This window comes from Bradyrhizobium sp. CCGB20 (assembly GCF_024199855.1).
In the GTDB taxonomy this organism is placed as follows: Bacteria; Pseudomonadota; Alphaproteobacteria; order Rhizobiales; family Xanthobacteraceae; genus Bradyrhizobium.
Map to the genome: position 1 here is coordinate 8265920 of NZ_JANADN010000001.1, position 53793 is coordinate 8319712.

General features: G+C 65.0%; 62 protein-coding genes and 1 riboswitch (2 of these 63 only partly in view). Of the genes, 34 read left to right on the plus strand and 28 right to left on the minus strand.

Translation table 11 applies throughout. The features are described from left to right. A protein-coding gene (uvrB, locus tag NLM15_RS38870) for an excinuclease ABC subunit UvrB (protein WP_305887444.1) crosses the window boundary here: on the plus strand, positions 1-1658 show its 3' portion. Its footprint begins 1300 nt before the window's first position; only the last 1658 of its 2958 coding nucleotides appear in the window; its start codon lies beyond the left edge, outside the window; its stop codon occupies positions 1656-1658. Between the two features lie 93 nt (positions 1659-1751). Here uvrB and NLM15_RS38875 read toward each other — a convergent pair whose 3' ends face one another. Beyond that, positions 1752-2138, minus strand: a complete 387-nt coding sequence (locus tag NLM15_RS38875) for a hypothetical protein (protein ID WP_254123244.1) — start codon at positions 2136-2138, stop codon at positions 1752-1754. A gap of 192 nt (positions 2139-2330) precedes the next feature. After that, complete coding sequence (locus NLM15_RS38880) at positions 2331-2579, minus strand: hypothetical protein (RefSeq protein WP_254123245.1); 249 nt, start codon at positions 2577-2579, stop codon at positions 2331-2333. A gap of 297 nt (positions 2580-2876) precedes the next feature. On the opposite strand from NLM15_RS38880, the gene NLM15_RS38885 reads away from it, so the two are divergent. The 5 genes from NLM15_RS38885 (at position 2877) to NLM15_RS38905 (ending at position 6402) form a co-directional block, all read left to right on the plus strand. Beyond that, positions 2877-3329 carry a nuclear transport factor 2 family protein gene (locus NLM15_RS38885; protein WP_254123246.1) on the plus strand — a complete coding sequence of 151 codons (453 nt, stop codon included), beginning with the start codon at positions 2877-2879 and terminating at the stop codon, positions 3327-3329. Positions 3330-3547: 218 nt separating this feature from the next. Further along, positions 3548-3988, plus strand: a complete 441-nt coding sequence (locus NLM15_RS38890; protein ID WP_254123247.1) for a nuclear transport factor 2 family protein — start codon at positions 3548-3550, stop codon at positions 3986-3988. A gap of 269 nt (positions 3989-4257) precedes the next feature. Then, on the plus strand, positions 4258-5187 hold the full coding sequence (locus NLM15_RS38895; protein ID WP_254124647.1) for a hypothetical protein: 930 nt from the start codon (positions 4258-4260) through the stop codon (positions 5185-5187). Positions 5188-5523: 336 nt separating this feature from the next. Further along, positions 5524-5946, plus strand: coding sequence for a hypothetical protein (locus NLM15_RS38900; RefSeq protein ID WP_254123248.1), 423 nt, complete (start codon positions 5524-5526; stop codon positions 5944-5946). A gap of 318 nt (positions 5947-6264) precedes the next feature. Beyond that, positions 6265-6402: a hypothetical protein gene (locus tag NLM15_RS38905; protein WP_014492018.1), complete on the plus strand. Its 138-nt coding sequence runs from the start codon at positions 6265-6267 to the stop codon at positions 6400-6402. A 42-nt stretch (positions 6403-6444) separates the two neighbouring features. Here NLM15_RS38905 and NLM15_RS38910 read toward each other — a convergent pair whose 3' ends face one another. The 3 genes from NLM15_RS38910 to NLM15_RS38920 form a co-directional block, all read right to left on the minus strand. Further along, positions 6445-6591, minus strand: coding sequence for a hypothetical protein (locus NLM15_RS38910; RefSeq protein ID WP_166103493.1), 147 nt, complete (start codon positions 6589-6591; stop codon positions 6445-6447). Between the two features lie 201 nt (positions 6592-6792). After that, on the minus strand, positions 6793-7275 hold the full coding sequence (locus NLM15_RS38915; RefSeq protein ID WP_254123249.1) for a MaoC family dehydratase: 483 nt from the start codon (positions 7273-7275) through the stop codon (positions 6793-6795). Continuing rightward, positions 7275-7727: a MaoC family dehydratase gene (locus tag NLM15_RS38920; RefSeq protein ID WP_254123250.1), complete on the minus strand. Its 453-nt coding sequence runs from the start codon at positions 7725-7727 to the stop codon at positions 7275-7277. Before NLM15_RS38920 ends, NLM15_RS38915 begins: the two co-directional genes overlap by 1 nt. Before the next feature lie 194 nt (positions 7728-7921). On the opposite strand from NLM15_RS38920, the gene NLM15_RS38925 reads away from it, so the two are divergent. Beyond that, positions 7922-8215, plus strand: coding sequence for a DUF4282 domain-containing protein (locus tag NLM15_RS38925; RefSeq protein ID WP_254123251.1), 294 nt, complete (start codon positions 7922-7924; stop codon positions 8213-8215). A gap of 140 nt (positions 8216-8355) precedes the next feature. On the opposite strand, the gene ychF is transcribed toward NLM15_RS38925, so the two are convergent. The 4 genes from ychF to NLM15_RS38945 form a co-directional block, all read right to left on the minus strand. After that, positions 8356-9453 carry a redox-regulated ATPase YchF gene (gene ychF / locus NLM15_RS38930; protein WP_254123252.1) on the minus strand — a complete coding sequence of 366 codons (1098 nt, stop codon included), beginning with the start codon at positions 9451-9453 and terminating at the stop codon, positions 8356-8358. A gap of 5 nt (positions 9454-9458) precedes the next feature. Continuing rightward, positions 9459-10064, minus strand: a complete 606-nt coding sequence (pth, locus tag NLM15_RS38935) for an aminoacyl-tRNA hydrolase (RefSeq protein ID WP_254123253.1) — start codon at positions 10062-10064, stop codon at positions 9459-9461. A 60-nt stretch (positions 10065-10124) separates the two neighbouring features. Then, positions 10125-10841, minus strand: a complete 717-nt coding sequence (locus tag NLM15_RS38940) for a 50S ribosomal protein L25/general stress protein Ctc (protein ID WP_254123254.1) — start codon at positions 10839-10841, stop codon at positions 10125-10127. A gap of 187 nt (positions 10842-11028) precedes the next feature. After that, entirely contained in the window at positions 11029-11280 is a 252-nt protein-coding gene (locus tag NLM15_RS38945; RefSeq protein WP_011090176.1) for an accessory factor UbiK family protein, read from the minus strand. A 167-nt stretch (positions 11281-11447) separates the two neighbouring features. Between NLM15_RS38945 and NLM15_RS38950 the strand changes: the two genes are divergently transcribed. The 8 genes from NLM15_RS38950 (at position 11448) to NLM15_RS38985 (ending at position 19104) form a co-directional block, all read left to right on the plus strand. Beyond that, positions 11448-12179 (plus strand): dienelactone hydrolase family protein, encoded by a 732-nt coding sequence (locus NLM15_RS38950; RefSeq protein WP_254123255.1) that lies wholly within the window; start codon positions 11448-11450, stop codon positions 12177-12179. Between the two features lie 14 nt (positions 12180-12193). Then, positions 12194-13036, plus strand: a complete 843-nt coding sequence (gene lgt / locus NLM15_RS38955) for a prolipoprotein diacylglyceryl transferase (RefSeq protein WP_254123256.1) — start codon at positions 12194-12196, stop codon at positions 13034-13036. Positions 13037-13056: 20 nt separating this feature from the next. Next, positions 13057-14175, plus strand: coding sequence for an SAM-dependent methyltransferase (locus tag NLM15_RS38960; RefSeq protein WP_254123257.1), 1119 nt, complete (start codon positions 13057-13059; stop codon positions 14173-14175). Continuing rightward, entirely contained in the window at positions 14172-14939 is a 768-nt protein-coding gene (pgeF, locus tag NLM15_RS38965; protein ID WP_254123258.1) for a peptidoglycan editing factor PgeF, read from the plus strand. The genes NLM15_RS38960 and pgeF overlap by 4 nt, the downstream gene beginning before the upstream one ends. Positions 14940-15052: 113 nt before the next feature. After that, positions 15053-15667: a hypothetical protein gene (locus NLM15_RS38970; protein WP_254123259.1), complete on the plus strand. Its 615-nt coding sequence runs from the start codon at positions 15053-15055 to the stop codon at positions 15665-15667. Positions 15668-15871: 204 nt separating this feature from the next. After that, on the plus strand, positions 15872-16825 hold the full coding sequence (locus NLM15_RS38975; protein ID WP_014492003.1) for a ribose-phosphate pyrophosphokinase: 954 nt from the start codon (positions 15872-15874) through the stop codon (positions 16823-16825). Positions 16826-17044: 219 nt separating this feature from the next. Further along, positions 17045-18073, plus strand: a complete 1029-nt coding sequence (locus NLM15_RS38980; RefSeq protein WP_254123260.1) for a putative zinc-binding metallopeptidase — start codon at positions 17045-17047, stop codon at positions 18071-18073. Further along, complete coding sequence (locus NLM15_RS38985) at positions 18070-19104, plus strand: ATP-grasp domain-containing protein (protein ID WP_254123261.1); 1035 nt, start codon at positions 18070-18072, stop codon at positions 19102-19104. The genes NLM15_RS38980 and NLM15_RS38985 overlap by 4 nt, the downstream gene beginning before the upstream one ends. Before the next feature lie 8 nt (positions 19105-19112). Here the strand turns inward: NLM15_RS38985 and NLM15_RS38990 are convergent, their stop codons facing one another. After that, on the minus strand, positions 19113-20198 hold the full coding sequence (locus NLM15_RS38990; protein WP_254123262.1) for a serine hydrolase: 1086 nt from the start codon (positions 20196-20198) through the stop codon (positions 19113-19115). A gap of 97 nt (positions 20199-20295) precedes the next feature. On the opposite strand from NLM15_RS38990, the gene NLM15_RS38995 reads away from it, so the two are divergent. Beyond that, positions 20296-20625 carry a PadR family transcriptional regulator gene (locus NLM15_RS38995; protein ID WP_254123263.1) on the plus strand — a complete coding sequence of 110 codons (330 nt, stop codon included), beginning with the start codon at positions 20296-20298 and terminating at the stop codon, positions 20623-20625. Next, positions 20622-21194, plus strand: a complete 573-nt coding sequence (locus NLM15_RS39000) for a DUF1700 domain-containing protein (RefSeq protein WP_254123264.1) — start codon at positions 20622-20624, stop codon at positions 21192-21194. The genes NLM15_RS38995 and NLM15_RS39000 overlap by 4 nt, the downstream gene beginning before the upstream one ends. A gap of 60 nt (positions 21195-21254) precedes the next feature. Here NLM15_RS39000 and NLM15_RS39005 read toward each other — a convergent pair whose 3' ends face one another. The 9 genes from NLM15_RS39005 to NLM15_RS39045 form a co-directional block, all read right to left on the minus strand. Continuing rightward, positions 21255-21713 (minus strand): carbon monoxide dehydrogenase subunit G, encoded by a 459-nt coding sequence (locus NLM15_RS39005; RefSeq protein ID WP_254123265.1) that lies wholly within the window; start codon positions 21711-21713, stop codon positions 21255-21257. A gap of 9 nt (positions 21714-21722) precedes the next feature. Next, on the minus strand, positions 21723-22562 hold the full coding sequence (locus NLM15_RS39010) for an XdhC family protein (protein ID WP_254123266.1): 840 nt from the start codon (positions 22560-22562) through the stop codon (positions 21723-21725). An 11-nt stretch (positions 22563-22573) separates the two neighbouring features. Next, positions 22574-23782 carry a VWA domain-containing protein gene (locus NLM15_RS39015; RefSeq protein ID WP_254123267.1) on the minus strand — a complete coding sequence of 403 codons (1209 nt, stop codon included), beginning with the start codon at positions 23780-23782 and terminating at the stop codon, positions 22574-22576. Next, the gene (locus tag NLM15_RS39020; RefSeq protein WP_254123268.1) at positions 23779-24645 is read right to left on the minus strand and encodes a MoxR family ATPase; all 867 of its coding nucleotides are present in this window, start codon (positions 24643-24645) and stop codon (positions 23779-23781) included. Before NLM15_RS39020 ends, NLM15_RS39015 begins: the two co-directional genes overlap by 4 nt. Positions 24646-24744: 99 nt before the next feature. After that, positions 24745-27165: an aerobic carbon-monoxide dehydrogenase large subunit gene (locus NLM15_RS39025; protein WP_254123269.1), complete on the minus strand. Its 2421-nt coding sequence runs from the start codon at positions 27163-27165 to the stop codon at positions 24745-24747. After that, the gene (locus NLM15_RS39030) at positions 27162-27662 is read right to left on the minus strand and encodes a (2Fe-2S)-binding protein (RefSeq protein ID WP_254123270.1); all 501 of its coding nucleotides are present in this window, start codon (positions 27660-27662) and stop codon (positions 27162-27164) included. Before NLM15_RS39030 ends, NLM15_RS39025 begins: the two co-directional genes overlap by 4 nt. Before the next feature lie 13 nt (positions 27663-27675). Then, positions 27676-28539, minus strand: coding sequence for a xanthine dehydrogenase family protein subunit M (locus NLM15_RS39035; protein ID WP_254123271.1), 864 nt, complete (start codon positions 28537-28539; stop codon positions 27676-27678). Positions 28540-28763: 224 nt separating this feature from the next. Next, complete coding sequence (locus tag NLM15_RS39040; protein WP_254124649.1) at positions 28764-29960, minus strand: MHYT domain-containing protein; 1197 nt, start codon at positions 29958-29960, stop codon at positions 28764-28766. Positions 29961-30060: 100 nt separating this feature from the next. After that, positions 30061-30630, minus strand: coding sequence for a 6,7-dimethyl-8-ribityllumazine synthase (locus tag NLM15_RS39045; protein ID WP_254123272.1), 570 nt, complete (start codon positions 30628-30630; stop codon positions 30061-30063). Positions 30631-30704: 74 nt separating this feature from the next. Next, positions 30705-30879, minus strand: a riboswitch (FMN riboswitch). A 421-nt stretch (positions 30880-31300) separates the two neighbouring features. On the opposite strand from NLM15_RS39045, the gene NLM15_RS39050 reads away from it, so the two are divergent. Both NLM15_RS39050 and proC read left to right on the plus strand, forming a co-directional pair. After that, positions 31301-31801 carry a YbjN domain-containing protein gene (locus NLM15_RS39050; RefSeq protein WP_254123273.1) on the plus strand — a complete coding sequence of 167 codons (501 nt, stop codon included), beginning with the start codon at positions 31301-31303 and terminating at the stop codon, positions 31799-31801. 197 nt (positions 31802-31998) lie between these two features. Beyond that, positions 31999-32826, plus strand: a complete 828-nt coding sequence (gene proC, locus NLM15_RS39055; RefSeq protein WP_254123274.1) for a pyrroline-5-carboxylate reductase — start codon at positions 31999-32001, stop codon at positions 32824-32826. Positions 32827-32951: 125 nt separating this feature from the next. Here the strand turns inward: proC and NLM15_RS39060 are convergent, their stop codons facing one another. The 5 genes from NLM15_RS39060 to NLM15_RS39080 form a co-directional block, all read right to left on the minus strand. Then, positions 32952-33356, minus strand: a complete 405-nt coding sequence (locus tag NLM15_RS39060; RefSeq protein WP_254123275.1) for a thioesterase family protein — start codon at positions 33354-33356, stop codon at positions 32952-32954. 112 nt (positions 33357-33468) lie between these two features. Further along, positions 33469-33717 carry a tautomerase family protein gene (locus NLM15_RS39065; RefSeq protein WP_256565552.1) on the minus strand — a complete coding sequence of 83 codons (249 nt, stop codon included), beginning with the start codon at positions 33715-33717 and terminating at the stop codon, positions 33469-33471. A 55-nt stretch (positions 33718-33772) separates the two neighbouring features. Further along, positions 33773-35293 carry a histidine--tRNA ligase gene (gene hisS, locus NLM15_RS39070; protein ID WP_254123276.1) on the minus strand — a complete coding sequence of 507 codons (1521 nt, stop codon included), beginning with the start codon at positions 35291-35293 and terminating at the stop codon, positions 33773-33775. A gap of 165 nt (positions 35294-35458) precedes the next feature. Then, positions 35459-35983, minus strand: a complete 525-nt coding sequence (locus tag NLM15_RS39075; RefSeq protein WP_254124651.1) for a YegJ family protein — start codon at positions 35981-35983, stop codon at positions 35459-35461. Positions 35984-36121: 138 nt separating this feature from the next. Continuing rightward, on the minus strand, positions 36122-37204 hold the full coding sequence (locus tag NLM15_RS39080) for a branched-chain amino acid aminotransferase (protein WP_254123277.1): 1083 nt from the start codon (positions 37202-37204) through the stop codon (positions 36122-36124). Positions 37205-37543: 339 nt separating this feature from the next. Between NLM15_RS39080 and NLM15_RS39085 the strand changes: the two genes are divergently transcribed. The 3 genes from NLM15_RS39085 to NLM15_RS39095 are packed head-to-tail and all read left to right on the plus strand — an operon-like array spanning position 37544 to position 40221. Beyond that, the gene (locus tag NLM15_RS39085; RefSeq protein WP_254123278.1) at positions 37544-38086 is read left to right on the plus strand and encodes a MarR family winged helix-turn-helix transcriptional regulator; all 543 of its coding nucleotides are present in this window, start codon (positions 37544-37546) and stop codon (positions 38084-38086) included. Continuing rightward, entirely contained in the window at positions 38083-38814 is a 732-nt protein-coding gene (locus NLM15_RS39090; protein ID WP_254123279.1) for a response regulator, read from the plus strand. Before NLM15_RS39085 ends, NLM15_RS39090 begins: the two co-directional genes overlap by 4 nt. Before the next feature lie 18 nt (positions 38815-38832). Further along, complete coding sequence (locus NLM15_RS39095; RefSeq protein ID WP_254123280.1) at positions 38833-40221, plus strand: ATP-binding protein; 1389 nt, start codon at positions 38833-38835, stop codon at positions 40219-40221. Positions 40222-40409: 188 nt separating this feature from the next. Here NLM15_RS39095 and NLM15_RS39100 read toward each other — a convergent pair whose 3' ends face one another. Then, positions 40410-40940: a DUF3617 family protein gene (locus tag NLM15_RS39100; protein WP_254123281.1), complete on the minus strand. Its 531-nt coding sequence runs from the start codon at positions 40938-40940 to the stop codon at positions 40410-40412. A 41-nt stretch (positions 40941-40981) separates the two neighbouring features. Next, on the minus strand, positions 40982-41287 hold the full coding sequence (locus NLM15_RS39105) for a hypothetical protein (RefSeq protein WP_254123282.1): 306 nt from the start codon (positions 41285-41287) through the stop codon (positions 40982-40984). A gap of 233 nt (positions 41288-41520) precedes the next feature. Here NLM15_RS39105 and NLM15_RS39110 point away from each other — a divergent pair, with 233 nt between their 5' ends. From NLM15_RS39110 to NLM15_RS39125, 4 genes are all read left to right on the plus strand, one after another. After that, the gene (locus NLM15_RS39110) at positions 41521-41931 is read left to right on the plus strand and encodes a hypothetical protein (RefSeq protein WP_375166957.1); all 411 of its coding nucleotides are present in this window, start codon (positions 41521-41523) and stop codon (positions 41929-41931) included. Positions 41932-42059: 128 nt separating this feature from the next. Then, the gene (locus NLM15_RS39115; protein ID WP_254123284.1) at positions 42060-42755 is read left to right on the plus strand and encodes a ribonuclease T2; all 696 of its coding nucleotides are present in this window, start codon (positions 42060-42062) and stop codon (positions 42753-42755) included. A gap of 159 nt (positions 42756-42914) precedes the next feature. Next, positions 42915-43775, plus strand: coding sequence for a 23S rRNA (adenine(2030)-N(6))-methyltransferase RlmJ (locus tag NLM15_RS39120; RefSeq protein ID WP_254123285.1), 861 nt, complete (start codon positions 42915-42917; stop codon positions 43773-43775). A 250-nt stretch (positions 43776-44025) separates the two neighbouring features. Next, a complete protein-coding gene (locus NLM15_RS39125; RefSeq protein WP_028176631.1) occupies positions 44026-44241 on the plus strand; it encodes a cold-shock protein in 216 nt (71 codons plus the stop codon). Between the two features lie 85 nt (positions 44242-44326). Here NLM15_RS39125 and NLM15_RS39130 read toward each other — a convergent pair whose 3' ends face one another. Further along, the gene (locus NLM15_RS39130; protein WP_254123286.1) at positions 44327-44947 is read right to left on the minus strand and encodes an outer membrane protein; all 621 of its coding nucleotides are present in this window, start codon (positions 44945-44947) and stop codon (positions 44327-44329) included. 252 nt (positions 44948-45199) lie between these two features. Here NLM15_RS39130 and uvrC point away from each other — a divergent pair, with 252 nt between their 5' ends. From uvrC to NLM15_RS39165, 7 genes are all read left to right on the plus strand, one after another. Beyond that, complete coding sequence (gene uvrC, locus NLM15_RS39135) at positions 45200-47263, plus strand: excinuclease ABC subunit UvrC (protein ID WP_254123287.1); 2064 nt, start codon at positions 45200-45202, stop codon at positions 47261-47263. A gap of 97 nt (positions 47264-47360) precedes the next feature. Continuing rightward, positions 47361-47978: a CDP-diacylglycerol--glycerol-3-phosphate 3-phosphatidyltransferase gene (pgsA, locus tag NLM15_RS39140; RefSeq protein ID WP_254123288.1), complete on the plus strand. Its 618-nt coding sequence runs from the start codon at positions 47361-47363 to the stop codon at positions 47976-47978. Next, entirely contained in the window at positions 47975-48226 is a 252-nt protein-coding gene (gene moaD / locus NLM15_RS39145; protein WP_254123289.1) for a molybdopterin converting factor subunit 1, read from the plus strand. The genes pgsA and moaD overlap by 4 nt, the downstream gene beginning before the upstream one ends. A gap of 3 nt (positions 48227-48229) precedes the next feature. Further along, entirely contained in the window at positions 48230-48727 is a 498-nt protein-coding gene (locus tag NLM15_RS39150) for a molybdenum cofactor biosynthesis protein MoaE (protein WP_254123290.1), read from the plus strand. Beyond that, a complete protein-coding gene (gene prmB / locus NLM15_RS39155; RefSeq protein ID WP_254123291.1) occupies positions 48727-49686 on the plus strand; it encodes a 50S ribosomal protein L3 N(5)-glutamine methyltransferase in 960 nt (319 codons plus the stop codon). The genes NLM15_RS39150 and prmB overlap by 1 nt, the downstream gene beginning before the upstream one ends. Positions 49687-49776: 90 nt before the next feature. After that, a complete protein-coding gene (locus NLM15_RS39160; protein ID WP_254123292.1) occupies positions 49777-50364 on the plus strand; it encodes a phage holin family protein in 588 nt (195 codons plus the stop codon). Between the two features lie 2 nt (positions 50365-50366). Further along, on the plus strand, positions 50367-51497 hold the full coding sequence (locus NLM15_RS39165; protein WP_254123293.1) for a YihY/virulence factor BrkB family protein: 1131 nt from the start codon (positions 50367-50369) through the stop codon (positions 51495-51497). A gap of 48 nt (positions 51498-51545) precedes the next feature. On the opposite strand, the gene NLM15_RS39170 is transcribed toward NLM15_RS39165, so the two are convergent. Further along, entirely contained in the window at positions 51546-52385 is an 840-nt protein-coding gene (locus NLM15_RS39170) for a class I SAM-dependent methyltransferase (protein WP_254123294.1), read from the minus strand. Positions 52386-52505: 120 nt separating this feature from the next. Between NLM15_RS39170 and NLM15_RS39175 the strand changes: the two genes are divergently transcribed. Then, positions 52506-53793: the 5' portion of a winged helix-turn-helix domain-containing protein gene (locus tag NLM15_RS39175; RefSeq protein WP_254123295.1), read on the plus strand. Its footprint extends 275 nt past the window's final position; 1288 of the gene's 1563 nt are visible here — the first part of the coding sequence; it begins with the start codon at positions 52506-52508; the stop codon falls past the right edge of the window.

Below are 53793 nucleotides of genomic sequence, written 5' to 3' on the forward strand. Positions count from 1 at the left end.
ACGAGCTCGAATTCATCAAGATGTACGCCAATTCGCACTATGTGACGCCGCGTCCGACGCTGGTGCAGGCGATCAAGTCGATCAAGTTCGAATTGAAACAGCGGCTCGACCAGCTGCACGACCAGGGGCGCCTGCTGGAAGCGCAGCGGCTGGAGCAGCGCACCACCTTCGACCTCGAGATGATGGAGGCGACGGGAAGCTGCGCCGGCATCGAGAATTATTCGCGCTACCTCACGGGACGCCGTCCCGGCGAGCCGCCGCCGACGCTGTTCGAATACGTGCCCGACAACGCGCTGATCTTCGCCGACGAAAGCCACGTCACCATTCCGCAGATCGGCGCGATGTTCCGCGGCGACTTCCGCCGCAAGGCGACGCTGGCCGAATACGGCTTCCGCCTGCCGTCCTGCATGGACAATCGCCCGCTCCGTTTCGAGGAGTGGGACATGATGCGGCCGCAGACCGTCGCAGTGTCGGCAACGCCGAGCGGCTGGGAGCTGAACGAGAGCGGCGGCGTGTTCGTCGAGCAGGTCATTCGCCCGACGGGGCTGATCGATCCGCCGGTCGACATTCGCCCGGCCCGCACCCAGGTCGACGATCTCGTCGGCGAGGTCCGCGCCACAGCGCAGGCCGGCTATCGCTCGCTGATCACGGTGCTGACCAAGCGCATGGCGGAGGACCTCACCGAATATCTGCATGAGCAGGGCATTCGGGTCCGCTACATGCACTCCGATATCGACACCATCGAGCGCATCGAGATCATCCGGGATCTGCGCCTCGGCGCCTTCGACGCGCTGGTCGGCATTAACCTGCTGCGCGAAGGCCTCGACATTCCCGAATGCGCGCTGGTCGCCATTCTCGACGCCGACAAGGAAGGCTTCCTGCGCAGCGAGACCTCGCTGATCCAGACCATCGGCCGCGCCGCGCGCAACGTCGACGGCAAGGTGATCCTCTATGCCGACCAGATGACGGGATCGATGGAGCGCGCCATCGCCGAGACCAACCGCCGCCGCGAGAAGCAGGTCGAGTACAACACCGCCAACGGCATTACGCCGGAGAGCGTGAAGAAGCAGATCGGCGACATCCTCAACTCGGTCTACGAGCGCGACCACGTTCTGGTCGAGGTCGGCGGCCACGACATGACCGACGACGTCATCTCGATCGGCCACAACTTTGAAGCCGTGCTCGCCGATCTCGAAACCCGGATGCGCGAGGCCGCCGCCGATTTGAACTTCGAGGAAGCCGCCCGCCTCCGCGACGAAGTCAAGCGCCTGCGCGCCACCGAACTCGCGGTCGTCGACGACCCCACCGCAAAACAGCGCACCGTGCAGGGCAAGGCCGGCGCCTATGCGGGCGCGAAGAAGTACGGCGACGCCGCGAATTTGCCGGTCAGCGCCATGAAGAAGAAAACCGTGAGCTCCGCGCTGAAAGCCAGCGGCGGCGGCAGCGGCTCGAAGGTGCACAAGCCGCATCTCGACGAGATGCACGGGCCGGAATCGCTGCCCTACCGCGAGAACCAGACCCTGCCGTCAAAGCCGTTCGGCAGCACGAGCCGGATCATCCAACCGACGGATTCAAGGCAGTCGGGCCCGGAGTTCGGGCCGGCGCCGAAGTCGACGGGTGGAGCGCCGGGGCGAAGGGGTGGGTGGAAGAAGAGGTAGGGCGGCAGCTTCATCCGCGCCGGTCGCGGCTATGGACTCCGGACTCGCGCTTCGCGCGCCGCGGAATGACGAAGGAGAGATTTGCTCTCCCCCTCACCCCACGCTCGCCGTCACCACCGCCATCACCGACAGCAGCAGCACGATCGTCACCAGTTGCAGCGAGGCGACCGGCTGGGTGCGCCATGCGGTGATCTTGTCGGACAGCGACAAATGCGCCTCGAAGAATTTTGGCTCATAGACGGTCTTGAAGACGGCGGGGAAGCTCGGGCCGAGGGTCACAGCTAACATCGCGTGGGCGAGCGAGGCGATGGCGACGAAGATGGCGACGCCGGGGTCGCCGACGAGGTCGTGGTTGCCGACCAGCTTGAGCAGGAAGGCGGCGGCGGCGAAGGTGGGGAAGCTCTGGAGGATCGCGGTCAGCGCGAGGCCTTCAAGCGCGTTGTACAGGCGGGACTTTCTCGTGGCGGCGATGGTGGCCATGGCACGTCTCCCTGATGACATGGGGATGACGTTAATCGGGGCGGGAGGGGCGTGATGTGAGATGCGTCACGCGGTGAGCGGGAGCCTCTGCGAATCCGGCTCTCACCGTCCCCGAGGAGACTCCCCCTCACCCCAACTCTCTCCCCGCACGCGGGGCGAGGGAGTGGACCGGCGATGCGGATACGCTGCGTCCTACAGCTTGCCCTGCCCGTTCACCTGGCTCTGCTGCTGCCGCTGCTTGTCCTGCTGCATTTGCTGTTCTTTGGCGTGATGCCTGCCGTAGAGGCAGCCGGCGGCGGCGCCGAGGACGCCGTGATGACCGGCATAATGGCCGGCGACGCCGCCGACGACGGCGCCCTTGATGCAGCCCTTGGCGTTGGCGGCGGAGGTCGCGCCAAGCATCAGAAGTGCGGCGGCCACAGTGAGAAGCGGGGATTTCATGGATCGATGTCTCCGGATGCGATGTCTCGTCGTCAACGAGCGCGGATGGGTCCGGGTTCCCGCTCGCACGGCATGGCAGGGCGCGCTCGCCGATAGGCGCGCAGCGTCATCGCAAGACGCCGGTCCCGTGCGAATTCATGCGAGTGGACAAACGCGCAACCCCGAAAATTGCAGCCCCATGAACCCGGCATTGCGCCGGCGCGTCATATTCGAGAGACATCCTGTGTTTTTGCGGATTGATGGATCCATGAACCGCACGATGGCGTTTGCAAGCCACAGCCGACGAGGGCGGGAGGCATGACGGTTGAATCGCTGAACAGGCAACGCGTGCTGCATCTGCTGGAGAGTTTCGCGCGTGGCGATCTCGACGCCGCGCTGTCGTGCTGCACCGACGACGTCGACTTCCTCACCCACGCGCCGATCGACATCCTGCCGCACATGGTGCCGCGCCACGGCAAGGCCGAATTGCGTGCGCTCTGGCAGACGGTGTGGTCGCGCTATTCGGAAGTCCGCTACAAGGCGCCGCACATCCTCGCCGACGGCGACGAGGTCGCGACCTACTTGCACACCTACTTCAGGAAGCGCAGCAACGATCGCATCGTGCAGTTCGACATGGCCGTGTTCTACACCTTCCGGGGCGGGCTGGTGGCGCAGATCCGCGAGATCATCGATTCCTACGATCTGGTGCAGCAGGTGCTGGAGCGGGAGATCGGGCCGCTGATCGCGGGGGCGCGGACGGACGGGGTGTAGCCTCGCTGTCGTCCCCGCCACAGCAGAGACCGGGAGATTACGGGGTTCTATTGCAAATCTCACAAAGCGTGCTCAATTGTGCATTGCAAAAACGTGATTTGAGTTTTGCCTGAAATCCCGTATTTGTTCGTACACAAATGAGTTGAGCAGCCCGCGGCACCGTTTTCGTGCACGGGGTTGTTTCCGTTTTTGCAAGCCAGTTTCAGGACGCCCCCAAAATGACAGAGCACAGCCTCTGGCGTTTCTCGCGCGCGTTGCACCGCGCGGTGAACGACCGGCATTTCGAGGATATCGAGGCCCTGATCGACGAGGACGTCGAATGGGCGATCTACGGCCCGATCGACATGTTTCCGTTCCTCGGCGCGCGCCAGGGCAAGGACGCCGTGCTCGACGTCATCCACCAGCTCGCCGACAATTTCCGTGTCCGCCGCTTCGACCGCGAGAGCATCATGCTCGGCGTCGATTCCGCCGCATCGATGCTGCGCTATTCGCTGACGGCGCTGGATTCCGACAAGCCGATCAGCTTGCGGGTCGCGCAGTTTGCCCAGTTCAAGGCGGGCAGGCTGATCAGCATGCGGGTGCTGGTCGACACGTTCGATCTGGTTGAACAGGCACTCGGCCGCGCCATTCATCTTCCGAAGATGACAAGCGCCGGCTGAGGGGGACGCCAACGGGCCCCGCTTTCGGGACCGATGACGACGCCTGGCGCGACGTCCTGGCCTCCAGCCCCGCCGGATGCCGTCGTGGAAAAGCTCGTCATCGGGCGCGCGCCTTTCGCGCGGCCCGTTGGTTCGTCATTCCAGGCGAGCCGCCACAATTTCGCAACGATAGATCACCATCGTTTGAGCGGACCGATTGGCGCATGGTCATCACGGATCGCCGCATTATAGTGGCGGGAAGCATGCGCCAGGGGCTCGCGGGCAGGACGATGGAATTCTCGACAGGTTTTGGCTGGACCAGGCTGCCGGTGCTGGCGGCCGTATTCATTTTGGGCTCGGTGCTGACGGTGTCGGCGCAGATCATCCCACCCTTCTCCCCACCCGCTGCAGTGCCCGACGACGAGGCAGAGACCGAGGCCACGGAGACCGCGGCGGCCCCCGACGCCAACGACCCCGACGTGCTCAAGGGCATCGACGTCGACAAGCTCGACTGGAGCCAGCTCGCGATCGACGCCGGCACCGGCAACGATATCGCGGCCGCCAAGAAGCGCGCCCAGGCCGCCGCCAAGGACGGCATGAACTGGTCGACGAACACCAATGCCAACGGCTCCTCGTCGGTGGCGGTGAAGCAGTCCGTGTTCTCGTTCTGGGACACGCGGATCGGCGCCGACATGACGGTGGCGAGCGAGCCGCGGACGATGTCCGAGCTGCTGGCGCAGAAAGCCGGCAATGGCGGCAGCCTGCCCCAATCCTCCGGCAGCGCGTGGGCGGCGGCGACCGCGCCGGGCGCCGGCTCGATCTGGGACAAGACCGCGGTGGAAGCCCGCGTCGACCCCGGGGCCGAGCAGAGCAAGATCGGGGCGTCGCTGACCAAGTCGGTGCCGCTCTCGAACGATACGTCGCTGACGCTCCAGAACGGCTACAGCGTCAACCAGCAGGGCACGACCGCAGTGCCCGGCATCGGCGGCCACATCACCCGCAATTACGAGACCGACCAGACCGCCAAGGTCACCATCACCGACACCGGCACCAGCATCACCGCCGGCCAGTCGCTGTCGACCACCGACGACAAATGGCTGCGCAAGGTCGGCGCCGAGCAAAAGCTGTTCGACAACGTCACTGTGTCCGGCTCGGTCGGCGAGACCTCGCAAGGCGCGATCAACAAGAGCCTGACCGCGGGCTTCAAGAAGAGCTGGTAGTCGAACGTCGGCTCTCTCCCCTCATCCTGAGGAGCGCTCCAAAGGAGCGCGCCTCGAAGGATAAAGGCTCGCTGAGGCAGTCGGGCCTGCGTGGCTCTCGCGGCGATGCGCAGCGTCGTCCGCTGCGCGCGCTTCGCGCTCCCCACCATGAGGATAGGTTCATGGTCCCAGCCGGCGTTCAGACTCTCGTAACCATACGCCACGGCAAAGCCCCCAATTGGTCCGCCCTTGCCGCACCTTGGCCAAGTTGCGGTCAAAATCCGACGCCCTAGTCCCCACAGATGTCGTCGTGCGGGGGACACTCGCGCCGCGCTCAACGCGAACAGGGGAATAACGATGAACGCCATGCGTCCGGAAAAGACCGAATCCACCGAGACCGAGACGGTCGACAACAACCTCGCCGCAGTGACGGAAGTCGAGGCCGGCATCCGTGACTTCGTCCGGAACGACATCGCCTATCTGCGCCGTCCGGCATCGGCGACCGCCGACGCGCCGCCGCTCGATCCGAGCGCGGAAGCCACCGTCACCAACGTCAATTCGCTGATCCAGCGCGTCGCCGGCACCTCACTCGCCGAGATCGAGAATCTGATCTCCGAGCTCGAGAGCCTGCGCGACCTGCTCCACGCCGAAGGCCAGCGCGTCCAGCGCGAGATCTCCGGCTACGCCCAGCTCAGCCAGGCCGCAATGAAGTCGACCCGCATGATCGCCGACAACGTCGCGCAGTGGAAGCGCGCCGCCGACGGCCTGCGCAACAGCTGATCACCGACGTCACGCATCATCGGCCGCCGCGTTCCGAAAGGGGCGCGGCGGTTTTGATTCCAGGGGTGTGAAGCGGACACTCCCGTCTTTCCAGTAAAGGTGTCATCACCCGCGAAGGCGGGTGATCCAGTATTCCGAGACAGCGCGAGGATACGGTGAGGCCGCGGCGTACTGGATGCCCCGCCTTCGCGGGGCATGACAGCGGGAGGGAGCGGCACGGCCGGCGCGATGCAGCGCCCCGCATTGAACCCACCACCCCATCCCGGCGACCAATGCCAAGCGCCCGTGCCGCTACGGCCGGTCCTGGGGACATTTCAGATGGAAAGCATTCGGCCCGACAATACGGACCCGATCCCGCTGCGGCCCGCGCCGAACCAGTTCGGCACGATCATGCTGCGCTTCGTGGGATTGCTGGCGGTCGCGATCGCGGTGCTGGCGTTCGTTTATAGCCGCTGAAGGTGGAGGCGGGCCGTCCGCCTCCGGGGAGTTAACGAGCCGTTAACGGCTGGCGTCGACCGTCGAGGCTTCGAGGGTGTAGCCGCCATCGGCATAGCCCTTCACCACCATGCCGGCGACCAGCATCACGGCCAGCGTCGCGGTAGCAAAGATGAATCCGACCAGCTTGAGTGCGCCGCGGTCTGCCATGGTCCTCGTGTCCCCTGTTCTCTGCCCAATTCGTTTCAATTAGACAGCGACAGGTTCATAATTGGTTAGCAACTCGATGGTTCCGCCAACTGCTTCACAGGCAAACCACGTTGAGCAGGCTTATGGCAGCCGCCCTGAATCGCGTCCATAGCGCGCGGGCAACACTCGCGCGCTCTTTTGGCCGTTCATCTTGGAACTGATCTAACCACCCTTCGCGCGCATCGGCACGAAGGCGCTGGCGGTGATGGAATAGACCTCCTCGCCGCGCTGGTTGGTGCCGGTGGTGCGAGCGGTCAGGATGCCCCAGCCGGGACGCGAGGCCGAGCTGCGCTTGTCGATGACGACATTGACGTAACTCACCGTGTCGCCCGCGAGCACCGGCTTGATCCAGCGCAGGTCGCGAAAGCCCGGCGACGGCCCCCACACCGCGACCTCCTCGCCGCGTGAAACGGCCTCACGCGCCAGACGCTGGCCGTCCGCGACAAGCAGGCTCATGCAGGCCGAGCCGACATGCCAGCCCGAAGCGGCAAGCCCGCCGAACAGCGAGTTCTTGCCTTCCTCCTCGTCGAGGTGAAAGCGCTGCGGGTCGAACTTTGCGGCGAAGGTCTTGATGGACTCCGCCGTGAACGTGTACGCGCCGATCTCGCGGCGGTGACCGATCTCGGTCTCCTCGAAGAAAGGCATCAGACCGCTCCCTCGCGCCGCTTGATCAGGATCGGCGAGGTCATCTCGCCCAGCGCCTGCCCCGCCGCGTTGCGCACGGTGCATTTGAACTTGACGATGCCGAGTTCAGGGCGGCTCTTCGAGGTGCGGGCCTCCAACACGTCGACATCGAGCGTGAGGTCGTCGCCGGGCCTCAAGGGAGACAACCACCGCACCTCGTCGACGCCGGGCGAGCCGAGTGACGCGGCGCGGGTGATGAAACCGTCGGCCATCATCCGCATCATCAGCGAGCAGAGGTGCCAGCCCGAGCCGGACAGGCCGCGCAGCATGCTGTTGGCCGCGGCCTCCTCGTCGAGGTGCATCGGTTGCGGATCGAACTCGGCGGCAAAGGCCAAAATCTCGTCGCGGGTGACATGGCGCGGGCCGAATGTTCCGTAGCGGCCGGGCGGGAAGTCTTCAAAGGTCAGGGTCATCTTGGGCTTGCTGGCTGAAATGACAGATTGTGGCCGCACTTTGCGGCAATCTCAACCCGCCGGCCCGCATGGCTCGTGCTACATTCGACGCGGCGGCGTGGTCTGAGTCGGATCAGCCGAGGGCCGAGATCCACACGAAGGCCCAATTTGGCAAGGCCCGGTTTGGCGAGGCCTGGTTTGTCTTGGGGAGAGCAATGTTTTCATTCAGCGACCTGTTTCAATGGGACCGCTTTATCACTCCGACGATCATCAAGACATTTTACTGGCTGGTGATCGCGCTGATCTGCCTGTTCGGCCTTTCCGGCGTCTTCTCAGGGCTCGCGACCATGGCGATCAGCCCGTTCGGCGGCTTCCTGCTGCTGCTGTCGTCGATCGCAAGCGTCGTCGTCGGCATCGTGTTCTCGCGCATCGCCGCGGAGCTGATCCTGATCGTCTTCCGCATCAACGAGCATCTCGGCGCGATAAGGGACCAGGGCGGGATGAAGTGAGGCAGACGCAGTGCCGTAGGGTGGGTTAGCCCCGTGGATGTGCGAAGCGCATCCACTCGGCGTAACCCACCACTTCTCTCGCGGCGACGAAAGTGGTGGGTTACGCCTTCGGCTAACCACCCTACGAAGCCGTACAGGTCTTACGTATTAAACCGGAAATGCATCACGTCGCCGTCGGCGACGACGTATTCCTTGCCTTCGAGGCGCAGCTTGCCGGCATCGCGGGCGCCGGCTTCGCCGTTCAGCGCGACGTAGTCCTCATACGCGATGGTCTCGGCGCGGATGAAGCCTTTCTCGAAGTCGGTGTGGATCACGCCGGCCGCGCCCGGCGCCTTGGTGCCGCGATAGATGGTCCAGGCGCGTGCTTCCTTCGGACCTACCGTGAAATAGGTGATGAGGTCGAGCAGCGTGTAGCCGGCGCGGATCAGGCGATCGAGGCCGGCTTCTTCGAGACCCAGCGTCTCCAGGAAGTCGGCACGCTCTTCGCGTGAGATCGTCGCGATCTCGGATTCGATCTTGGCGGAGATGACGACGGCGACGGCGCCTTCCTTGGCGGCCTGCTCCTGCACCGCCTTGGAGAACGAGTTGCCCGTGGCGGCCGAGCCTTCCTCGACGTTGCAGACATAGAGCACGGGCTTGGACGACAGCAGGCCGAGCATCCCGAAGGCACGCTCCTCCTCCGCCTTGCGCTCGACGAGGCGCGCAGGCTTGCCTTCGCGCAGCAGCACCAGCGTGCGATTGACGAGATCGAGCTGCTCCTTGGCGTCCTTGTCGTTGCCCTTGGCCTTCTTGGACAAATTGTCGACGCGCTTCTCGAGGCTGTCGAGGTCGGCGAGCATCAGCTCGGTCTCGATGGTCTCGATGTCGGCGAGCGGCGCGATCTTGCCCTCGACATGGGTGATGTCGGAGTCCTCAAAGCAGCGCACGACATGCGCGATGGCGTCGACCTCGCGGATGTTGGCCAAAAACTGGTTGCCGAGGCCTTCACCCTTGGAGGCGCCGCGCACGAGGCCCGCGATGTCGACGAAGGTCAGCCGGGTCGGAATGATCTGCGCCGATTTGGCGATCGCCGACAGCTTGTCGAGCCGCGGATCGGGCACCGCAACCTCGCCGACGTTCGGCTCGATGGTGCAGAACGGATAGTTCGCAGCCTGCGCCGCGGCCGTCTCGGTCAGCGCATTGAACAAGGTCGACTTGCCGACATTGGGCAATCCGACGATCCCGCATTTAAATCCCACGAGCGTTATTCCTTGCCGTTCTCGTCCTTGGTCAAAAATCCCTTCGCCTGCATGGCGAGATGCACCCTGTTGGCGAAGGTCGCGTCAGTGCCTTTGGCAACCAATGCCGCATGCTCGGCCACCGCCTCGCACAGCGTCGCCACCCAGTCATTGTCGGCCTTGGCGAAGTCCGACAGCACGTGGCCATGCACCAGCTCCTTGACGCCGGGATGACCGATGCCGAGTCGCACCCGGCGGTACTCGTTGCCGATATGCGCCGATATCGAGCGCAGGCCGTTGTGGCCGGCGATGCCGCCGCCGATCTTCACCCGCACCTTGCCCGGCGGCAGCTCGAGCTCGTCATGGAATACGGTGACGTCGCCCGGCGCGATCTTGAAGAAGCTTGCGGCTTCCTGCACGGCGCGACCGGAATCGTTCATGTAGGTCGTGGGCTTGAGCAGGATCACGCGCTCAGGTCCGAGCGTGCCTTCCGAGGTCTCGCCCTGAAAGCGACGGCGCCATGGTGCGAAACCATGACGCCGCGCGATCTCGTCGACGGCCATGAAGCCGATATTGTGCCGGTTACGTGCGTATTTCGCGCCGGGATTGCCGAGCCCAACAAAGAGTCGCATGACGCGGCGCGCCCCTCAGCTAGCGCGCGATCAGGGACCGCGCGCCAGCTCTTTAAAAGATTACTTCTTCTTGTCGCCGCCGGCGGGAGCCTTGGCAGCCGCTGCCGGAGCAGCAGCACCCGCAGCCGGAGCCGCAGCGCCAGCCGCCGGAGCAGCCGCAGCAGCGCCCGGAGCTGCAGCCGCAGCCGCGGCCTTCTGCTCTTCGGCGTAGCCGGACGGCGGCACGATGGTGACGAGGGTCGCGTCCTCGCGGGTCAGCGCCTTCACGCCGGCCGGGAGCTTGACGTCCGACAGATGCAGCGAGTGACCGATTTCGAGCGAGCCGACGTCAGCCTCGATGTACTGCGGAATGCTCTCGACGCCGCATTCGAGCTCGATCGCGTGGGCGACGATGTTGACGGTACCGCCGCGCTTCACACCCGGGGAGGTTTCCGACTTCACGACGTGCAAGGGAACGCTGATGCGGATGGTGGCACCTTCGCCGAGGCGCATGAAATCCACATGGATCGGGAAGTCCTTGACCGGATCGAGGTGGTAGTCGCGCGGAATCACGCGGTGCTTCTTGCCCTCGAGATCGATGTCGACCAGCGTGGTCAGGAACCGGCCGGCGAGGATGCGCTGGCGCAGTTCGCGATCTTCAATCGAGATCGTGACGGGGGGCTGGTTGTTGCCATAGATCACTCCGGGCACTCGCCCGGCGCGACGCTCAGCCCGGGCGGCCCCCTTGCCGCTCTTCGGACGTGCGGTCGCCTTCAATTCCTTGACGGTCGTCGCCATGTCGTTAAGTCCTTGTTTTTGCAAAAGTTAATGGGCCGCAGCGCGGCCCATGGTGCAGTTCGCAGCAAGCCTCCAGGGGTGCGGGGGCCGCGAACTGGCGGGCTTTTACCCGGAAGATGCGGAAATGACAAGGAGAATGGGCTGCCGGAAGCGGTTCCCACCCTCCCCTCTAGGGAGGGTAAGCGCCCTACCCGCCGAGCTTCGCCTCCAGCGCCGTGATCCGCGCCTTCAGCGCCTCGTTCTCCTCACGGGCGAGGCGGGCCATGTCCTTGACCGCCTCGAACTCCTCGCGCTTGACCAGGTCCATGTCGCGCAGGAATTTCTCGGCCTGGGTGCGCATCACGGTGTCGAACTCGCGCTTGACGCCCTGGGCGGCACCGGCGGCGTCGTTCATCAGGCGGCCGATCTCGTCGAAAAACCGGTTGTTGGTCTGGGTCATTTCGGTCTCCTGGCCGCGGCCGATAAACTTTGCGCGAACGCTCGGAAAGACAATGGCAATCCGGGCGGAGCGGTTCAAGAGCCGATCGGCGGTATCCTTGTCATGCCCCGGTTTCCTTGCAATCGTATTCAACGTCCCTGCATAACAAGAATCAGAAGGCGCAAGAGATGATCGATCAGCAGATCGCGATTCCCACCAAGGACGGCCACACCGCCACCTTCATCACCCATCCCGAGCGCGGCGGGCCGTTTCCGGTCATCCTGTTCTACATGGATGCACCGGCGATCCGCGAGGAACTGCGCGACATGGCCCGCCGGCTCGCGACCTCAGGCTATTACGTAATGCTGCCGAACCTCTATTACCGCTCCGGCGTGATGGAGCTCGGCGCGCTGCCGGCCGATCCGAACGCGCCGGAGCGCAAGCGCATGTTCGCCCTGATGGGCTCGCTCACGATCCCCATGATCATGGACGACACGCGGGCGCTGCTCACCTATGCCGAAGGCCAGGCGGCTGCGAACACCAAAATCGTCGGTACCGTCGGCTACTGCATGAGTGGCCGCTACGCCGTCAACGCCGCCACGCATTTCCCCGATCGCGTCAAGGCCGCCGCCTCGGTCTACGGCACGCAGCTTGCGACGGATCAGGACGACAGCCCGCATCGCGCGGCAGCCAAGACCAGGGCCGAGCTTTACTTCGCCTGCGCCGAGACCGACATCTACGCGCCCACCGAGATCATCGAGAAGGTCAAGCAGGGCATGAGCGGCGCGAAAGCCGAGGTCGAGATCTACCCCGGCACGCATCACGGCTTCGCCTTCCCCAAGCGTCCGGTCTATGACCGCGACGCCGCCGAACGGCATTGGGAGCGGCTGCTGGCGCTCTATCGCCGCAACCTCGTCTAGACAAAGAAGGCCTGATGCCCTTTCTGCTCATCGACTTTCCCGCCTTCAAGCCGATCGCATTCGAGATCGGTCCGTTCGCGATCCGCTGGTATGCGCTCGGCTACATCTGCGGGATCACGTTCGGCTGGCTCTATGCGCGCGCCCTGATCAAGAACGACAGGCTGTGGGCCGGAAGGTCGCCGATCAGCCTGGTGCAGATCGACGATTTCATCTTGTGGGTCACGCTCGGCATCATCGTCGGTGGCCGCACCGGCTACGTGCTGTTCTACAATTTGCCCTTCTTCATCGAGCACCCGGCCGCCATCTTCAAACTGTGGGAAGGCGGCATGTCGTTCCACGGCGGCTTCCTCGGCTGCGTCGTGGCGGTGATGGGGTTCGCCCGGAAGAACGGCATCTCGATCCTGTCGCTCGGCGACATCACCTGCGGCGTTGCGCCGATCGGGATTTTCCTGGTGCGGCTGACCAATTTCATCAATGGCGAATTATGGGGCCGCGCCGCCGACCCCAGCCTGCCCTGGGCCATGGTGTTTCCGACCGGCGGTGACGTGCCGCGCCATCCGAGCCAGCTCTATGAAGCGGGCATGGAGGGCCTCCTGCTGTTCGCCGTGCTCGCCGTGATGATCCGCCTCGGCGCCTTGAAGCGGCCGGGCCTCATCCTCGGCAGCTTCATCCTGATCTACGGCCTGACCCGGATCATCGGCGAGCATTTCCGCGAGCCGGACGTCCAGCTCGGCTACCTCTGGGGCGGGTTAACCATGGGCATGTGGTTGTCGATCCCGATGCTTCTTGTCGGCCTCATACTTATTGTATTGGCTGTGCGGCGCGGTGCGCCGAAGCCCGCCGGGGCTATCAGTTAATCCTTTCGAGAAGACAGGCTGTGACCGACGCGACGCTACTCAACGAGATCAAGGCGCTGATCAAATCCTCAGGCCCGATGCCGGTCTGGCGGTACATGGAACTGTGCCTGATGCATCCGCGCTATGGCTATTACATTTCGCGCGATCCGCTCGGGCGTGAAGGCGACTTCACCACCGCGCCCGAAGTCAGCCAGATGTTCGGCGAGCTGCTGGGCCTGTGGACCGCCTCGGTATGGAAGCAGATGGGCTCGCCGCAATTCCTGCGGCTGATCGAGCTCGGCCCGGGCCGCGGCACCATGATGGCCGATGCGCTGCGCGCACTGCGCGTGCTGCCGCCGCTGTACCAGGCGCTTCAGATCCACATGGTCGAGGTCAACCCGGTGCTGCGCGACCGGCAGAGTGCGACGCTGTCGGCCGTGCGCAACATCGCCTGGCACGACAGCATCGACGACGTGCCGGAAGGTCCGAGCATCATCCTCGCCAACGAATATTTCGACGTGCTGCCGATCCACCAGATGGTGAAGCGCGAGAACGGCTGGCACGAGCGCGTGATCGAGATCGATCCCAACGGCAAGCTTCAGTTCGGCGCGGCCGCCGAGCCGACGCCGCGCTTCGACGTGCTGCTGCCGCCCTTGGTGCGCGCCGCGCCCGTCGGCGCCGTGTTCGAATGGCGGCCCGACGGCGAGATCATGAAGCTCGCGACGCGCGTGCGCGACCAGGACGGCGCGGCGCTGATCATCGATTACGGCCATCTGCGCAGCGATGCCGGCGACACCTTCCAGGCGATCGCGCGCCACAGCTTCACCGATCCCCTGAAGGCGCCGGGCCAGGCCGACGTCACCGCTCATGTCGACTTCCAGGCACTCGCGCGTGCAGCGGAAGATGTCGGCGCGCGCGTGCACGGCCCGGTGACGCAGGGTGATTTCCTCAAGCGTGTCGGCATCGACACCCGCGCGGCCGCCCTGATGCAGAAGGCGACGCCGGAGATTGCCACCGACATTTCGGTCGCACTCAAACGCCTGACGGATACGGGACGCAGCGGCATGGGATCGATGTTCAAGGTGCTCGGCATCTCCGAGCCGCGGCTGTCAGGCCTTGCCGGCCTCAGCGATCTCGAACGGGCCGGAGACCCCTCATGACGCTTGCTTCGTCACTGCTGTCGGCCGTGCCCGGCCTGCGCCATGCCTTCTTCACCCGCGAGGGCGGCGTCTCCAACGGAATCTATTCCGCGCTGAACGGCGGGCTCGGCTCCAATGACGATCAGACCCTCGTCGCGGAGAACCGCCGCCGCATGGCCGAGCATGTCGGCGTCGCCCCGGAACGTTTCCTCAGCCTGCACCAGATCCATTCGCCGGACGTGCGCGTCGCCGAGGCGCCGTGGCCGAGCGGGCCGCGGCCGAAGGGCGATGCGCTCGTCACCAAAACGCCCGGCATCGCGCTCGGCGTCTCCACCGCCGATTGCGGACCGGTGCTGTTCGTCGACCCCAACGCGCGCGTGATCGGCGGCGCACATGCCGGCTGGAAAGGCGCGCTCTCGGGCGTGCTGGAGTCCACGATTCTGGCGATGGAGAAGCTCGGCGCCACGCGCAGCGGCATCATCGCCGCGATCGGCCCCTTGATCCGCCAGGACAGCTACGAGGTCGGCAACGAGTTCGTGGCGCGTTTCATCGAGACGGACGCGGACAACGCCGTGTTCTTCATTCCGTCGGTGCGCGAAGGACACGCGATGTTCGACCTCGCCGGTTTCATCCGGAAGCGTCTGGAAGCCGCGGGCATCCTGATGATCGACGATCTCGGTCTGGACACCTACGCCGACGAGCGCTTCTTCAGCTATCGCCGCTCGGTGCATCGCAAGGAGCCGGATTACGGCCGCCACATTCACGCAATCGCGCTCGAAGCGTGAACACACGGGCAACGTCGTCTCATTCCGGGGCGACGCCCGGACGCGATGACAGTGGCCTGTGGCGCCCCCGCCCTAGACGTTAATGCATTTTAACGATATCGCTGCCCTCCATAATGAGGGAAGCGTCATCCATCTTGCGCCGCGCGGGCTCGTGCCTGCTGGCGGTCATGCTGCTGGCGGCCGCGACCGCGCTTGGCGGCTGCGCCGGCGGCGGTGGTGCCGCCAACTCCTATGCGATGGCGCCGAGTGCCGGCTCCGGGGCGACGGTGGCCTTTGAATCGATCGACGGGCCGCCGCCGCAGGTGTTCGACCGCATGGTCGGCGTGCTCGACAGCGAATCCAAGCTGCGCAGCCTGTCCGTGGTCTCCCGCGAGGGGACCGCCGCCTACCGCGTGCGCAGCTACCTCTCCGCCCAGGTCGTGCGCGGCAAGACCGTGATCGCCTGGGTCTGGGACGTCTACGACGCCAACCAGCAGCGGGCATTGCGCCTCTCCGGCGAGGAACTGACCGCCGCCAAGGGCGGCCGCGATCCCTGGTCGGCCGCCGACGACCTCGTGTTGCGGAAGATCGCCCAGGCCGGATTCAGTGGACTTTCCAACATGATCAACGGAACGCCGGACACGCCGGGCACTGTTCCCGGCTTGCGGGGACCGGCGGTTGCCAGCGTGATCCCGGAGGCTCCGGCGGCCGAGATGCCAGCCACGGCGCTCGGCTATGCCGAGCGATAACCCCCGCTAAACCACGGCCCCAGAATTCCAGGACTCGCGGCCAAGCCGTTGGCCCGACTCAGGATTTTCGAAGGGAAAACGTAGCATCCCGGGTTGCCATTGCGGCCTCCGGCCTGATATTTCCTCGCCCGTCGTAACCGTGCTTCCAGTGGGTATTTTCTGATGTTGAACGTCGTATCCAGCAAAGCGCGGGAGGAAGCGTCTATGTCGGCCAAGAACGGCTCCATCAAGCTAGTCGCCGGCAACTCAAATCCGGCTCTCGCGCAGGCCATTGCGCAAGGCCTCGACCTGCCGCTGACCAAGGCGGTGGTACGGCGCTTCGCCGACATGGAGATCTTCGTCGAGATCCAGGAGAACGTCCGCGGCTCGGATGCCTTCGTCATCCAGTCGACCTCGTTCCCCGCCAACGACCATCTGATGGAATTGCTGATCATCACCGACGCGCTGCGCCGTTCCTCGGCGCGCCGCATCACCGCGGTGCTGCCCTATTTCGGCTACGCCCGGCAGGACCGCAAATCGGGTTCGCGCACGCCGATCTCGGCCAAGCTCGTCGCCAACCTGATCACGCAGGCCGGCGTCGACCGCGTCATGACGCTCGACCTGCATGCTGGCCAGATCCAGGGCTTCTTCGACATCCCGACCGACAATCTCTACGCGGCGCCGCTGATGGTGCGCGACATCAAGGACAAGTTCGACCTCTCCAAGACGATGGTGATCTCGCCTGACGTCGGCGGCGTGGCGCGCGCACGTGGCCTTGCCAAGCGCATCAACACGCCGCTCGCGATCGTCGACAAGCGCCGCGAACGGGCCGGCGAATCCGAGGTCATGAACGTGATCGGCGACGTCGCCGGCTACACCTGCATCCTGATCGACGATATCGTGGACTCCGGCGGCACGCTGGTGAACGCGGCCGACGCGCTGATCGCCAAGGGCGCTAAGGACGTCTACGCCTACATCACCCACGGCGTGCTCTCCGGCGGCGCGGCCGCCCGCATCGCGGGTTCGAAGCTGAAAGAGCTCGTCATCACCGACTCGATCCTGCCGACGGATGCGGTGACCAAGGCGCCGAACATCCGCACGCTTCCGATCGCCAGCCTGATCTCCGACGCCATCGCGCGCACCGCGGCGGAAGAGTCGGTGTCGAGCCTGTTCGACTAGTTTTCCGATCCGGAAGGTCTCGTAGGGTGGGCAAAGGCGCAAAGCGCCGTGCCCACCTTTCTTTTTTATAAGAAGACGGTGGGCACGCTGGCGCTTTACCCACCCGCCATCGCGCGCTCTGACGCGCTGCAGCACGCCTCGCAGCCCCACCGGGTTGTTGCGGGCTCCCGCCCATGACATCCTTCGGATTCCGAGTCATCTCTGCCCTCTGGATACCCGATGCCACGCCGGAAATTTGCTTGGGAAAAGCTGTCAGATGATGCGTTGCTCAAGCAACGTCTCTCCAGCCTGAAGGTTACGGTCGAAGGCACCTGGCTTGAGGACTGCGTCGCGACGCTTCACGAGGAGATGGAAGAGCGAGGCATCCGGCTGCGGCCGCATACATGGATTTCGAGCGAGTGGTTCAGTCCGGGAGACGTGCCCGGCATCGCCATCCCCTTCTATCTCGCCCATCCCCGCCTGATGAAGCTCGAGAAGAAGATGATGTTCGACGTCGAGGGCGGAACTTGGCGCGAGTGCATGGCCATCCTTCGTCACGAGGCGGGCCATGCCATTCAGCACGGCTTTCAGTTGCAGCGGCGCCGGCGCTGGCAACAATTGTTCGGGCCGTCGTCGAAACATTACCCGCGCTACTACCGGCCCAATCCGGCGAGCAGGCGCTACGTCCAGCACCTCCGGCTCTGGTACGCACAGAGCCATCCTGACGAAGACTTTGCCGAGACATTTGCGGTGTGGCTGCGGCCGCGTTCAAACTGGCGCACGCGATACGCCGGATGGCCCGCGCTGAAGAAACTCGAATATGTCGACGAGCTCATGGGTGAGATCGCGGGAGAGCGACCGCTAATCACGACGCGAGAGCGTGTCGATCCACTGAGCAGGCTCAGCCAGACGCTTGAAGACCATTACAAGAAGAAGCAGGAATTCTACGCGTTCACGCCACCGAAAACTTACGACCGCGACCTCTCCCGGCTGTTTTCGGCCGATCCACGGCATCACCGGTCAAGGCCGGCCGCGGCCCTGATCCGGCGCCACCGCGCCCAGATCAGGCAGCTGGTCGCGCGATGGACCGGCGAAAACCAGCTCACGCTCGATGCGGTGCTCGACGACATGATCTCCCGCTGCCGCGAGCTCGATCTGCGTGCCGTCGGCCCCGAACATAAGCTCGTTCTCGATTTCACCGTCCTCGTGACCGCCAAGACGATGCACGCGCTGTTTGGCCCGTCTCGGCGCAAATGGATCGCGCTATGAGACGACTCCGCATTCTCGTGCTGATGCATCCGGACTTCCTGCCTCCGGACTCCTCCGACGGCTACACACCGCAGGAGATCAACAACTGGAAAACGGAGTACGACGTCGTCAGCACCTTGCGCGCGGCCGGCCATGAGGTCCGCCCGCTCGGCGCGCAGGAGGAGATCAGGCCGGTCCGCGAAGCGATCGAGGAGTTCAAGCCGCACGTGGTCTTCACGCTGCTGGAGGAATTCCACAACAACGTCGCCTACGACCAGCACATCGCCAGCTACCTCGAGCTGATGAAGGTGCCTTACACCGGATGCAATCCGCGCGGCCTGATCCTCGCGCGCGGCAAGGATCTGTCGAAGACGCTGGTGCATCACCGCCGCATCGCAGTGCCGGCCTTCGCCGTTTTCCCGATGCGACGCAAGGTCAAGCGGCCGAAGCATCTTGCGCTGCCGCTGATCGTCAAGAGCCTCAACATGGATGGATCTGCCGGCATTTCCCAGGCCTCCATCGTCGATGCCGACGAAAAGCTCGCGGAGCGCGTCGCCTTCATCCACGAACGCAGCGAGACCGCCGCCATCGCCGAGCAATTCATCGAGGGACGGGAGCTCTATGTCGGCGTGCTCGGCAACAACAGGCTGCGCGTGCTGCCGGTGTGGGAATTGAAGTTCGGCAGCATGGGCGGTCGCAGGTCACGCCACATCGCGACCGAAAAGGCCAAGCACGACACCGACTATCAGGAGAAGGTCGGCATCGTCGACGGGCCGGCGAAGGATCTCGCGCCCGAAGTCACTGCGCGCATCCAGCGGGCCGCGAAACGCATCTACCAGGCACTTGGCCTCGACGGCTATGCGCGCATCGATTTTCGCCTCACTGCCGACGGCACGCCGTATTTCATCGAAGCCAATCCCAATCCCGAGATCGCCAAGAGCCAGGAATTCGCCACGGCGGCCCAGCATGCCGGGCTCAAATACCCGGATCTCCTGCAGCGTATCCTGATGCTCGGGATCAGCCGGGCCAAGGCGGGCGTGTCGCTGGGTTGAGACCGAATTCAGCCAAAGCTCGGCAACACGACGTCCTGCAAGAGCGCGATCAATACGGCGGCCTGCTCCTGCCCCGATCGCCCATAATTTCCGCAGTGGATCACGAAGGTGAGATCACGCGCCGGAATCACGTACAGATATTGGCCGCCCCAACCGATGCCGCAGAACCAATGCAGCGGTTGCGCAGTGGCGAAATCGCCCATGTACCATTGATAGCCGTAATTGCGACCAACCCGGGTCTGGACAACAGGCGTGGTCACGCGCTTCACCCAGTCGGCCGGAACGATGGACTTTCCATTCCAAGCGCCATTCGCCAGCATGAGCTGTCCGATCTTCACGAGATCGCGTGGCAGGAGACGCGCGCCTGACGCCGCGCGAGGTTCACCGTCACGGCCAACGCTCCAGCCGGACGGACCGAAGCCCAGGGAATCGAACAGCACGCGGCGGCAATAGGCCGGCAGGGCTTCGCCGGTACCCCTGGCGATGAGGCGGCCGAGCAGCGCAGTGGCGCCGCCGCAATAGGTCCATTTCACGCCGGGCTCGCCGGCGATCGGGCGCTCGAGGATGAAGCGGTAACGATCCGGCGCGGCTTCCATCGCCATCTCGCTGTTACGCGGATCGCCATAGGGAATGGTGAGCTCGTCCCATTCGAAGCCGAGCGTCATCGACAGCACATGATGGATCGTGAGCTTGTCGCGGCCGGGCTGCGCAGCGAGATCGGCATATTCAGGGAATTGCGCATAGAGCTTCGCGTCCGGCGGCGGCACCTTGCCTTCAGCAAGCGCAACCCCATAGGCGAGACCGACAATGCTCTTCGAGACCGAGCGCAGATCGTGCAGCACATCAGGACCGAACACGACGTGGCCGAGCAGCCGGTCCCAGCCCTGGTCTTCGCCCTCCCCGTAATGCTCGAACACCAGCTTGCCTCCCTGGCTCACCAGGAACGCATGCAGACCGGGCAACTTTCCGGCCTGCTGGAGCCCGGTGAAACGTGCGGCGACATCGGCCGACGCAGCAACGGCAGGCATGGTCCATGGGAGAGCCGCGCTCGCGCAAAAGCCGGCCAGCAGATGACGACGGTTGAGATAGGCCATGGGTCATTTCCTCCGGAATCGGGTATTCACAGGTACCTTGCAATACATAGTACCTTGCTATATAAGCCTCCTCGAAAGCAGTGTAGTCAAGGAGGAAATGGCCGACTCGACGAATCAGGTTCAGCTCAAGAAGGGCGCGCTGGAGCTCTGCGTGCTCGCTCTGCTCGCGCGCGGCGAGAGCTATGCCTATGAGATCGCGAGCACGCTGTCGGCCGGCGTCGGCATGGGTGAAGGAACGATTTATCCGCTGATGCGGCGCATGCAGGATGACGGGCTGGTCGACACTCGCCTGGAGGAATCCAGCAGCGGCCCGCCGCGCAAATATTACCGCCTGACGGCCGCCGGCCGCGCCGCCTTCACCGCGCAGAAGCGCGAATGGCGTAGCTTTACCGATGCAGTCGACCGCCTCCTCGGAGACGCCAGATGACTCGCGACGGTTTCCTGCACATCCTCGCCGATGGGCTCACGGGGCTGCCCGCGGCCGAGATCGACGACATTCTGTCCGACTATGCCGCCCATTTCGAGGAGGCTCGCACTTCAGGGCGAACGGAGCAGGAGGTTGCCTCCGCGCTCGGCGATCCCAGACGACTTGCGCGCGAGCTGCGCGCCGAGACGGGATTGCGCCGGTGGGAGAATCATCACTCCTTCCGCAACTCCACGGCCGCGCTGTTCGCGCTCAGTGGCCTCGCCGTGGTCGACATCGTCCTGCTGCTGCCGCTGCTGCTTGCCGTTCTGCTCATCCTGCTCGTGGTTGCCTTCGTGATGTGCGTGCTGGGGATCGTCGGCATCGGGTTGCTGATCAGCGTCTACAAGCATTTTGGCGACGGACACGTCGTCAATCTGATCTTGCGTGGGCTCGCAGGCGTCGCGCTGGTGACCACGGGGGCGGGCTTCGGTGCGCTATTGGCGCTCGGACTCAACGCCGCCGTCAGATGGCTCGGCAATTATGCGCGGCTGCATTACCGGCTGCTCAAGCCGGAGCGAAACGAAGTCTGACTGCCACACGGATGCATTCGTCGGTGGGAAGGGCGCAACGCCGTGCCCACCCTACGGCAGCTAGCCCGCCTCCGCCTTCGCGCCCACCACGTCTGCAAACGATTTGAAGAACTCGCCGGCCAGTTTGGTCGCGGTCGAGTTGATCAGCCGCGCACCTAACTGGGCGAGCTTGCCGCCGATCTGCGCGTCGACCTCGTAATGCAGTACGGTCACGTCAGCACCTTCCGATTCAAGCCGCACCAGTGCGCCGCCCTTGGCAAAGCCCGCGACGCCGCCGGAGCCCTCGCCCGAGATGCGATAGAAGTTGGGCGGGTCGAGATCGGACAGCGTCACCTTGCCGCCGAACGTCGCCTTCACCGGGCCGACCTTGAAGATCACGGTCGCGGTCATCTCGTTTGGACCGGTGACTTCGAGCGACTGACAGCCGGGGATGCACTGCTTCAGCACATCGGGATCATTCAGCGCCGCCCATACCTGCCCAATTGACGCGGGGATACGCTGGCTGTCATTCATCTGCATGATTGGATCTCACTCTCTGCTTGCTGCCTGATTGGCGGCGCGCTGCCCGCGCCGTCGCTCCTGCGTGATCTCGGCGAGGATCGACATTGCGATCTCCTCCGGTGTGATGGCGCCGAGATCGAGCCCCGCGGGCGCCTTGACGTCGTCGATGACGGCGGCGGTGGCGCCTTCCGCAATGAGCTTGGCGCGCAGCGAGGCCATCTTGCGGCGGCTGCCGACGAAGGCGTGATAACAGGCCCTGGTCGCGACCGCTGCGCGCAAGGCGGCTTCGTCGCCCTTGCCCTGCGTCGAGACCACGACGAAGCGCTTTGCCTCGTTCAGCTCGCCGAGCAGATAGCCGTCGACAATCGTGTCGGCGTCCGGCGGCGACGTGAGATCGGCAGCGGGTGCGGCCAGCGTGACGTGATAGCCGAGCGTGCGCGCTTGCGCGGCCAGCGACAGCGCCACCGGGCTGGCGCCGAGAATGACCAGCGAGGGATGCGGCAGCACCGGCTCGACGAAAATATCCATCGTGCCCTTGCTCGGGCACATGTTGCTGGCAAAGCGGATGCCGTCGCGGTTATCGCCCGCACTCACCCCGAGTTCGGCAAGCAGGTTTTCCGGCTGCACCGAAACCATGCGTGGCTCGCCATCGGCGAGCGCCTCGCGCGCCGCCTTCAGCACCGCGCCTTTGGCGCAGCCTCCGCCGATCCAGCCGGCGAGGATGGTGCCGTCGGCGGCGATGATCGCCTTCGCGCCAGCCTTGGCCGCGGTGACCGAGACAGTGCGCACCACCGTCGCGAGCACGAAGGCGCGCTCGGCGGCTTTCATCTGCGCGACGACATCCAGCACTTCGACATGAGCGGTCATCGGAAGCCTCCTCAAAGCTTCGCCAGATAAGGTTCGAGCGCGCGCAGGCTTTGCAGCGAATTGGCGGGCGCGTAGAGATCGACATGCGGCAGTGCCGCCTTGATGCCTCTGGCTTCGGGCGAATAGCCCTCCCACGCCATCATCGGATTGAGCCAGACGATGCGGCGGCAGCGCCGCGCCAGCGCCGCCATTTCCCGGCCCAGCAAGGCGGCATCACCTGTCTCGTAGCCGTCGGACACGATCATCACGCAGCTGCGCGAATGGATCACGCGTGCGGCGTGCCAGCGGTTGAAGGTTTGCAGGCTCTCGCCGATCCTGGTGCCGCCGCCCGCGCCCTGCGCCATGATCGAGAGACGGTCGAGCGCGCGGCCGGCGTCCTTCTCTTTCATCGCATCGGAGACGTAGGCCAGCCGGGTGTGGAACAAAAACGCCTCGGCCTCGCGGAACTGGTCGAGCACACCGTGGATGAAGCGCAGGAACACCGAGGTGTACATGCTCATCGAGCCTGACGCGTCGAGGAGAACGACGAGCCGCAACGGCTTGTCCTTGCGCTGCCGTTTCACCAGGCTGATCGGCACGCCGCCATGGCTGATGTTGCGGTGGATGGTGCGCCTGAGGTCCAGCCGGTAGCCACGTCGGCGCGCGAGATCGCGCCGCGTGAGCCTCGTGCGCATCACCCTTGCGAGCTCTGCGGCGGCTTCATGGGCTTGCGCGACCTGATCGGGATCACTGAGTTTCCTGAAATCGACCTCGGCGAGGTTGTCCGCGCGTGAGGCGCCTTCCATGCGGCCCTCTCCTGAGCGGCCTTCCGGCACGTCATCCGATGACGGAAGCTGGTCGGCGACGGATTGGCCACCACCCTGCTCTGCGGCCCTGTCCTGCAAGCTCTTCAGCGAGGGATTGCTGGCGCCGGGCACCGAGCCGGTGGCGCGGGAGCGCGACCGAGCGCGCTTGCCCAGCCAGAACGCATCGAACAACCCGTCGAACTTGTCCCAATCGGACTTGCGTGCCGAGAACAGTTGCTTGAACGCCGCGCGCAACAGGCCGGGTCGCGCAGCATAACCAGCGGACATCAACGTTGCGGCATCCTGCCCCTCGGCGAGTCCAACGCGGAAGCCGGCATCGCGCAGGGTACGGAGGAAGGCGGCGAGCCTCGCGGAGACGAGGCGGGAGACCTCGTTGAGATCATCGTATCCGGGGCTGGAGCCACAGCAACTCATGCGACCCTCCCCAGCAGACGCTGTGTCACCTCGCCCGTGACGCGCGCCCGGTCCTCATGGGTCTTCAATAGGCAGACCAGCGTCTCATGCACGGTCTCGGGCGCGTCGTGGAGATCGCGGATATCGAGGCCGACCAGTGCGGCGGCCCAGTCCAGCGTTTCCGCGACGCCCGGAACTTTTCTCAGCTCCTCCTTGCGCACGCCTTCGACCATGCGCGCGATCTGAAGCGACAGCGACGGGCTCGCACCGGCGATCCGCGCCAGGATGATGCGGGCCTCGCGATCGACATCGGGATAATCGACGTAGTGATAGAGGCAGCGGCGGCGCAGCGCATCGGAGAGTTCGCGCGTGCCGTTCGAGGTCAGCACGACATGCGGGATGGTGACCGCAGAAATGGTGCCGAGCTCGGGAATCGAGATCTGGAAGTCGGACAACAGTTCCAGCAGGAACGCCTCGAACTCGTCGTCGGCGCGGTCGATCTCGTCGATCAGCAGCACCGGCGCCTGCGCACGCCGGATCGCGGCGAGCAGAGGACGCTCCAACAGGTACTTTTCCGAGAACACCTGGTCCTCGATGCTGTCGGCTCCGCGATGCGCCTGGATCGCCAGCAACTGCCGCTGGTAGTTCCACTCGTAGAGCGCGGACGACTGGTCGAGACCTTCGTAGCATTGCAGGCGGATCAGCTCGGTCGTGTGCACTTTTGCAAGCGCCTTCGCCACTTCCGTCTTGCCGACGCCCGCCTCGCCCTCCAGGAGCAGCGGACGCCGTAACAATTGCATCAGCGAGATCGCGGTCGCCAGGTCCGCATCGGCGATATAGCCCGATGCGGCCAGTGCTTGCGCGATTTCGTCACGGTTTTTCATACAGCCTCCGTCGTTCCGGGGCGATGCGGAGCATCGAACCCGGAACCTCGAGATTCCAGGTTCGGTCCTGCGGACCGCCCCGGAATGACGAACAACTCGCTACGCCACCGCCCCCAGCTCCTTCGCCGCCTTCCAGTTGCGCCAGAAGTCGTGAGGCATCTGGATGTGCGTCGCGCCCAGGAACGAGAACGCATCGTTGACGGCGTTGGAGAAGGCCGGCACGCCGCCGACATTCGGGCTCTCGCCGACACCCTTGGCGCCGATCGGATGATGCGGCGACGGGGTGACGGTGAAGTCGGTTTCCCAATGCGGCGTCTCGACCGCGGTTGGCATGAAGAAATCCATGAACGAGCCGGTGACGACGTTACCGACCTCGTCGTAACGGATCTCCTGGCCCATCGCGATCGCAAACGCTTCGGTCAGGCCGCCATGCACCTGCCCTTCGATGATCATCGGATTGATCCGGGTGCCGCAATCGTCCAGCGCATAGAAGCGCCGGACCTTGTACACGCCGGTCTCGACGTCGATGTCCATCACGCAGAGATAGGCGCCGAACGGATAGGTCATGTTGGGCGGATCGTAATAGCTCACCGCCTCCAGCCCCGGCTCCATGCCCGGGGGCACGGAATTGTACGCGGCCCAGCAGATATCCTTCATCGACATGAATTTTTCCGGCAGGCCCTTCACCCGGAAGCCGTCGATGTCGAATTCGAGATCGTCCTCGTGGACCTCGAGCTTGTAGGCCGCAATCATCTGCGCCTTGGCCTTGATTTTTCGTGCGGCCATGGCGATCGCGGCACCCGCGACCGGCGTCGAGCGCGAACCATAGGTGCCGAGACCGTAAGGTGCGGTGTCGGTGTTGCCCTCCTCCACCATGATGTTGTCGGCGGGAATGCCGATCTCGGTTGCGATGATCTGGGCCCAGGTGGTCTCGTGCCCCTGGCCCTGGCTCTTGGTGCCCATGCGCGCGATGCCGGCCCCGGTCGGGTGCATGCGGATCTCGCAGGAGTCGAACATGGCGATGCCGAGGATGTCGCAGTTCTTCGACGGGCCTGCGCCGACGATCTCGGTGAAGAAGGAGACACCGAGCCCCATGATTTCGCGGGTCTCGCCGCGCGCGAACGCGGCGCGCTTCTCCTGCTGTTCTTTCCGGAGCGCGGCGTAACCCGTCGTCTCCATCATCTTGCGCATCGCGGTATGGTAGTCGCCGGAATCGTATTCCCAGCCGAGGGCCGAGTGATACGGGAACTGCTCCGGCTTGATGAAGTTCTTCAGCCGCAGTTCTGCCGGATCCATGTTGAGTTTCTGCGCCAGGATGTCCATCGCGCGCTCGATGCAGTAGGCCGCCTCGGTGACGCGGAATGAGCAACGGTAGGCCACGCCACCGGGCGCCTTGTTGGTGTAGACGCCATCGACAGCCAGATGCGCGGTCGGGAAGTCATAGGAGCCGGTGACGATATTGAAGAAGCCCGCCGGCCATTTCGACGGGTCGGCGCAGGCGTCGAACGCGCCGTGATCGGCGAGCACGTGGACGCGCAGGCCTGTAACCTTGCCCTCCTTCGTCGCCGCGATCTCCGTCGTCATGTGATAGTCGCGCGCGAACGAGGTCGCGGTCAGGTTCTCGATGCGGTCCTCGACCCATTTCACCGGCTTGCCGGTGACGATGGAAGCCACGGCCGCACAGATATAGCCGGGATAGGCGCCGACCTTGTTGCCGAAGCCGCCGCCGATATCGGGCGCAATGACGTGGATCTTCTGCTCTGGCAATTTCGCGATCAGCGACACCACGGTGCGGATCACATGCGGGGCCTGGAACGTGCCGTAGATCGTCAGCTCGCCCTTGATCTTATCGAACGAACAGACGCACTGGCAGGTCTCGAGCGGCGACGGATGGGTGCGGTGATAGGAGATCATCTCCTTGATCGACACCTCCGCCTTCTTGAAGGCGGCGTCAGTCATCTCTCTGTCGCCGACGGTCCACTCAAAAATGTGGTTGTTGTGCTTGCGCGGCCCGTGCGCGCCGGTTGTCTTGCCAACGAGGTCCTCGCGCAGCACCGGAGCGTCGGCATCCATCGCCTTGAAGGGATCGACCAGCGGCGGCAACGGCTCGTATTCGACCACGACCTTGTTGATGCCGTCGTCGGCGGCATAACGGTCGGTCGCGACCACGAAGGCCACTTCCTGGTTCTGGAACAGCACCTTGCCGTCGGCCAAGACCATCTGCACGTCGCCGGCAAGCGTCGGCATCCAGGCGAGGTTGACGGTCTTGAGCGTCTCGGCGGTGATGACCGCGAGCACGCCGGGCACTTTCAACGCCTCGCTGTCGTCGATCTTCTTGACCCGTGCATGCGGATGCGGCGAGCGGACGAAGTCGCCATGCAGCATGCCCGGCAACTTGACGTCGTCGACATAATTGCCCCTGCCTTGCGTGAAGCGGATGTCTTCGACGCGCTTGCGTTTGCAGCCCATGCCTTCGAGCGCGGCGCTGCGTTGTTCCCGCGTGGGAGTGAGGTCATTCATTCCGCAGCCTCCTGGAATTCCACGCCGTTGATCTTGGCGGCGGCGTATTGGATTGCCTTGACGATGTTCTGGTAGCCGGTGCAGCGGCAGATGTTGCCGGAGATGCCCATGCGGATTTCTGACTCGCTCGGCGAAGGATTTTCCTTCAGGAGGCGATGCGCGCGGACAATCATGCCGGGCGTACAGAAGCCGCATTGCAGGCCGTGCATCATGCGGAAGCCTTCCTGCAGCGCCGACAACGTGCCGTCGGCATTGGCCATGCCCTCGATGGTGATGATGTCGGAGCCATCGGCCTGCACCGCGAACATCGTGCAGGATTTCACCGACATGCCGTCGATGTCGACGGTGCAGGCGCCGCAATGGGTGGTCTCGCAGCCGATATGGGTGCCGGTCATCTGCAGGTTTTCGCGGATGAAGTGCACCAGCAGTGTGCGCGGCTCGACGAGGCCTTCGACCTCGGCACCGTTCACCTTCATGGTCACATGCGTTTTTGCCATCGATCTCCTCCCCTTATTTCGCGACGGCAGCGGCGCGCTGGAGCGCGCGCGTCACCATGATGCCGCCGACATGCTTGCGGTATTCGACCGGCCCGCGGGCATCCGCGGCCGGTGCCATGATCGCTTCGGCCGCAGCGGCCGCCTTTTTCAACGTGGCGGGATCGAGGCTGGTGCCGATCACCGCCTTGGCGGCATCGGTGGCGAGCAAGGGCGTCTCGTGGACGTTGGTGAGCCCGATGACGCAGGTCGCGACCCTGCCGCCCGTCATGGTCAGCACAACGGCAGCAGCTGCGGTTGCGTAGTCGCCGACCTTGCGCTTGAGTTTTTCGTAGGCGTAGCCGTGACCCGCGGCAGGCACGGGGAATGTGATGGAGGTGAGGATTTCGCCAGGTTCGAGCGCGGTGAAATAGGCACCCTGGTAGAAATCGGAGGCCGGCACATCGCGAGCACCGCCGGGTCCTTCGAGGCGATAGGTCGCGCCCAGCGTCATCATCAGCGCCGGCATGTCATTGCCGGGATCGCCATTGGCGACGTTGCCGCCGATCGTGCCGCGGTAGCGCACCTGCGGGTCGGCGATCAGCAGCGCCGTCTCGTGCAGGATCGGCGCGGATTTGGCAATCTCGTCGGAGGCCAGCAGGTCATGCTGGGTGGTCATCGCGCCGATGACGAGATTGTCGCCGTCGCGGCGGATGCCCTTCAGGGCGGCAATGCCGTGCAGGTCGATCAGGTGGGCAGGGGTCGCGAGCCGAAGCTTCATCATCGGCACCAGGCTGTGCCCGCCGGCCAATGGCCGCGCATCCTCCCCGAGATCGGTCAAGAGTTTGACGGCATCGGCAATGCTCGCCGGCCGGTGATAGCTGAATGAGCCCGGGATCATCGTCTCCTCCCACAATCGTCCTTGGCATCGTCCTTGGCGCGGACGTCGACGGGACGGTCTCTCCGAGTGGGGCTGGCCGCAATCGTTCGGGCACAAAACAGCGGATTTCGCACGAGTTGCGGCCCAGAACGCACGAATTGCGTCAGGGTCGGCGACGTATGGCGCTGTTCTTCACCTCTCTCCGCTTGCGGGGAGAGGGAGTGACAGAGCTCGTTTCTATGATTTTACGCGTGCCGCCTGTTCGCCAACCCGAGCCTCGCCTTCACCTCGGCGATCTTGGCCCGGCTCACCGGCACCCGGTGCGGCAATGGCCCGTCGAGCTCGAGCACGGCGCCGTCGCCTTCCTTGCGAACGAGTGCGATATGGGAGATCGCGACGATGTGGCTGCGGTGCACCCGGAGGAACAACGAGGGATCGAGCTGCGCCTCCGCTTCCGAGATCGACCACGGGCACATCCGTTCGCGGGTGCCGTCATGGACCCGGGTGTAATGCGCATCCGCCCGAACGCTGCGCACATTGGCCGTGTCGATGAAATGCGTGCCGTCAGCGCTTTCGACCGGCAGGCGTGGCGCCGGCGCGCGGGGCGGCTGGCCAAGGCCGCCAAGCGGCGCAGGCATCGGCCGCGGCGAAGCGGCCGCCTGAGCAATCGGCTCCGGCGCGACGGGCGGCGAGATCGGATCGACCACCATCGCAGCAGTCACCTGCCGACGCGGATCCGGCACCAGCGACAACAGAAAGCCGGCGGCGATCACAAAGCACAGCACGGCAACGACGATTGATAAAATTTGCTGCGACGCGGCAAGACTGCCGCCGAGATGGTGATGCCCCTCCCCCGTCAGCGGCTCGAAATGCATGCCGAGCATCGCCGTATAATGCATGCCGGAGACCGCGACGCCGAAGGCGATCGAGCTCACGATCAGGCGAAAACCTTCCTGCTGCGCCAGGAAGGCGCGCAAGCCGCCGTAGGCGGTAACGATTGCGACCAGGACCGACAACAGCACCATCGTCCGGTCGTGTGCGATGCCAAAGGGGCCGGCGAGGCCATGGATCCCGACATAATGCATGCTGGCGATGCCGACGCCGAGCAAAACGGCCGACGATGCCACCCGCTTCAATGACGGTTCACCGATCGACACGAAGAACAGGGAGATGCCAACCACCAGCGCGCAGATCAGGAAGGAGATGATGGTGGGAAGGACCAGATAAACCGTGTCCGGTGGCAGCGGCGCGGCCAGCATGCCGACGAAATGCATGGTCCAGATGCCGACGGCCAGAAATGCTGCCGCACCCGCGAGCAATACGCGGTTATTGACGCCGGGCGTGTTGCGGATGCGAGCCGCAAGTGCAAAGCCGGTATAGCCACCCAGGCTCGCGATCGCCACAGAGAGCGCAACGAGATAGGGATCGTGTCCTTCGAACATGATCTTGCCGGCCGCCCGTCTCCACGGCACGGCCTCCTCCCGCCGCCGACTTTATAGGGACGGCGGCGGGATTGACAATCAGCGGCGTGCGACGGTGCCGCTACACGATACCCGCCGCGACCTGGCCGCGCAGGCGCTCCAGGCCTAGCAATGTCTCCGCGCAGGCTGCCGCGACCTCGACGCCCTTGATCGCAAAATGCCTGCGGAAGAAGTCGTAATGCACCTCGGTCTCGTGGAATTGCTGCGGCGTCAGCACGGCGGAGAACACCGGCACTTCGGTACGCAGCTGCACGTCCATCAGCGCCTTGATCACGGTGTCGGCGACGAACTCATGGCGATAGATGCCGCCATCGACGACGAGGCCGGCCGCGACGATCGCGGTGTAGCGCCGCGTCTTGGCGAGGATCTGCGCATGCAGCGGGATCTCGAACGAGCCCGGCACCTCGAACACGTCGACATGATTGAGGTGACGCGCTGCCGCCTCCTTCACGAAGGCGATGCGGGCCTCCTCGACCACGTCATGGTGCCAGCAGGCCTGCACGAAGGCCACCCGCTGCGGCTTCGCGAAGCGCGGATGCTCGGGCGCCGGATCCTGCGGAACCGGCGGCGGTGTCTGGGAAGTTTCGGCTTTTGAAGTTTGGACTTGGGGATCTTGCAACATCTGATTCATGGCTTTCCTTCAAAGGACCAGAATCAGGGCACACGGAACGACAAACAGCCGCATCTTGCGATGCGTCTGCCACCGACCGTTCTCTTTCATCCGGACTTTAACCGTCGGCTTCGGAGTTGCACCGAATCTGCTGACCCTTCCCTTCGGCGAAAATCCTTTTCAGGAAAACCCTTAGGGAAGGCGCTCGCGGGCTTAGGCCTTTCGACCCTTACCGCCGGTGGGGACTTTCACCCCGCCCTGAGAACATCGGCCGCTCGGGATTGAGCGACCTGACCGGAAATATGACGCCGGTTCGGGGCCGCAGCAAGCGCGTTCCGCATGAAAAACCGCATGGTCCCATGCCGACCTGGAGGTCCTCAGGCGGTCCGCCCTCGCGCGGCGGAATAAGGGCAGGCGCGCGTCCGCCGAATCCGATTCCGGTTTGTTCTATTCGTTAAGAATTGTGGCGGAGATCAGCTGTGGACGAACGAGTCCTGGCTTGTGGACGGACTCGGGACCCGGTTGCGCAGATTCCGCAAATCACATCACTTGATCCGCGACAGGCCCGCGCTGATCCGAAGGGCTCGCAAGAGCGACTCTGAGGATCGCGGTTGCGACATTTTAGGGAGCGCGCGCCGGACCCAACCACGTGCGTATCAAAGACAACAAGAAGGCAAGAGGTCGAGACGGCATGTCCCTGCTCGAAGGCGCTATCGATTCCAAAAGCCATCCGCTCGCGGTGGTCGAGGATATCGCTGCCAGCAACAACTGGCCGTTCGAACGCTCCGGCGAAGACGAACTTACCATTGTCTCCAAGGGACAATGGACCGACTACCAGATTTCCTTCACCTGGATGGGTGAGATCGAGGCGCTGCATCTGGCCTGCGCGTTCGACATGAAGATTCCGCAGGCCCGGCGGGGCGAGGTCCAGCGGCTCGTCGCCGCGGTCAACGAGCAATTGTGGGTCGGCCATTTCGACCTGTGGACCAACACCGGCATGGTCATGCACCGCCAGGCCCTGGTGTTGCCGGGCGGCCTCACCGCCTCGACCGCGCAATGCGAAGCCATGCTCGCCGGCGCGATCCACGCCTGCGAACGCTACTTTCCGGCGTTCCAGTTCGTGGTGTGGGCGGGCAAGACCACCGCGCAGGCGATGGACGCGGCGATGTTCGACACGGTGGGAGAGGCGTAAGGCTCGCCGAGGATAGCGAGGGAGCCGCGACTCCCTCCTCTGTCATCCCGGACAAGCGAAGCGGAGAGCCGAGCCCGATACCGCGTGATTTTGCTTGTGGCACGCGGCTTGTTGCCCCCTCCTCGATCCACTAGAACCCCCTGTGGTTATGGGTCCCTGCGTTCGCAGGGACGACACCTTTTGCTTGGGTGATCACAGTGGCAGACAACAGCACTCTCAAAAACATCTCCGGCACCATCCTCCTCGCCGGCGCCGGCAAGATGGGCGGCGCGATGCTGACCGGATGGCTGGCCGGCGGGCTCGACCCGCGCCGCGTCGCGGTGGTCGATCCGTTCATCTCGCCCGAGATCACGGCGCTCGCAGCAAAAGGCGTTGCGCTTAATTCCGACGCGAAGGCGGCAGGCTTTGTCGAGACCATGGTCGTCGCGGTGAAGCCGCAGATGTTCCGCGAAGCCGGCGCGAAGCTGAAAGCGTTCGTCTCGGAGAAGACCTCGGTGGTCTCGATCATGGCGGGAACCACGATCGCATCGCTGCAAGACGTCTGCGGCGGCGCCGTCGTGCGCGCGATGCCGAACACGCCGGCCGCGATCGGCCGCGGCATCACGGTGGCCGTCGCGGCGAACAATGTCAGCACCACGCAGCGCGCGGTAGCCGATGCGCTGCTGCGCGCCACCGGTTCGGTCGAATGGGTCGACGACGAAAGCCTGATGGACGCGGTCACCGCGGTGTCCGGCTCGGGCCCGGCCTATGTGTTCCTGCTGGCCGAGGAGCTCGCGCGCGCCGGCGTCGAGGCCGGACTGCCCGAGGCGCTGGCGACGAAGCTCGCGCGCGAAACCGTCGCAGGCTCGGGCGAGCTGCTGCACCAGTCGGATCTTCCTTCCAGCACGCTGCGCCAGAACGTCACCTCGCCCGGCGGCACCACGGCCGCAGCACTCGGCGTGCTGATGGGCGAGCCCGGCCTGCGCGATCTCATGATCCGCGCGATTGCCGCGGCGACGACGCGGTCGAAGGAATTGGCGAAGTAGGCGGGTGCCGCGAATGCGTAGGGTGGGTTAGCGCAGCGTAACCCACCTCTTCCGTCGCCGCGGAAGCTAAAGAGGTGGATTACGCCGAGTGGATGCGCTTCGCGCATCCACGGGGCTAATCCACCCTACGGTTTCGAGCCAGCCCCCAGCCGCTTGTTGAACATCTCGACATTGACGAGCCCGCGCGCGTGGCGGCCCTCGCCGAGCCTGCGCGTGCCCTCGAACGCCTCGACCTCGAAGCGGATGACCCGGCGCTCGACGGCGACCACCTTCGCAGTGGTCCGCACCGTCGCACCGACAAGGGCGGCTGCGAGATGGCGGATGTCGACCTCGGTACCGACCGTGACCCAGCCGGGCTGCAGCGCGGCGCGGATCGCATCGCCCGACGTCATCTCCATTTCCAGGATCATCATCGGCGTCGCATAGACCATCGGCATGCCAGGCACGAAATGCCCGACCGTGCGCTCCACCGGGACCACCAGCGTGCGCTCGGCGCTCATGCCGACCTTGATGAAGTCGCGTGCGTCCATGGGGCTTGCCCGTCATTCCGGGGCGCGCGAAGCGCGAACCCGGAATCCAGAGATTGCTGATCGAGATTCCGGGTTCAGCCCCGACGGGCTGCCCCGGAATGACGCTAACGCGTCACTTCTTCGCAGCCGCCGCGCGCTCCACGAAGGTCTTGCCGCCCTTCATCTTGTGGCGGAGCGGGGCTTCGTTGATCTGGATGACGACGGCGTCGGCGTCGACGCCGAGATTCTTCACCAGCGCCTGCGTGATGTCGCGCATCATGCCGGCTTTCTGCTCGTCGGTGCGGCCCTCGGCCATGCTGATGGTGATCTCAGGCATCGTCTTCTCCCTTGCGGCCGAACACCGGCCATTGACGGTCGCCATCAAACAGGACGTGGATGCCCGGGACAAGCCCGGGCATGAGGCGATGCGCGAATAGCTAGCCCCAGCTCACGTCATGGCGGCCCAGGACCTCGCGCACCTTTGCGATCAGGTCGGCTTCGCTGCACGAGAACTGCGCCGGCCGCGTCTCGCGCCATTCCTGGTTGGAGGCGATCGCGGCGGCGGCCTTGGCGCCTTCGATCAGATCCTTGATCTGTAACTCGCCGCGCGCCTTTTCGTCCGAGCCCTGGATGATCACGCAAGGTGAGTTGCGGCGGTCGGCGTATTTGAGCTGGTTGCCCATGTTCTTGGGATTGCCGAGATAGAGCTCGGCACGGATGCCGGCGGTGCGCAGCGACGCGACCATCTTCTGATAGTCGGCGACGCGATCGCGGTCGAACACAGTGACGACGACGGGGCCAAATTCGGGCCGCGTGTCGAGCTTGCCGAGCAGGGTCAGCGCGGCCTGCAGCCGCGACACGCCGATCGAGAATCCGGTTGCCGGCACCGGCTCGCCGCGGAAGCGCGAGACGAGGCCGTCGTAGCGCCCGCCGCCACCGACCGAGCCGAACCGCACGGGGCGGCCCTTCTCGTCCTTGGTCTCGAGCAGGAGCTCAACCTCGTAGACGGGGCCGGTGTAATATTCGAGGCCGCGCACCACGGACGGATCGATCTTGATGCGGTCCGCACCGTAGCCCGACGCCGTCACCAGCTTGGCGATTTCTTCCAGCTCGCTCACGCCGGCCTGACCGACTTCGCTTTTGGCAAGGTAGGTCTCCGCCGCGGCGATGGCCTCTTTCCAATCCTCGCGCGGCTTGGTGATGGCGAGAACGACGTCGGCCTCGGCCGCGCTCAGATTGGCGCCCTTCGTGAAGTCGCCCTTGCCCTCTTCGCCGCCGTCCCATCGTCCGGGGCCGAGCAGTTTGCGCACTTCGTCGGCGGAAAACTTGTCGAGCTTGTCGATGGCGCGCAGCACGGTCAGCCTGCGGCCTACGTTCTCGTCGCCGCCAAGGCCGATGGCTTCCAGCACGCCGTCGAGGACTTTGCGATTGTTGACCTTCACGACATAGGAGCCGCGCGCGATGCCGAGCGCCTCCATCGTGTCCGCCGCCATCATGCAGATCTCGGCATCCGCCGCCGGCGTCGCCGAGCCGACCGTGTCGGCGTCGAACTGCATGAACTGGCGGAAGCGGCCGGGGCCGGGCTTTTCGTTGCGGAACACGTAGCCGACGCGGTAGCTGCGGTAGGGCAGGACCAGGCCATCAGTGCCGTATCGCTCGCCGACATAGCGGGCGAGCGGCGCGGTCAGATCGTAGCGCAAGCTGATCCACTGCTCGTCGTCGTCCTGGAACGAGAACACGCCCTCGTTCGGACGATCCTGGTCGGGCAGGAACTTGCCGAGCGCGTCGGTGTATTCCATCGCCGGCGTTTCCACGGGCTCGAAGCCGTAGAGCTCGTAGACGGCGCGGATCTTCTCGACCATCTCGCGCGTCGCCCGGATCGCGGCAGGGTCGCGATCCTCGAGCCCGCGCGGCAGGCGCGCCTTCAGTTTCTGGGGTTTTTTGGGTTTTTCGGCCATCCGCGGCGTTTACCAGCCGGGGCGCGGTGCGGCAACTGCGCCATGCCTGGAACGCTCAAGGCCCGCCTCACTGACCGTCATTCCGGGGCGATGCGCAGCATCGAACCCGGAATCTCGAGATTCCGGGTCTGGTCCTTCGGACCATCCCGGAATGACGCCCCACGTTTACGGCTGCTCCATCCGGGCCCGGAGGGCATCGGCGTCCGCCTTCGGCAGCGACTTCAGCGTCGGCTTGATGGTTTCGCCGCCGACGATCTTGCCGTTGCGCATGAACATCCAGTCGGAAATGTCGGCTTCGCTGAACTTGACCTCGTCGCCGGCATGTTTGCCGGGCAGATCGCGCGGCTGGTTGGCGAAGAGCCCGGAATAGGTGCCGTTGGGCAGTCTCTTCACCTCGGCGATCCAGATGTGCTCGCCGCCCCGGTGGGTATGAAAGCGCACTTTGAGGGAATGCCCGGCCTCCGACGGCTTGGGCGATTCATAGGAAGCCCAGAATGTAGGGAGCGTGCCGCGGGCGCGCGCGATCGCGGTGTTCATTTCGGGATCGGTGGTGCGCACGTCCACGATCGGCGAGCGGTCTTGCGCTACGACCTCGTGCACGGGGCCGATGGTCAGGATGCCGAAAACGGAGACGCCGGTGATGGCGGCGAGAATGACCCACTTCATGGGTTGGGAAAGTTTGGTTGCCATGTTCGCGATATCCAGGATGCTTCGATGTCTCCCGGTTTTGTCGCATGTCGGCAGCAGCACGTTCAGTGCGCAATAGGCCACAAACGTTGCGCGTTTCCCCTCTCCCCCGCGAGAGAGGGGAAACGCACTCACCAAATATCAAAACACCTTGCGGATCCAGTTGTGCGGATCGTTGGTGCGGCCGTACTGGATGTCGACGAGCTGCTTGCGCAGGCCCATGGCGACGGGGCCGGCGGCGCCGCCGCTGATCTCGAAATCGCCGCTGACCGAGCGCACCTTGCCGATCGGCGAGATCACGGCGGCGGTGCCGCAGGCAAAAGCTTCCTTGAGCTTGCCGCTGGCCGCGTCCTTGCGCCACTGGTCGAGCGAATACGGCTCCTCGCGCACGGTCTTTCCGGCATCGCGGGCGAGCGCGATGATGGAGTCGCGGGTGATGCCGGGCAGGATCGTGCCGAGCGGCGGCGTCGAGAGCGAGCCGTCGTCGAACACGAAGAAGACGTTCATGCCGCCGAGCTCCTCGATGTAGCGGCGCTCGATTGCGTCGAGGAAGACGACCTGATCGCAACCGTGCTGAATGGCTTCCGCCTGGGCGCGCAGGCTCGCGGCATAATTGCCGCCGCACTTGACGGCGCCGGTCCCGCCGACCGCGGCGCGCGTGTAGTTCTCCGAGACCCAGATCGAGACCGGCGCAGGCCCGCCCTTGAAGTACGAACCCACCGGCGAAGCGATAACCGCAAAAATGTATTCGGACGACGGCTTGACGCCGAGGAAGGTCTCGCTCGCGATCATGAAGGGGCGCAAGTAAAGGCTGCCCTCGCCGCCCGGCATCCAGGCGCGGTCGATGCGCACGACCTGTTCGACCGCTTCGATGAAGACGTCTTCGGGGATCTGCGCCATCGCCATGCGATCGGCGGAGTCCTTGAAGCGGCGCGCGTTGGCGTCGGGACGAAACAGGTTCACGCCGCCGTCGTCGCGCTTGTAGGCCTTGAGGCCTTCGAAGATTTCCTGAGCATAGTGCAGGACGGCGCCGGCCGGATCGAGCTGGAAGTTGGCGCGCGCTTCGATTCGCGCCTCGTACCAGCCACCCTTGGCCTGGTTGTAGCGGACGATCGCCATGTGATCGGTGAAGACCCGTCCGAAGCCGGGGTCCACCAGCTTGGCGACGCGGTCCTTCTCAGGCGTGGGATTGGATGCGGGCTGGATGTCGAATTTCATGCTCATGTCCTTGCCTCCCGCTGCCGGTAGCGGCGCTGTTCTGGCGCCCGCCTGCCCTCTTTGGGCCCAGCTGGCTTGATGTGGTTTCTGGCCGGACCGCCGCCAGCCTTTTTACGGCCGGTTTCCGTGGCCAGCATGTCGCCGAGGACATGCTTTTGCGGAAGGCGGAAGTCCAGTATGTTTTGCCGAAATGCCGCTCGACAATGGCACGGTAGATCTGCTCCGGCCGTCGCCGCCTGTCCGGCTCTCTTTGGGCCGCCCTGCTTTGATGCCACCCGACGCGATACGATCTAAAATTTCGTGCGGGTCGATCGTTTTGTAACATTGAACCCAAGATACGTCAATATGCCTGACATAAATTTCGCGACTCCCTCTCAAGACGCAGCCGAGCCACGGCCGGCCGCAGGCGATGGAGGCAATTTGCGCTGGGATATCATCGAGCTACTGTTCTTCGCTTATCGCGATTTCGTCGGCGATCCCGACCAGGAGCTGGAGGCGTTCGGCTTCGGCCGGGCCCACCACCGGGTCATGCATTTCGTCTACCGCTACCCCGGCCTCAAGGTCGCCGACCTGCTCGACGTCCTGCGCATCACCAAGCAGTCGCTCGGCCGCGTGCTCAAGCAGCTTCTGGACGAGGGCTATATCGTGCAGAAGACCGGCGACAATGACCGCCGCCAGCGCCTGCTCTACGCGACGCCGAAGGGCGAGGCGCTGGTGCAGAAGCTCGCCGGGCTCCAGACCACGCGCATCACCAAGGCGCTCGCCGAGATGGCGCCGCAGGATGCCGAGACCGTCAAGCGCTTCCTGCGCGCCATGATCGACCGCGACGATCCGGACAAGGTGCTCGAGACGATCTTCGCCAACGTCAATCAAGACAGCAAGGAGTGACCGTGCCGCTCGCTGCCACGCTCGCCCGTCCGCCGGTAGAACCGGCCGACGATGCGCCGCATCTGCTGCTGGTCGACGACGACCGCCGCATCCGCGATCTGCTCTCGCGCTTTCTCGCCGGCGAAGGCTATCGCGTCACCACCGCGGCCAGCGCCGGCGACGCACGCTCGAAGCTGCTCGGCCTGCATTTCGATCTTCTGATCCTCGACGTCATGATGCCCGGCGAGACCGGCTTCGACCTTGCCCGCTTCATCCGGACCTCCTCCTCGGTGCCGATCGTGATGCTGACGGCGCGGCATGAAGCGGAATCCCGCATCGAGGGACTCCAGATCGGGGCCGACGACTACGTGGCAAAGCCGTTCGAACCGCGCGAGCTTGCGCTGCGCATCAACAACATCCTCAAGCGCGCGGCGCCGCCGCCGCAGGCCGCGACGGTGGAGAAGATCGCGTTCGGACCTTACGTCTACCATCTTGATCGCGGCGAACTGCGCCAGGGCGAGGAGGTCATCCACCTCACCGACCGCGAACGCGAGATGCTGCGCATTCTCTCGGAAACACCCGGCGAGACCGTGCCGCGCAGCGCGCTGACCGGCAATGGCACCGTCAACGAGCGCGCCGTCGACGTGCAGATCAACCGCCTCAGGCGCAAGATCGAGACCGATCCCGCCAATCCGCTGTTCCTCCAGGCGGTGCGCGGCATCGGCTACCGCCTTGTGGCCTCGCCATAAAGCAGTGAAGCGCGACCGATGAGCACGATCGATACCGGCCTGACGCTGCTCAAGAGCGCCGCCGGCCGCGTCTCGGCCGCCAATGGCTGGATGGGCAACGCGTTCAAGGGCTGGATGCCGACCGGCCTCTATGCGCGCGCGCTCCTCATCATGATCGTGCCGATGGTGGTGCTGCAATCCGTCGTCGCCTTCGTGTTCATGGAGCGGCACTGGAACACCGTGACGCGCCGCCTGTCGGCTGCGGTGGTGCAGGACATCGCCGCGCTGATCGACGTCTACAAGGGCTATCCGCAGGACAAGGACCGCGACCAGATCCGCCGCATTGCCCAGCAGCGCCTCGGGCTCGTGGTCGATTTCCTGCCCGCCGGCGACATGCCGCCGCCGGGGCCAAAGCCGTTCTTCTCGCTGCTCGACCAGACGCTGTCGGTGCAGCTCGGCCGCCAGATCGGGCGCTCGTTCTGGATCGACACCGTCGGCCGCTCCAACCTCGTCGAGATCCGCATCCAGCTCGACGACGCCGTCATGCGCGTGTTCGCACAGCGCAGCGCCGCCTACGCCTCGAACTCGGAGATCTTCCTGTTCTGGATGGTCGGCACATCCTCGATCCTGCTGATCGTCGCGGTGCTGTTCCTGCGCAACCAGATCAGGCCGATCCTGCGCCTCGCGGATGCCGCCGAAAGCTTCGGCAAGGGTCGCGAAGCGCCGAATTTTCGGCCGCGCGGCGCGCGCGAGGTGCGGCGCGCGGCGGTCGCCTTCCTTGAAATGAAATCGCGCATCGAACGCACGATGGAGCAGCGCACCGCGATGCTCGCCGGCGTCAGCCACGATCTGCGCACCATCCTGACGCGCTTCAAGCTCGAGTTGGCGCTGATCGGGGACAGCCCCGAGATGGAAGGCATGCGCAAGGACGTCGACGAGATGTCGATGATGCTGGAGGACTATCTTGCGTTTGCCCGCGGCGATTCCGGCGAGCAGTCGCAACCGACCGACATGGCGCAGGCGCTCGAGGAGCTGCGCAGCGACGCCGAGCGCCACGGCCACATCGCGACCGTGGCGTTCCACGGCCTGCCCGTGGTGACGGTGAAGCCGGCCTCGTTCAAGCGCTGCCTTGCCAACCTCGTCACCAACGCGGCGCGCTACGGCAAGGCCATCGCGATCAGCGGACAGCGCGATCACCGTTATTTGACCGTCACGGTCGACGACGATGGCCCCGGCATTCCCGCTCATCTGCGCGAAGAGGTGTTCAAGCCATTCCTGCGGCTGGACAATGCCCGCAACCAGGACGAAGGCGGCACGGGCCTCGGCCTTGCCATCGCCCGCGACATCGCCCGCTCGCATGGCGGCGACATCACCCTCGGCGACAGCCCGATGGGGGGATTAAGGGCGAGCGTCCGGATTCCGGTGTAAGTGCAATCTTCCCTTCTCCCCTTGTGGGAGACGGTGGCGCGAAGCGCCGGATGAGGGGTTGCCCCAGCGAATTCAAAAATAAGCAAGTCACGCGCGGAAACAGACCCCTGACCCGACTCGCCGCTACGCGGCGAGCCACCCTCTCCCACAGGGGAGAGGGGAAAGTTCATCCCGGGCGACGATCTCGCCTACTTCGGCAGCAGCGCCTTCAGCTTGTCGATGTCGCGCACGTTCATCTTGAAGCCGCCGGGCATCACGATGTCGCCGGGCTTCTGGTCCGGCTTGCAGGCTCCCAACCACTTGGCTTCGAGAGTCACGGTGGTATCGCGGCCCGCCGCACCGGCGGCGCCGCCTTGCGCATGGGACGAGGTCTTCACCGTATAGGCCGAGTTGAAATCGCCCGTGATCTCGGCATGCGAGGTCGTGCTGATGCCGGCAACGTTGCACTCGGAATCGCTGACATAGCCGGTCGCGGTCTTCTTGATGTCCTGCTTGGCGCAGATCTGCTTGGCCATCGGGGAGACGTTGTTGCTCATCTCCTTGTCGACGGTCTCGTCGGTGCAGTGCTGCATGGTCATCTCGGGCACGGGCGTGCCGGTCCTGACCATCTTCATTTCCCAAAGACCCGCCTTGCGCACCGGCAGATCGTCGGCGCAGGCCGCCCCTGCCGACAAGACAAGGCAAAGGGCCGAGCCGAGCAAAGCGAGTTTGCGCGTCATGTGGGAGGCTCCCGGCTGAGAGGTGGCGTTACGAAAGCGCCTCAGTAGAGCGTGCGGATCGGCTGGTTGGCGGCGCCATAGGGCACCCAGCGGCAGGAGAACGAGATGTAGCCGCCCTCATAGGCCTGCACCGCCAGGAATTTCACGACCTTGCCGTAGCGCGCGCAATGATCGACCGCGACCTGACGGGCATCGGCCTGCGTCGCCATCGAATAGGCGATGATGCCGCCGGTGTCGTTGCCCTTGAACGGCGGCACCGGAAGGATGTCAGCGCGCGCCGGCTGGCTCGCCATCATACCCGAGACAACCAGGCTGGCGAGAAGGCTCGCGGCCGCAATGATTCGCATTCCCGTTACTCCAATTGGTTGGCACCAGTTTACGGTGCCGGGATGCCCGTGAAAAGAACTGAAGTCCCGTCAGCTGCGACGTTACGGTCAACTCTTGGCCAAGTGTTGCCGCGCTGCACTTGACCTCCCGGTCCCTTCGCGGCACCGTCCGACCCTCGCAGATCATGCTGTCCGGATTGCCCATGCGCGCCCTCCCCCTGAAATCGCTCCGCTTTGCCGCCGTGCTCGGTCTCATGTTCGGAGCGTTGTCGCTCGGTGAGGCCAGGGCCGCCAATCCGCTGGAACTGAACTTCTGGCTGAACGGGCCGCGCTATGACGGCGCCGTCGTCGATTGCGACAAGGCGCTGCCGACGATCGCCACCCAGTTCTGGGAGAAGGAAAGCTCGTTCTGGAATTCCTCGTTGAAGATCACCGGCTTCGCCGCCGTTCGCGAGATCGCGTTCCGGCCCTGGCAGTCCGACAACATCCCGCGTCGCTATTGCACCGGCGAGGCCATGCTCAGTGACGGCAAGGTGCGCAAGGTGCATTTCTCGATCATCGAGGATGGCGGCTTCGCGAGCTACGGCAATGGCGTCGAATGGTGCGTGGTCGGGCTCGACCGCAACTGGGCCTACAATCCGGCCTGCCGCGCCGCCAGGCCTTGATCGACACGTTTCGATCGAGAAGCCCTGATTCGGACCGATCAGGGCGACCGGCTGCGTCCGAATTTTGTTCTTGAAATGTTCTTGTTGCCTGCTAGGCTGGTTACACAGTCTAGTTGAGGGGCGTCGCCATGTTTCATTTTAGATTGCATTCGTTCTCCCGTCTCGTGATCTCACTGACCCTCCCCCTGGTTCTTGCCGCCGGGCTGGCTGGCGGCGCGAAGGCCCAGGACAAGCGGCAGAACGCGCCCGGCGAGTTCGATTTCTATGTGCTGTCGCTGTCATGGTCGCCCTCGTTCTGCGAGGAGGCGTCCGAGCGCGGCGGTCGCTCGCAGATGCAGTGCAGCGGGCGGCCCTACGCGTTCGTGGTGCACGGGCTGTGGCCGCAATATGAAAATGGCTTCCCGGAATATTGCCAGCGGCCGTCGCCGCGCCTGAACCGCAACATCGTCTCCTCGATGCTCGACCTGATGCCGGCGCCGGGCCTGATCTTCAACGAGTGGGACAAGCACGGCACCTGCTCCGGGCTCGATAGCCGCAATTATTTCGAGACGATCCGCAAGGCGCGCGCCGCGATCAAGATCCCGGCGGAATTTCTCGAACTGTCGCAGGCCAGGACCGTGGCACCGGGCGAGGTGGAGGAAGCCTTCATCAAAGCCAATGCAGGCCTGAGCAGCGCGGCCATCTCGGTCACTTGCAACCGGACCCGGCTCTCCGAGGTCCGCATCTGCCTCAGCAAGGACCTGCAATTCCGGGCCTGCGAGGAGATCGAGCGCCGCGCCTGCCGCCGCGACCAGGTGACGATGCCGCCGATCAGGGGCGGATAGGTTTCCGTCAGTGCGAGCCACCGGGTCCGCGCGAAGCGCCGCCCGATGACAGGCTCCGCGAAGCAATCCGGACTGCTGCCGCGGATGGATTCTGGATTGCTTCGCCGCGCTCGCGATGACAAGTGGGTAGGATCGCGCAAAACAACGTAGTCCTGTCCCATGAACTACCGCCACGCCTTCCACGCCGGCAGCTTCACCGATGTCATCAAGCACATCGTGCTCGCGCGCATCATTACCTACCTCCAGGACAAGCCGGGGGCATTCCGTGTCATCGACACCCATGCCGGCGCCGGTCTCTACGATCTCGAAGGCGACGAGGCGCGCCGTAGCGGCGAATGGCTGACCGGCATCGCGCGGCTGATGCAGGCGCGCCTGTCGAACGAGAGTGTGGCGCTGGTCAAGCCTTATCTCGACATCGTCCGCGCCTTCAATCCAAAGGGCGAGCTCAAGGCCTATCCGGGCTCGCCACTGATCGCGCGCGGCCTGCTGCGGCCGCAGGATCGCCTCGTTGCCTGCGAGCTCGAGCCGAAGGCGCGCAAGGCACTGATCGACGTGTTGCGCCGCGACGAACAGGCGCGCGTGGTCGATCTCGACGGCTGGGTGGCGCTGCCGGCCTTCGTGCCGCCGAAGGAACGGCGCGGCCTCGTGCTGATCGATCCGCCGTTCGAAGCGAAGGATGAGTTCGAAAAGCTCGGCGAAACATTCTCGACGGCTTTCGCGAAATGGCCGACCGGTATCTATGTAATCTGGTATCCGGCCAAGAACCGGCGCGCGACCGACACGCTGGTGCAGACGGTCGCGCGGCTCGCAGCTGCAGCAAAACCACCGGGAAAATGCCTGCGACTCGAATTCAGCGTGGCGCCGCAGCTCGATGGTGCAGCCCTCACCTCAACCGGACTGCTGATCGTCAATCCGCCGTACACGCTGCAGGGCGAGCTCAAGACGATCCTGCCCGAGCTGGAAATACCGCTCGGACAGGGCGGCGCTGCCAGATTCCGATTAGAGGTGCCGAGGCTGTAACACCCCGGCATTCTTGGGAAAAATATGCAGGGGCGGTAGTCAATCCGCCGAGAACCGTATTATGCTGTTTGCGTGACTGGCTTTACGTTCCGCTTCCGCGAATGGTTGCGGCGGAGTGAAGGCCCTAAGAAAGATCCAACGGACCGAAAGGTCCGCCCAAGGATGGCCAGCTCCCGGGCTTCGTAAGGCCCGGTCATGTCGTGACGTGTGTCTGCGTCGCGACGGAGGAGCAATGAGGGGGAGTTTCCCGATGGCCATGACGGGAACGGTTAAATTTTTCAACGGCGAACGCGGCTACGGATTCATCAAGCCGGACGACGGTGGTCGTGACGTCTTCGTACATATTACTGCTGTGGAGCGTGCGGGACTGAAGGATCTTGCCGAAGGACAGCGTATTACTTTCGAAGTCGAGCCCGACAAGAAGGGCAAGGGACCGAAGGCGGTCAATTTAGTCATCCTTGCCTAGCCGGCCTGACGCAAAACACCTGGCGAAAAAAATCCCGGCCGCGAGCGGCCGGGAGGTTGTTGTCCGGTATTTTCTTCTTCAGCTATCAGAAGTGATAGTTCACGCCTGCGCGCACAACGCTGGCGCTGTAGCCGTTTGACACGCCTGTAATTGCAAACTGGCTCGTCGACAGATCGATGTAGAGATATTCGAGCTTGGCGCTCCAGTTCGGCGCGAAGCCGACTTCCGCGCCGGCACCGATGGTCCAGCCTGCGCTGGTGTGCGACTCCGTCCAGCCGAATGTCTGCGCGCGCAGTTCGCCGAAGGCGAGGCCGGCGGTGCCGTAGAACAGCACATTGCTGAAGGCATAGCCGGCGCGTCCGCGCAGCGTGCCGAACCAGGGATTGGAGAACTTCCACGGCGCAAAGGTGTCGTCGGCACCGGCGGCCTGGATGTCGCCCTCGACGCCGAACACCCACGGCCCGTTCTGGAAATTGTAGCCGGCCTGCACACCACCGACGAAGCCGGAGGGTTTTACGGGACTATTGCTGACGGAGCCCCATTCGTAGCCGATGTTGCCGCCGAGATAGGGACCGGCCCAGCTATACGCGTTGAGCGGCTGATTGACCGTATAGGGCGCCCGCTGGCCATAGAGATCGGCGGCCTCTGCCGAAGCTGTCCAGCCGGCTGCAACCAACGCGGCTGCGCCCACGACGAACCTCTTCATCCCACTCTCCAACGCAAACTGCCGTCACCGCGCGCGATGCCCGCGCAGCCGCGCGAGGCAAAACCGCATGGTTACGGAACCACCACTTTTTCGCGTAAGATTTATCGAGAGTTTTAAGTTAAAGGCCTGTTAAGCCGGGTTACCGCGCTGTTAACAGGCTTAAGCAAGCGTTACCGGGAACTGCGCCGCCATCCTGTGTGTGCGGCATGTCCGGAACTTCAAATCGGCGCTCCCAGCGCCTAAATTCGCACCATGGTTCACGATTCCACCGACAATCCGGACGACGCACGGGCGCGCAAACCGCCGCGCGCCACGGCGACCGACGCCCCGCCGGAGAGCCTGGCGCCGCCGGACCTCGATCCCGCCACCACCGCGGGCGAGGACGAGGACGATGCGCTGTTGCCTGACATCCTGGAGGAGAGCGGCGCGGTCGGCGAGGAGCCGCTGGCGACCGGCCATGAGGCGATCGAGCGCGCGGTCCGCCTTGCCCCCACCTCGCCCGGCGTCTATCGCATGCTCAATGCGAATGCCGACGTGCTCTATGTCGGCAAGGCCAAGAACGTCAAAAAGCGCCTGTCAAACTATGCGCGCCAGAGCGCGCCGCAGCCGGCGCGCATCCTGCGCATGATCGCCGCCACGGTGACCGTGGAGATCGTCTCGACCAACACCGAGACCGAAGCGCTGCTGCTGGAAGCCAACCTCATCAAGCAGCTGCGGCCGCGCTTCAACGTGCAGCTGCGCGACGACAAGTCGTTTCCCTACATCCTGATCACCGGCGATCATTGGGCGCCGCAGATCCTGAAGCACCGCGGCGCGCAGACCCGGCCCGGGCGCTATTTCGGCCCGTTCGCCTCCGCCGGCGCCGTCAACCGCACCATCACCGCCTTGCAGCGCGCGTTCCTGATCCGCTCCTGCACGGACTCCTTCTTCGAGAGCCGCTCGCGGCCCTGCCTGCTCTACCAGATCCGCCGCTGCGCCGGCCCCTGCACCCGCGAGATCGACTTCCCCGGCTATACGACGCTGGTGCGCGAGGCGACCGACTTCCTCTCCGGCAAGAGCCATGCGGTGAAGCAGGAGCTTGCCGGCGAGATGGAGAAGGCGTCCGGCGAGCTCGAATTCGAGCGCGCGGCGCTCTACCGCGACCGCCTTGCCGCGTTGTCGGCGATCCAGTCGCAGCAGGGCATCAATCCACGCACGGTGGAAGAAGCCGACGTGTTCGCCATCCATCAGGAGGGCGGCTTCTCCTGCGTCGAAGTGTTCTTCTTCCGCACCGGACAGAACTGGGGCAACCGCGCCTATTTCCCGCGCGCGGAGAAGACGTTTACGCCGGAGGAAGTGCTGGGGTCCTTCCTCGCCCAGTTCTACGACGACAAGCCGCCGCCGAAGAACATCCTGCTCTCGCACGAGATCGAGGAGAGCGAGCTGCTCGCCAATGCGCTGTCGATCAAGGCCGGCCACAAGATCGAGGTCACGGCGCCCAAGCGCGGCGAGAAGAAGGAGCTGGTCGCCCACGCGCTGACCAATGCGCGCGAGGCGCTCGGCCGCAAGCTCGCGGACACCGCGACCCAGAGCCGCCTGCTCGACGCCATGGCGACGACGCTGGCCCTGCCCCACGCGCCCAAGCGCATCGAGGTCTACGACAACAGCCATATCCAGGGCACCAACGCGGTCGGCGCCATGATCGTCGCCGGCCCCGATGGCTTCGTGAAGAACCAGTACCGCAAGTTCAACATCAAGTCGGAAGGGCTGACCCCGGGCGACGATTACGGCATGATGCGCGAGGTGCTGGAGCGCCGCTTCAAGCGCCTGATCAATCCGCCGGAGGAGAGTGCGGCCAAGGCCAGGGAGGACGACTTCCCGCAATGGCCGGACCTCGTGATCATCGACGGCGGCCGCGGCCAGCTCAACGCCGTCAGGGAGATCTTTACCAATCTCGGCCTGACCCAGGTGTCGCTGATGTCGGTCGCCAAGGGACCGGACCGGGATGCCGGCCGCGAAACCCTGTTCATGCCGGAGCGCGAGGCGATCAAGCTGGAGCCGCGCGATCCGGTGCTCTATTTCATCCAGCGCCTGCGCGACGAGGCCCACCGCTTCGTCATCGGCTCGCACCGCAAGCTGCGCAAGAAGGACATCCGCGAGGCCGGTTTGCAGGAGATTCCGGGCATCGGCCCGTCACGCAAACGTGCCTTGCTGCATCATTTCGGAACCCTGAAGGAGATCGAGCGGGCCTCGATCGCCGATCTCGGCAAGGTTCCGGGGGTAAGTGCGGAGAGCGCCCGCAGGATTTTCGAGTATTTCCATCCCCAGCCGGGATGAACTAAAGGGGGCGGGGTCATATGGTCGTCGTCTCCCACACCCCATGTGTGGGGATGGGACGGTTGACCTTAGGGCACCAGCGGTATTGGTAGGACGGATGAACATCGCCACGACACGAGGGACGACCAGCCGCGCGATGTCCCTCCCGAACATCCTGACCTATGGCCGGATCGCCGCGATCCCGGTCGTGGTCGGGTGCATCTATGCCCAGTCGATCATGGACGGCCCGCTGTGGCTGCGCTGGGTCGCGGTCGCCATTTTCATCGCGGCCGCGGTCACCGACTACCTCGACGGCTATTACGCGCGGATCTGGAATCAGCAATCCGCGTTCGGCCGGATGCTCGATCCGATCGCCGACAAGCTGCTGGTCGCCTCGTGCCTGCTGATGCTGGCCGCCGACGGCATCATCCACGGCTGGTCGCTGTGGGCCGCCATCGTGATCCTGTGCCGCGAGATCCTGGTCTCGGGCCTGCGCGAATATCTCGCGGCGTTGCGGGTAAGCGTGCCCGTGACCAAGCTTGCCAAGTGGAAGACGACCGTTCAGCTCATCGCCATCGGCTTCCTGCTGGCTGGCCCGGCCGGCGACGAGGTGGTGCCCCTGGTCTCGATGATCGGACTGGCGCTGCTGTGGGCCTCGGCCATCCTGACCATGTACACCGGCTACGACTATTTCCGGGCCGGCATCCATCACCTCATCAAGGAGGATGAGGGATGAAGGTGAAGTACTTCGCCTGGGTGCGCGAGCGCGTCGGCAAGGCCGAGGAGACCATCGAGCCGCCCGCGACCGTACGCACCGTCGAGGAGCTGATCGCCTGGCTGTCCGGCCAGAGCGAGGCCTATGCCTACGCCTTCGAGAAACCGAAGGTGATCCGCACCGCGATCGACCATGCCCACGTCAAACCGGACGCGGTGATCGCGGGCGCCCGCGAGATCGCGTTCTTCCCGCCGATGACCGGCGGCTAGGCCATGACCTCCCCTGTCACCACCTCCCCTGTCGCCACCTGCCCCGTCACCATCCGCATCCAGGAAGACGATTTCGACATCGCGCGCGAGATCGCGATCCTGACCGCGAGCCGCACCGACATCGGCGCCGTCGTGAGCTTTTCCGGCATCTGCCGCGGCGACGAGGACAGCGCGAAGATCGCCGCGCTCACGCTCGAGCACTATCCCGGCATGGCGGAAGAGGAGATCAAGCGCCATGCCGACGAAGCTGTATCGCGCTGGCCGCTGAACGGCGTCACCATCATCCACCGTGTGGGGCGGTTCATGCCGGGGCAGAACATCGTGCTGGTGCTGACGGCCTCGCAGCACCGCCAGGCGGCGTTCCAGGCCGCCGAGTTCCTGATGGATTATCTCAAGACCAACGCGCCGTTCTGGAAAAAAGAAGAGAGTGCCGCCGGCACCGGCTGGGTCGAGGCCCACGCCCGTGACGACGAGGCCACCGCACGCTGGACCCGATCCTGATGGCAAGAGCATCCAAGAAGACCGTGCGCGGCCGCGCCGCGCCAAAGCTCGCGAAGGTCGGCCGCGGCGAACTGCTCACGCTGATCGATTTCGTCCGCTATGCGGTGAGCCGCTTCAATGAGGCGAAGCTCGCCTTCGCCCATGGCACGACCGATCCCGTCGCCGAAGCCGTGTTCCTGGTCTGCGAAACCCTGCATCTGCATCCCGACCAGTTCGAGATCTTTGCCCATGCCTGCGTCACCACGGCGGAAGGCAAGACCATCCTCGACCTCATCCATCAGCGCGTCACCACGCGCAAACCGGCCGCCTATCTCGTCAACAAGATCTACATGCGCGGCCTGCCCTTCTATGTCGACGAGCGCGTCATCGTTCCGCGCTCCTTCATTGGCGAGCTGCTGGACTCGCATTTCGGCGGCGACGGCGAGGTCGGCTCGCTGATCGACGACCCCACGGCCGTCGAGCGCGTGCTCGATCTCTGCACGGGCTCGGGGTGCCTGGCGATCCTCGCCGCGCATCATTTCCCGAACGCTGTGATCGACGCCGTCGACATCTCCAAGGGCGCGCTGGAAGTCGCCACGCGCAATGTCACCGAGCACGGGCTCGATGAACGGATCGCGCTGCACCGGGGCGATTTGTTCGCTCCGCTTAGCGACAACAAATACGATTTGATCATCACCAACCCGCCTTACGTCGATGCGGACGGCATGGCGGCGCTGCCGCCGGAGTGCCGCGCCGAGCCGAAGCTTGCCTTCGACGGCGGCGCCGACGGCCTCGATGTGGTGCGCCGCATCCTGCGCGATGCGCCCGACCACCTGACGGCGGATGGCGGGCTGATCTGCGAGATCGGCCGCGGCCGCGAACTGGTCGACGAGGCCTTCCCGGAACTGCCGCTGCTCTGGCTGGACACCGAGGAGTCCGAGGGCGAGGTGTTCTGGATCGCGGCTGCCGATCTCGGCTGATCCGTCACGGCACCCCGCTCCGCGCGGAACAAGTCAAATTCCGCCACGTTCATCCCCCGACGAATTTTCTCGCTCTCGGAGGATGCCCGCATGCTCGCGCCATCGGGTGAATTGCTGCGCGCCGGCATGGCGCTGAAACTCAACCATCTCAGACGCGCCGCCCGGTCCTATCTGCGCGACCGCACCGATCAGGCCACGGGACGCGTGACGTCCTATGCGGTCGCGGCGGGGCTGTTCGCAGCGGCAGCGCTGTTCCTGATCGCCACCTTCTTTGTCGGCTTGATGGCCCTGTATCGTTGGGTCGCGATCGCTTACGGACAATTCTGGGGGTTCGGTGCCGTCGCGGCCGTGCTCCTGGTGCTGGCCGCGTGCTGCGCCGGCTTGGCTCTGGCCCAGATGAAGCGTCGGGACAAGCCGATCGTGCCGCTTGCCAGCCGGATGCGCGTTGCGATCGCCACGCCGCGGATCCCGCGCGGAACGGTCAAGCAGGCCGTGAAGGAGGTCGCGACGACGATTCCGCTGGTGCCGCTCGCACCGGGCGAACGCAGCCGTAGCGGCAACGCCCCGTCGGCGCGGACTCACCGGCCCGTGCAACTTGGCTTGATGCTCGCAGCCGTCGGGCTGCTGGGCTTCACCGCCGCGCGCCGGCGGCGGCACGGCCACCGATTGGACGCCTGAAAATGCGTGCGCGGTCCACCGAGCAGCTCGACAGTTGGGTGCTGGTCGCCGCCACGGCCGTCTTCGTGCTGACTGCGGAACGCTACTTCCAGGAGTCCGGCGTCATTCGGCCGGGGCCCCCGCAAGACCATCGCAACAATGAAGCAAGTTCACCGGAGACGAGCCCAGCAGGCGCAGCCGTGCAGCCAGGCCATGGCCGCCGGGCAAGGAGCCCGTTCACAATTCCCTGGGCGGGCTGGAAGGATATCTTCTGGCGTACCTATCAGCGCATCGACGACGATCGCCTGCTTGCGACCGCGGGCGGCGTCGTCTTCTTCGGGCTGCTCGCGATCTTTCCCGCCGTGACCGCGCTGGTCTCGTCCTACGGACTGTTCGCCGATCCCTCGACGATCAGCTCCAACCTGCAGACGCTCGCGACGATGCTGCCCGAAGGCTCGTTCCAGATCGTCGAGGACCAGGTCGCGCGCGTGGTGTCGAACGGCAATGCGACCCTCGGTGTCGCCTTCCTGTCCGGCCTCCTGCTCGCGATCTGGAGCGCCAATGCCGGCGTGAAATCCATCTTCGACGCCCTCAACGTCGCCTATGAGGAGCGCGAGAAGCGCAGCTTCATCAAGCTGAACCTGGTGTCGCTGGCCTTCACGGTCGGCGGCATCGCGGCGCTGTTGTTGATGGTGGGCACCGTGGTCGCCTTCCCGCTCGCGCTCGATCATCTCGGCATGGCGCCCGAGAGCAAGTTGATCGTGGCGCTGGCGCGATGGCCGCTCCTGTTCCTGATCCTGCTCGCGGCGCTCGCGGTCCTCTACCGCTTCGCCCCCAGCCGCGATGCGCCGCGCTGGCAATGGCTGAGCCTCGGCGCGGTGGCGGCCGCCATCCTCTGGATTGCCGGCTCGGCGCTGTTGTCCTGGTATCTCTCGGCCTTCGCCAATTACAACGCGACCTATGGCTCGCTCGGCGCGGCGATCGGCCTGATGATGTGGATGTGGATGTCCGCCATCGTCATCATGTTCGGAGCGGAGCTGAACTCGGAAATCGAGCGGCAGACCCTGCGCGACACGACCACCGGACCGGCCAAGCCGCTCGGCAGCCGCGAGGCCGTCTCGGCCGACACGGTCGGCGCCGCCGCGCCATGTTGATGGACGGCGGTCAGGCCGAACGCCGGCCTGACCGCATCACGACGGGGATCAGCGCTTGCTGATCACCGCCTCCAGATATTCGCTGTGCACGACGACCGTGCCGTCGTCGGCATGGTTGAACTCGCCGAGCAGCGTCATGAGATCACGGCGCAGCGCCGCCTGGCCGCTCTCGTCGAGCGCGGCGAACGCCTTCAGCATCGGCCCGTAATAGGACTTGAAGACGTCGAGCCAGTGCTCCGGCGAGCGATAGCGGAACACGAACATGCGCGGTTCGGCAACGATCTCCGAAGCCTGGCTTGCGAACATCTCCTCGAGCCGCGCCGGCGTGCCCCACAAGGCAGGTGATTTCACACCGGCCGGCGGGGCGACATGCTTGCCGATAGTCTTGAACAGCTGGCCGATGAAGCCCTGCGGCGTCCAGTTGGCGAGGCCGATCTTGCCGCCGGATCTGCAGACCCGCGCCAGCTCGGAGGCCGCCTTGTCCTGGTCCGGCGTGAACATCACGCCGAAGGTCGAGAGCACGACGTCGTAGCTCGCATCGGCAAACGGCAGCGCTTCGGCATCCGCCTCGCGAAATTCGACCGTCAGGTGGTCCGCCGCCGCCCGCTCCTGTCCGCGCTTGAGCAGTGCCGGCACGTAATCGGTGGATGTGACGTCACACCAGCGCCGTGCCGCGGCCAGGGTCGCATTGCCGTTGCCGGCGGCGACGTCCAGCACCTTGCTGCCGGCGCGCAAATCCAGGGCCTCACAGAGCTGTTCGCCGACGATCTGCAAGGTGGTGCCGACGATCGCATAGTCGCCGGACGACCAGGCGCCGTGCTGGCGCTGCTTGACGGCGGCAAGATCGGGTTGGGCGGAGGCTGGCTTGAGCGCGGCGGATGTCGACATGGCAATCTCCTGCGGTTGAAAACGCCGGGACGATAGGGCGCATCCGCTGCGCTGGCCTTGAGAGCGACGTTATTTTACGCTGAGAGCACCTTGATTTCCGAACGGTAACCGAGGGGCGGCGTGGCGTTTCAGTTCGAGGATTTCGTGCTCGACCCCGAGCGCCGCGAATTGCGGCGGGCGGAGACGCTCATCGCGCTCGAGCCCCAGGTGTTCGATCTCCTGATCTATCTCATCCGCAACCGCGAGCGCGTGGTGACGCGGGACAATCTGCTCGATGCGATCTGGAACGGCCGCGTCGTCTCGGAATCGACGCTGACCAGCCGGATCAACGCCGCACGGCGCGCGGTTGGCGACAATGGCGAGGAGCAGCGGCTGATCCGCACCATCGCGCGCAAGGGCGTGCGGTTCGTCGGCGAGGTGACCGAACCCTCCGAGGCGGCAACGCCGGCGGCGACGATCCGGCGCGCCGCCCCGGCACCGGCGGGCTTGCCGCTGCCCGACCGTCCCGCGATCGCGGTCCTGCCCTTCACCAATATGAGCGGCGAGGCCGAGCAGGACTATTTTTCCGACGGCATCAGCGAGGACATCATCACCGCGCTGTCGAAGCTGCGCTGGTTCTTCGTGATCGCGCGCAACTCCTCCTTCATCTACAAGGGCCGCACGGTTCACCTGCGGCAGATCGCCGAGGAGCTCGGCGTGCGCTATGTCGTCGAGGGCAGCGTCCGCAAGGACGGTGGCCGCGTCCGCATCACCGCGCAGCTCAACGACGTCGCTACCGGCAGCCATCTGTGGGCCGAACGCTACGACCGCGAGCTCGCCGACGTCTTCGCCGTGCAGGACGGGATCACGGAAGCGATCGTCGCCGCGATCGAGCCGCAGCTCTACGCCGCCGAAAGCTTTCGCGCCCAGCAGAAGCCGCCGGACAGCATGGACGCCTGGGATCTGCTGATGCGTGCGCTGTCGCATTACTGGCGTGTGACGCGGCAGGATCATGTCGTGGCGCAGGCCCTGCTCGAGAAGGCCATCGCGCTCGACCCGAACTATGGCAAGGCACTCGGCCTGCTCGGCACCAGCTACATGTTCACGGCGCATATGGGCTGGATGGAGATGGCCACCGCTATCTCCGCCGCCGAGCGCGCGGCGCGGGCCGCGATCCGCGCCGACGACGAGGATGCCTGGGCGCATAATGCGCTCGGCCATGTCGACCTGTTCGCGCGGCGGTTCGACGACTCGCTCGCCGAATTCGAGACCGCGCTCCGGCTCAATCCGAATTTTGCGCTGGCACAGGGCTATTATGGCCTGGCGCTGAGCTATTGCGGCCGCTGGCGGGACGCCGACGAGGCCGCGCGCCGCGCGATCCGCCTCAGCCCGCGCGACCCCTATGCGCCGGTCTATTTCGGCATCGCCG

What these genes read in the sequence shown, in the direction of transcription:
- NLM15_RS39015 (WP_254123267.1), bottom strand. Translation starts at nt 23,782, where the DNA reads ATGAGTTGCTGTGGCTCCAGCCCCGGATACGATGATCTCAACGAGGTC.
- NLM15_RS38900 (WP_254123248.1), top strand. Translation starts at nt 5,524, where the DNA reads ATGAACGCCATGCGTCCGGAAAAGACCGAATCCACCGAGACCGAGACG.
- pth (WP_254123253.1), bottom strand. Translation starts at nt 10,064, where the DNA reads ATGCGACTCTTTGTTGGGCTCGGCAATCCCGGCGCGAAATACGCACGT.
- NLM15_RS39025 (WP_254123269.1), bottom strand. Translation starts at nt 27,165, where the DNA reads ATGAATGACCTCACTCCCACGCGGGAACAACGCAGCGCCGCGCTCGAA.
- NLM15_RS38920 (WP_254123250.1), bottom strand. Translation starts at nt 7,727, where the DNA reads ATGACCCTGACCTTTGAAGACTTCCCGCCCGGCCGCTACGGAACATTC.
- NLM15_RS38905 (WP_014492018.1), top strand. Translation starts at nt 6,265, where the DNA reads ATGGAAAGCATTCGGCCCGACAATACGGACCCGATCCCGCTGCGGCCC.
- NLM15_RS39065 (WP_256565552.1), bottom strand. Translation starts at nt 33,717, where the DNA reads ATGGCGACCGTCAATGGCCGGTGTTCGGCCGCAAGGGAGAAGACGATG.
- NLM15_RS39045 (WP_254123272.1), bottom strand. Translation starts at nt 30,630, where the DNA reads ATGAATCAGATGTTGCAAGATCCCCAAGTCCAAACTTCAAAAGCCGAA.
- NLM15_RS39165 (WP_254123293.1), top strand. Translation starts at nt 50,367, where the DNA reads ATGCGTGCGCGGTCCACCGAGCAGCTCGACAGTTGGGTGCTGGTCGCC.
- NLM15_RS39005 (WP_254123265.1), bottom strand. Translation starts at nt 21,713, where the DNA reads ATGCAGATGAATGACAGCCAGCGTATCCCCGCGTCAATTGGGCAGGTA.
- NLM15_RS38925 (WP_254123251.1), top strand. Translation starts at nt 7,922, where the DNA reads ATGTTTTCATTCAGCGACCTGTTTCAATGGGACCGCTTTATCACTCCG.
- NLM15_RS38950 (WP_254123255.1), top strand. Translation starts at nt 11,448, where the DNA reads ATGATCGATCAGCAGATCGCGATTCCCACCAAGGACGGCCACACCGCC.
- moaD (WP_254123289.1), top strand. Translation starts at nt 47,975, where the DNA reads ATGAAGGTGAAGTACTTCGCCTGGGTGCGCGAGCGCGTCGGCAAGGCC.
- uvrC (WP_254123287.1), top strand. Translation starts at nt 45,200, where the DNA reads ATGGTTCACGATTCCACCGACAATCCGGACGACGCACGGGCGCGCAAA.
- lgt (WP_254123256.1), top strand. Translation starts at nt 12,194, where the DNA reads ATGCCCTTTCTGCTCATCGACTTTCCCGCCTTCAAGCCGATCGCATTC.
- NLM15_RS38945 (WP_011090176.1), bottom strand. Translation starts at nt 11,280, where the DNA reads ATGACCCAGACCAACAACCGGTTTTTCGACGAGATCGGCCGCCTGATG.
- NLM15_RS38975 (WP_014492003.1), top strand. Translation starts at nt 15,872, where the DNA reads ATGTCGGCCAAGAACGGCTCCATCAAGCTAGTCGCCGGCAACTCAAAT.
- prmB (WP_254123291.1), top strand. Translation starts at nt 48,727, where the DNA reads ATGGCAAGAGCATCCAAGAAGACCGTGCGCGGCCGCGCCGCGCCAAAG.
- NLM15_RS38910 (WP_166103493.1), bottom strand. Translation starts at nt 6,591, where the DNA reads ATGGCAGACCGCGGCGCACTCAAGCTGGTCGGATTCATCTTTGCTACC.
- NLM15_RS39095 (WP_254123280.1), top strand. Translation starts at nt 38,833, where the DNA reads ATGAGCACGATCGATACCGGCCTGACGCTGCTCAAGAGCGCCGCCGGC.
- NLM15_RS39035 (WP_254123271.1), bottom strand. Translation starts at nt 28,539, where the DNA reads ATGATCCCGGGCTCATTCAGCTATCACCGGCCGGCGAGCATTGCCGAT.
- pgeF (WP_254123258.1), top strand. Translation starts at nt 14,172, where the DNA reads ATGACGCTTGCTTCGTCACTGCTGTCGGCCGTGCCCGGCCTGCGCCAT.
- NLM15_RS39160 (WP_254123292.1), top strand. Translation starts at nt 49,777, where the DNA reads ATGCTCGCGCCATCGGGTGAATTGCTGCGCGCCGGCATGGCGCTGAAA.
- NLM15_RS39120 (WP_254123285.1), top strand. Translation starts at nt 42,915, where the DNA reads ATGAACTACCGCCACGCCTTCCACGCCGGCAGCTTCACCGATGTCATC.
- NLM15_RS39130 (WP_254123286.1), bottom strand. Translation starts at nt 44,947, where the DNA reads ATGAAGAGGTTCGTCGTGGGCGCAGCCGCGTTGGTTGCAGCCGGCTGG.
- NLM15_RS39040 (WP_254124649.1), bottom strand. Translation starts at nt 29,960, where the DNA reads ATGTTCGAAGGACACGATCCCTATCTCGTTGCGCTCTCTGTGGCGATC.
- hisS (WP_254123276.1), bottom strand. Translation starts at nt 35,293, where the DNA reads ATGGCCGAAAAACCCAAAAAACCCCAGAAACTGAAGGCGCGCCTGCCG.
- NLM15_RS38885 (WP_254123246.1), top strand. Translation starts at nt 2,877, where the DNA reads ATGACGGTTGAATCGCTGAACAGGCAACGCGTGCTGCATCTGCTGGAG.
- NLM15_RS38980 (WP_254123260.1), top strand. Translation starts at nt 17,045, where the DNA reads ATGCCACGCCGGAAATTTGCTTGGGAAAAGCTGTCAGATGATGCGTTG.
- NLM15_RS38890 (WP_254123247.1), top strand. Translation starts at nt 3,548, where the DNA reads ATGACAGAGCACAGCCTCTGGCGTTTCTCGCGCGCGTTGCACCGCGCG.
- NLM15_RS39110 (WP_375166957.1), top strand. Translation starts at nt 41,521, where the DNA reads ATGTTCGGAGCGTTGTCGCTCGGTGAGGCCAGGGCCGCCAATCCGCTG.
- NLM15_RS38985 (WP_254123261.1), top strand. Translation starts at nt 18,070, where the DNA reads ATGAGACGACTCCGCATTCTCGTGCTGATGCATCCGGACTTCCTGCCT.
- NLM15_RS38895 (WP_254124647.1), top strand. Translation starts at nt 4,258, where the DNA reads ATGGAATTCTCGACAGGTTTTGGCTGGACCAGGCTGCCGGTGCTGGCG.
- NLM15_RS39115 (WP_254123284.1), top strand. Translation starts at nt 42,060, where the DNA reads ATGTTTCATTTTAGATTGCATTCGTTCTCCCGTCTCGTGATCTCACTG.
- NLM15_RS38995 (WP_254123263.1), top strand. Translation starts at nt 20,296, where the DNA reads ATGGCCGACTCGACGAATCAGGTTCAGCTCAAGAAGGGCGCGCTGGAG.
- NLM15_RS39000 (WP_254123264.1), top strand. Translation starts at nt 20,622, where the DNA reads ATGACTCGCGACGGTTTCCTGCACATCCTCGCCGATGGGCTCACGGGG.
- NLM15_RS38970 (WP_254123259.1), top strand. Translation starts at nt 15,053, where the DNA reads ATGAGGGAAGCGTCATCCATCTTGCGCCGCGCGGGCTCGTGCCTGCTG.
- NLM15_RS39125 (WP_028176631.1), top strand. Translation starts at nt 44,026, where the DNA reads ATGGCCATGACGGGAACGGTTAAATTTTTCAACGGCGAACGCGGCTAC.
- NLM15_RS38990 (WP_254123262.1), bottom strand. Translation starts at nt 20,198, where the DNA reads ATGGCCTATCTCAACCGTCGTCATCTGCTGGCCGGCTTTTGCGCGAGC.
- NLM15_RS39085 (WP_254123278.1), top strand. Translation starts at nt 37,544, where the DNA reads ATGCCTGACATAAATTTCGCGACTCCCTCTCAAGACGCAGCCGAGCCA.
- NLM15_RS39060 (WP_254123275.1), bottom strand. Translation starts at nt 33,356, where the DNA reads ATGGACGCACGCGACTTCATCAAGGTCGGCATGAGCGCCGAGCGCACG.
- NLM15_RS39080 (WP_254123277.1), bottom strand. Translation starts at nt 37,204, where the DNA reads ATGAGCATGAAATTCGACATCCAGCCCGCATCCAATCCCACGCCTGAG.
- NLM15_RS39050 (WP_254123273.1), top strand. Translation starts at nt 31,301, where the DNA reads ATGTCCCTGCTCGAAGGCGCTATCGATTCCAAAAGCCATCCGCTCGCG.
- NLM15_RS39030 (WP_254123270.1), bottom strand. Translation starts at nt 27,662, where the DNA reads ATGGCAAAAACGCATGTGACCATGAAGGTGAACGGTGCCGAGGTCGAA.
- NLM15_RS38875 (WP_254123244.1), bottom strand. Translation starts at nt 2,138, where the DNA reads ATGGCCACCATCGCCGCCACGAGAAAGTCCCGCCTGTACAACGCGCTT.
- NLM15_RS39150 (WP_254123290.1), top strand. Translation starts at nt 48,230, where the DNA reads ATGACCTCCCCTGTCACCACCTCCCCTGTCGCCACCTGCCCCGTCACC.
- NLM15_RS39170 (WP_254123294.1), bottom strand. Translation starts at nt 52,385, where the DNA reads ATGTCGACATCCGCCGCGCTCAAGCCAGCCTCCGCCCAACCCGATCTT.
- NLM15_RS39075 (WP_254124651.1), bottom strand. Translation starts at nt 35,983, where the DNA reads ATGGCAACCAAACTTTCCCAACCCATGAAGTGGGTCATTCTCGCCGCC.
- NLM15_RS39010 (WP_254123266.1), bottom strand. Translation starts at nt 22,562, where the DNA reads ATGACCGCTCATGTCGAAGTGCTGGATGTCGTCGCGCAGATGAAAGCC.
- NLM15_RS38915 (WP_254123249.1), bottom strand. Translation starts at nt 7,275, where the DNA reads ATGCCTTTCTTCGAGGAGACCGAGATCGGTCACCGCCGCGAGATCGGC.
- NLM15_RS38940 (WP_254123254.1), bottom strand. Translation starts at nt 10,841, where the DNA reads ATGGCGACGACCGTCAAGGAATTGAAGGCGACCGCACGTCCGAAGAGC.
- NLM15_RS39100 (WP_254123281.1), bottom strand. Translation starts at nt 40,940, where the DNA reads ATGACGCGCAAACTCGCTTTGCTCGGCTCGGCCCTTTGCCTTGTCTTG.
- NLM15_RS39105 (WP_254123282.1), bottom strand. Translation starts at nt 41,287, where the DNA reads ATGCGAATCATTGCGGCCGCGAGCCTTCTCGCCAGCCTGGTTGTCTCG.
- NLM15_RS39020 (WP_254123268.1), bottom strand. Translation starts at nt 24,645, where the DNA reads ATGAAAAACCGTGACGAAATCGCGCAAGCACTGGCCGCATCGGGCTAT.
- pgsA (WP_254123288.1), top strand. Translation starts at nt 47,361, where the DNA reads ATGAACATCGCCACGACACGAGGGACGACCAGCCGCGCGATGTCCCTC.
- NLM15_RS38880 (WP_254123245.1), bottom strand. Translation starts at nt 2,579, where the DNA reads ATGAAATCCCCGCTTCTCACTGTGGCCGCCGCACTTCTGATGCTTGGC.